Source organism: Lacinutrix cladophorae (genome assembly GCF_053604645.1).
The window spans coordinates 1-57671 of sequence record NZ_JBSHNR010000071.1 but is presented as its reverse complement, the minus strand read 5'-3'; the positions used below and the strand labels follow the sequence as shown (position 1 = coordinate 57671).

Genomic DNA, 57671 nt, shown 5'->3' with positions numbered 1-57671 from the left:
GTTGTTGATCTTGTTAAAAATCAAAAAATAGGTGGTGTTATTTATTCTAATGGAGGACCTGTTAGACAAGCAAAATTAAACAATGAACTACAAGCTGCAGCAAAAATACCATTGTTAGTTGGTATGGATGCAGAGTGGGGTTTGAGTATGCGTTTAGATTCTACTTATGCATTTCCATGGAATATGACACTTGGTGCAATTAAAAATAAATGGTTAGTAGAACAAACGGGAAGACAAATTGGAGAACATTGCAAGCGTTTAGGTGTGCATTTTAATTTTGCTCCAGTTGTAGATATCAATACCAATCCGAAAAACCCTATTATAGGAAATCGTTCTTTTGGTGAAGATAGAGATAATGTAACCGAAAAAGCTTTGGCTTTTATGAAAGGTATGCAAAGCGCAGGAGTTTTAGCAAATGCAAAACATTTCCCAGGTCATGGAGATACCGAAAGCGATTCACACAAAACATTACCTACGGTTCTTTTTGATGAAAAACGAATAGATTCTATCGAATTATATCCATATCGAAAATTAATAAAAGAAGGATTATCTAGTGTTATGGTGGCGCATTTAAATGTGCCTAGTTTAGAATCTCGACAAGGGTTTCCTTCTTCTTTATCAAAACATATTGTAACCAATATTCTAAAAGAACGTTTAGGTTTTAAAGGCTTAATATTTACTGACGCTTTAACGATGAAAGGTGCTGCAGATTATGTCGAAAAATCTTTAGATGGTAGTAGTTCAAAAAATATAATCACTGGTGGTGAAATAGACTTAATGGCTTTTCTTGCTGGAAATGATGTAATGCTTATGTCGGAGGACCCAGAAAAAGGAATTTTAAAATTCATGGAAGCTTTTCAATCTGGAAAAATAACAGAAGCACGTTTAGCACACTCGGTTAAAAAAATTCTGCAAGCAAAATATAAAGTAGGTTTAAACAATTATTCTCCAATTGGAACAAATAATTTAGTTGCCGATTTAAATAGAATTAAAGACGATGCTTTATATGAAGAGCTTTTAGAAAACGCCATTACAGTTGCCGAAAATAAGGCTGGCCTTTTGCCTTTACAACAGCTAGAAACTAAAAGTATCGCTTATGTGAAATTTGGTGATGATGATGGAACTGTTTTTTATAATGAGCTTAAAAAATACGCTCGCGTTCATGAGGTGAAAGCAGATAATATAGAGGCGCTTTTAAATAAATTAAAGCCTTACAACACAGTTATTATAGGTTTGCATAGATCGAATGATAACCCTTGGAAAAGTTATAAGTTCACAGAAAAAGAACGCGCTTGGCTTCAGGAAATAGCAAATAACAATTCTGTTATTCTAGATGTTTTTGTTAAACCTTATGCGCTATTAGACATTGATCCAATTAACAATATTAAAAGTGTCGTTGTTAGCTATCAAAATAGCGAAATTGCACAACAAAAATCTGCGCAAATTATTTTTGGAGCATTACCAGCAAAAGGAACTTTACCTGTATCTGCAGGGGTAGATTATGTGGTTGGTCAAGGAGATTTGTATAATGAAATAAGTCGCTTATCGTACACAATTCCAGAACGTGTTGGCATGAGTTCTAATAAACTAAAAAAAATAGATTCTATTGCAAACCATGCTGTAAATGGAGGGATGACACCAGGAATTCAGTTGCTTATCGCTAGAAAAGGAAAAGTCATTTACAATAAAAATTTTGGGAAACACACTTATAATCAAAATGCTGAAAAAGTAAAATTTAATGATATTTACGATGTAGCTTCATTAACTAAAATCCTTGCGACATTGCCATTGTTGATGGAATTAGAAGAACAAGGAATTGTTTCGTTAGACAGCAAATTATCTGAGATGCTTCCGGAATATAAAACGTCTAATAAAAAGAATGTAACTATTAAAACAATGCTTTCGCATTATGCGAGATTAAAACCTTGGATTCCTTTTTATTATGCAACATTAGATTCGCTTACCAAACGTCCGGACCCTAAATATTATAGAAAACATTTCGATCCTGAATTCAGTATTAAAGTTGCAGACGAATTGTATATGCGTAAAGATTATAAAGATTCTATTCAAGAAATAATTAAAGATACCGACTTGCTTACTAGAAAGCGTTACCGCTATAGTGATTTACCATATTACATTTTAAAGAAATTTATTGAGGAACATTACGACAAACCTTTAGATGAATTAGTAAAAGATCATTTTTATGAGTCTTTAGGAGCTAATTATACCATGTACAATCCAAACAACAAGGTTAGTAACATTAACATTGCGCCAACTGAAGAGGATGATTATTATAGATATCAAAAAATCCAAGGGTATGTGCATGATATGGGAGCAGCTATGCAAGGTGGAGTTGGAGGACATGCAGGAGTTTTTAGCAATGCTAATGATGTAGCTAAAATCATGCAGATGTATTTACAAAAAGGTTTTTATGGTGGAAAACGTTATTTAAAACCAGAAACTATAGACAAATTTAACACTTGTTATTTTTGTGATAATAATAATAGAAGAGGAATTGGTTTCGATAAGCCTCAATTAGGAGAATCTGGACCAACTTGTGGTTGTATTTCTATGACGAGTTTTGGGCATTCCGGATTTACAGGAACTTATGCTTGGGCAGATCCGGAAGAAGAAATCGTTTATGTGTTTTTAGCAAATAGAACCTATCCTAAAGCAGGAAAAAACTTATTGTTGCGAGAAGATATTAGAACCAATATTCAAGCAGCTATTTATGATGCAATAATAGATTAAAAAATAGAAAGAAGACAAAGAAATTCAAAACCTATAAGAATGAAAATGGCAGCAAAACCTTTTCTCTTCTCTAGATGCTCTTGTCTATAATATTTAGAATAAATTCATTTTATGAAAATAGGAATTGTTTGTTATCCAACATTTGGCGGTAGTGGCGTAGTAGCTACTGAGCTAGGTTTAGAATTATCTAAACGTGGTCATGAAATTCATTTTATTACCTATAACCAACCTGTTCGTCTAGAATTATTAAGTAATAATGTACATTATCACGAAGTAAATGTACCAGAATATCCTTTGTTTCATTATCAACCTTACGAATTAGCACTATCTAGTAAATTAGTAGATATGGTGAAGCTACATCAAATTGAAGTGCTTCACGTGCATTATGCAATTCCACATGCTTATGCAGCATATATGGCACAAAAAATGTTGCGAGATGAAAATATTTACGTACCAATTGTAACCACACTGCACGGTACAGATATTACGCTTGTTGGCTCACATCCTTTTTATAAACCAGCAGTAACTTTTAGTATCAATAAATCGGATGCAGTAACTGCTGTTTCTAAGAGTTTAAAAGAAGATACTTTACGCTTATTCGATATTAAAAAGGAAATAGATGTTGTCACCAATTTTATTGATGTTAAAAAATATAATCACGGATTTACAGATTGCCAAAGAGATATGATGGCAACTGAAGATGAAAAGATAATTACGCATATTAGTAATTTGCGTCCAGTAAAAAGAATTGCGGATGTAATTAAAATATTCAATAATATTCAGAAAGAAATGCCTGCTAAATTAATGCTAGTTGGAGAAGGTCCTGATAAAGAAAAAGCAGAATTGTTATGTGAAAAACTTAACATTTCGGATAAGGTGATTTTCTTTGGTAAAAGTAATGAAATAGATAAAATTCTTTGTTTTAGTGATTTGTTTTTACTCCCAAGTGAAACCGAAAGCTTTGGTCTTGCAGCATTAGAAGCAATGGTGTCTTCTGTTCCTGTAATATCTAGTAATACAGGAGGTATACCAGAAGTGAACAAGCAAGGAGTAACTGGGTATTTGAGTAATGTTGGTGATGTAGAAGAAATGTCTAAAAATGCAATCTACGTATTAAGTGATTCAGAAAGACTTAATACCTTTAAGGCAAATGCTAAAAAGGAAGCGGAAAGATTTGATATTCATCATATTGTTCCGCAATACGAAGCCATTTACCAAAGAACATTAAATCGTTGTCTTATATCATAATTTTTTTGGGTTAATTATTTGCGGGAATAAGTTAATAGCATTATTAATTAGCATCTATTTTTGTTAATGAATAAAAAACTATATAATGACTATTTTAGGAAATATAATTAAAAGTGTAATTACATTAAAAGATGTTTTAAGTACTGCTCCAGATCCTATTGAATCTCAGAAAAAAGTCTTGTTAGATTTGCTAAATACAGCGAAAGAAACAGCATTTGGTGCACATTATAAATTTTCAGATATTCTTAATGCTGAAAATATTCAAAAAGCATATTCTCAAAATATACCTTTTTTCGATTACAATAAAATAAACGAAGAATGGTGGTGTAAACTGCAAGAAGGAAAAGAAAATATAACTTGGCCAGGAAGCACATCTTATTTTGCACTTAGTTCTGGAACCACAGGGAAAACTAGTAAGAAAATTCCAGTTACAGACGCAATGATAGAAGCGATTAGGCAATCTGGAATAAAACAAGTATTCGCTTTAAGTAATTTTGATTTGCCAGCAGATTTTTTTGAAAAAGAAATGATGATGCTTGGTAGCTCAACAGATTTAGAAGATAATAACGATCATTTAGAAGGCGAGATTAGTGGGATTAGCGCTAGTAATATTCCGTTTTGGTTTAAAAGTTATTATAAACCTGGGGAAGATATTGCTAAGATTGCAGATTGGGATGAGCGTGTTCAAAAGATTGCAGAAAATGCTAGAGATTGGGATATTGGTGCTTTAAGTGGTATCCCCTCATGGATAGAATTAATGTTGAAAAAAGTTATTGACTATCATAATCTAGAGCATATCCATCAAATTTGGCCAAACTTACAAGTGTATACTTCTGGTGGGGTAGCTTTTGGCCCTTATAGTAAAAGTTTTCATGCTTTAATGGGGAAACCTGTTACTGTTATTGATACTTATTTGGCTTCCGAAGGATATATTGCAACACAAATTAGACCAGAAACAGATGCGATGCAGTTAAATATAGACTCTGGAATATATTTTGAGTTTGTCCCTTTTAAACCAGAGTATATAACAGCATCTGGCTCTTTAGTTTCAAATGCACCAGTTGTTACGCTAGCAGAAGTAGAGATTAACCAAGATTATGTGCTTGTTATTTCAACAGTTAGTGGTGCATGGCGTTATTTGATTGGAGATACCATAAAATTTACTGATGTAAAACGAGCAGAAATTAAGATAACTGGTCGTACTAAATTCTTTTTAAATACTGTTGGTTCTCAATTGTCTGTTAATAAAATGGATGACGCGATGAAAGCCCTAGAAAAAGACTTTCAAATAACAATTCCGGAATATACTATTTGTGCCAAAAGAGGAGACGATGGTGAGTTCTATCATTTTTGGTATTTAGGGTCTGATTTGAAAAATCCAGATAATAAAGCTATTGCCAAACAGTTAGATGTATATTTAAAAAATGCGAATAAGAATTATAGGGTTGCAAGAAGTAAAGCGTTAAAGGGGGTTAAAGTAGTCGTAGTAGCTACGGATGTATTTTATGAATGGAATGGTTTGAATAAGAAAAAAGGAGGACAAGTAAAAATGGAACGTGTTATGAAAGAAGAGAAATTTAAAGAATGGGAAGCGTTTGTAAATAAGAATTAATTCACTAGGGCTTTATCTCTGTTTTCAACTAAAATCATTATTTCCTCAGGAGAAAGATAGAATTTTTTTATTCGGTTCTTATAGCTTAACGTTATATCTGCATGGTTTAAAATAAAGTTTTTCGTTTTTAAAATGTACTTTTCCATGCCTTGTGCAACAGCAAAAGTGTCTGCTGCACGTTCTGCTTCTACAATAGAATTTTCAGAAAATAAATAATTTATTCCAAAACGAATTAAATTCATTTTACTTCGTTTTTGATAATCTAAAATATGCCCTAATTCATGGCCAATCCAACCTACTAATATATCAGAAGGGATATCTTTGGTTTTAAATACTTGATTAGAAATTTTAAACGATTCACTAATTAGAATAATGTATTTTCGGTTTTTTCTTCCTCTAAAAAAACTACCAAATGTAGGTCTGGCTTGCATTGTAGATTTTTTAATGTTTTTTTTGAATTTAATCTCAATGTTGGTTTCTTGTAACTGCGGGAAATACTCTAAAGCTTTATTAGCTTCTTTTAAAATAGATTCTGGTATAATATGCTTTGCATTCATATAGAAAGTTTGTAGTATTAAGATTAATATTAGGGATAATTTTATTTTCATGAGATACTTAATAATAATAAATACAAGTAGTATTTCATAAATTTTTATGTGAAAATAATCCTAAATAATAATTTCAATCAAAGCGTGTGATTAAAATGTGTATCTGGCACTAATACCTACGTCTATATCAAGGTTGTTGTTATTATAAGCGCCATCTCCAAAACCTAGTTCAGGTCTAAGGTCTAAAGATAAAAGCAAAGGGAAGTCAAATGTATATTCTACACCAATATCTCCAGCTGCAAAAACAAAAGCGTCTTTGTGGTTGTCGTATTTATCAAATTTATAACTGGCAAAACCAGCACCAGCTCCAAAATACCAATTAAAGTCTCCTTGTATAGGTTTTACCCATTGAAATAAGCCTACAGCCTTTATGCCGCTATAATCCCTATCACTACTCCATCCTAAATTCAATTCCATTCGGTTGCTTTCTAAAATGGCGCGTTGATAAGTAATGCTAGCTCCTAAACCATTAGCGTCTCCTAGACGTAAACCAATTGCATTTTCTGCTATTTCTTGCGCGTTTAAAAAGGATGTGAATCCTAAAGCTACAATTAAAATTAAAAATCTGGTTTTCATAAGTTTCTGTTTTATTCTTAAAATAATAACGTATTACTTTTATAATTATTGGCAAACTAATAGTAAATTTAAAGCTTTAATGAGTAGAAATTTATTATTAGAAATTTATAAATGAACAACGCTATTAACAATGCTTTAAAAAAACTGCAAAACGAATTGTTTGGCGATTTATATTTTGATGATTTAATTCGCTCTATATATGCAACAGACGCTTCTGTATATAGAAAATTACCTTTAGCTGTTGCTTTTCCTAAGAGTAAAAAGGATATAAAATTACTCCTCACTTTTGCAAATAAAAACAATACATCACTTATTCCTAGAACTGCAGGAACCTCATTAGCAGGACAATGTGTTGGTGAAGGAATAGTCGTCGATGTTTCAAAATATTTCACTCAAATAATACATGTCAATAAAGATGAGCAAACCGTCATTGTACAACCAGGTGTTGTTAGGGATACATTAAATAATTATTTAAAACCTTACGGTTTGTTTTTCGGTCCAAATACTTCTACTTCAAACCGTTGTATGATTGGCGGAATGGTTGGTAATAATTCTTCCGGAACTACTTCTATTCAATATGGCGTTACACGAGATAAAGTAGTAGAATTACATACTATTTTAAGCGATGGAAGTGATGTTGTCTTTACGGAATTGTCTTCAGAAGCATTCCGAAAAAAAACAAAATTAGAAACTTTAGAGGGGAAGATTTATCGAACAATTTATTCCGAATTAGCTTCGGAAGCCGTTCAAATTCAAGTAAAAAGTGAATTCCCAAATTCAAAAATACACAGAAGAAATACAGGTTATGCAATCGATGAATTAATTAAAAATGAAGTGTTTTCTAATTCAACTTCAACTTTTAACATGTGTAAATTACTTTCCGGAAGTGAAGGTACACTTGCATTTACTACGCAAATAAAATTAAAACTAGAGGCTCTTCCTCCAAAGGAGAGCATTATGATTGCAGCACATTTTAATAGTATTACCGATTGTTTAAAAAGTGTAGAAACCGTTATGAAGCATGATTTACATACTTGCGAAATGATGGATAAAACCATTTTAGATTTAACAAAATATAATAAAACACAAGAAGAAAATAGAGCTTTTATTCAAGGAGATCCAGAAGCTGTTTTAATGTGTGAAGTAAAGGGGGACACCATTAATGATGCTAAAAACCAAGCAAATGAACTTGTAAGTATACTTGTAAAACAAGGTTTAAGTTATGCAAATCCTTTATTGTTTGATGAAAATATTAATAAAGCTGTAGAATTGCGAAAGGCTGGATTAGGTTTATTGGGTAATATGATTGGCGACAAAAAAACCGTCGCATGTATTGAAGATACTGCAGTTGCCTTACCAGATTTAGCGAATTATATTGAAGATTTTACTGCTTTAATGAAAACCTATAACCAAAATGCAGTGTATTATGCGCATGCGGGAGCAGGAGAGTTGCATTTACGACCAATTTTAAATTTAAAGAAAAAAGAAGACGTTGTCCTTTTTAGAAAAATAACAACAGATGTTGCCAGATTGGTTAAGAAATACAATGGTTCTATGAGTGGTGAACATGGAGATGGTATTGTTCGTGCAGAGTTTATTCCGTTAATGATTGGTTCTGCTAATTATGAAATTTTAAAACGTATTAAAAAAGTTTTCGATCCTAATAATATATTCAATCCAGGGAAAATTGTCGATGCGTATGCAATGGATAAAAACTTACGTTACCAACCAAATCGAGTAGAGCCAGAGTTGGAAACAATATTAGATTTTTCTAAATCGCAAGGTATTCTTCGAGAAACTGAAAAATGTAATGGTTCTGGAGATTGTAGAAAACTTCCAGAGTTTGGAGGTACAATGTGTCCAAGTTATCGAGCAACTAGAAATGAAAAAGATACAACCCGAGCAAGAGCAAATGCATTGCGTGAGTTTTTAACAAACTCAGAGAAAGCGAATAAATTTAATCATATAGAATTAAAACAGGTTTTCGATTTATGTTTGAGTTGTAAAGCGTGTACAAGCGAGTGCCCAAGTAGTGTAGATGTTGCTAGCTTAAAAGCAGAATTTCAATACCAATATCAGAAAGAAAATGGGGTCTCATTGCGTACTAAATTATTTGCATATAACAACAATTTAAATCAATTAGCGAGTCGACTACCTAAGCTGGCAAACTTTATTTTTTCTAATAGTTTTACGTCATCTGTATTAAAGAAATCTTTCGGGATTGCTAAAAAAAGAAGCTTACCAATAATTGAAACTAAAAGTTTATATAAAGAATTTGAAAAAGCTATAAATCAAGAAGTTGGTGAAATTTTTATTAAAACAATTTATTTGTTTAACGACGAGTTTACCAATTTTTTAGATACTTCAATTGGATTAGATGCAATTTATATTTTACAACGATTAAATTATAAAGTAGAACTAATAAATCACGAAGAATCTGGTCGTGCATTTATATCGAAAGGCTTATTAGAACAAGCTAAAAATGTTGCTGCTAAAAACGTTAAAATTTTCAAAAATTTAATTACTTCAAAAACCCCTTTAATTGGTATCGAACCTTCCGCAATATTTGCATTTAAAGATGAATATATAAAACTTGTTGACGATAAAGTTTCCGCAGAAAAAATAGCAAAAAACACTTTTCTAATAGAAGAATTTATTCAGCAAGAAATACAATTAGGAAACATAACTGCTTCGCAATTCACAAAAGAAACTAAAACGATTAAGTTTCATGGGCATTGCCATCAAAAAGCACAAGCAAGTCAACTATCTAGTTTTTCTGTTTTAAACCTTCCAGAAAACTATAAAGTTACTATCATTCCTAGTGGTTGCTGTGGTATGGCAGGAAGTTTTGGTTACGAAAAAGAACATTATCAAGTAAGCATGCAAATTGGAGAGCAAACCTTATTTCCTGCAATTAGAAAAGCAGCTAAAGAAACTATTATTGCAGCCAATGGTACAAGTTGTAGGCATCAAATAAAAGATGGAACAGCAAGAGAAGCATTGCATCCTATTACTATTTTAAGAGAAGCATTACTTTAATTTTTTAGCATCTGGATCTACAATAGTTATTGCGGCAATTAAATCTTTCATTTCCATTTCTTTAATATCCTCATCTGCAAAAAAAGGGGAAAGCTTATCTTTATTGTAGTTGTAAATTTTCCAACGTTTAAATTGGTATTCTAAAGCAGTAAAATTTTCAATCCAATCACCAGAGTTTAAATAGGTTGTTTTACCAAATTTATTAGCTTTAACAATCATTTTTGGTTGATGAATGTGACCACAAATAACATAATCATAACCATTTTCTATGGCTAAATCTGTCGCTACTTCTTCAAAATCATTAATATATTTAATTGCTCCTTTTACACTGTTTTTAATCTTTTTGGATAGCGAATAACGTTCTTTTCCCATGTTTACTAAACACCAATTAATAAACCTGTTAATTACAATTAATAAATCATAACCATAACCTCCAAGCTTGGCTAACCATTTCGCATTTTGTATGGAAACATCGAAAACATCACCATGAAAAAACCATGCTTTTTTGCCGTCTAATTCTGTAACATATTTATCTACAATAGATATTTTACCAATATGAGAGTCGCTAAACTTTCTTAGCATTTCATCATGATTTCCTGTTATATAAATCACTTCTGTGCCATTAGAAGCCATGGTAATAATCTTTTTAATAACTTTTAAGTGTGCAGGAGGAAAGTAACGTTTACTAAATTGCCAAATATCGATAATATCTCCATTTAGAATTAGTTTTTTTGGTTCAATACTGTTTAAATAGGTTAGTAGTTGTTTTGCGTGACAACCAAAAGTACCTAAATGCACATCAGATATTACAGCAATTTCAACTTTTCTTTTCATTTTCAAAACAATATAATTTTAGGCTTTAATAATGATACAAATAACAGATACTAATGTTATTTAAATATTACCTCTTAATTATATAATTACTAGTTAATTGTAAAGTTTGTGTTATGCGTATTCTAATTTAGAATATTGCTAAACCAACAAAAAGATAAAAGCCTCGATAAACGAGGCTTTTACAAATCTATATTTTAAGTACTACTTAGTTAATTTGAGCAGTTCCACTAATTAGTGCGTTTATATTGGTTGTTACACTTAAAGCATTAGAATTAATACCTTCTGTACCACTTATTGGTTTTAAGAAAAATGGAGTATTAGCATCACCATCAAGGTCTGGTTCAATAGAAATTACAACTGGCAAACCATTAATGTTTCCGTCTACACCAGCTGGTAAGTTAGATAAGAAATCTTCTCCAGGAAATAATGGAGCAGGTTCGTTACCACTATAAGGTGAAGCGCTATCTACACCATTAGCCATTGTAAATTGACCTGTAGTTACAGGAGTAGATCCAGTATTAAAAACTACCCATCCTTCATATTTCCAGCCAGTTGCTAATGTTGGTAAGTTAATTAAACCAGCGGTTGTTCCATTTTGAATAAACCAAATACCATAATCTTCATTTCCATTATCAATTCCACCAGTATTATCTGTTGGAGTAGTCTTTAAAAAAGATCCTGAAAAAGGATTTGTAGTATTTACAAAGTTACCAACCATTGTAGTAATGTTTAGTGTTGCAGCATTAGCAACAAAATTACCACTTAATATTTTTGTATTAGAAGGTGCAGCATCATCATTTACAGTAGGCTCAATAGACAAGATAAAAGCAGTTGCTACATCTAAATCTGCTGTAGGAATACTAAAGTTTTTAGAAGTAGATGCAGCAGTTGTATTAAATCTTCCAGTAGAAACAGGAGATCCACCAACCATAATCCATCCTTCATACGTTAAGTCTCCTTCTAGCGGCTCTATTCCGGTAAGGTTTACAGTTAATGTAGACATAGGTGTTGAGGCCGAATTATCATCACTACTACATGCAGCAATCAATAAAACTGCGGCGAATAATAAAATTGTTTTTACGTTTTTCATATCAATCATTTTTTAAGGAACAAAAATAAACTTATATTGTTTTAGAGCAAACTAAAATTAAGATAATATTATGAATCTTAACACATTAAAATATTGTTCTAATTATTTTTTTTATTTCTCTAATAATAGGTATACTTTAGCAACAAATAACATATTAGCAACAAAATAATGGCCGGAAATTCTTTTGGAAACATATTTAAAGTCACCACTTTTGGTGAATCTCATGGAGTAGCAATTGGTGGTGTAATCGATGGATGTCCATCTGGAATCGCATTAGATTTTAATGCTATTCAAAAGGAGCTAGACCGAAGAAAACCAGGTCAATCCATAATTGTAACACAACGTAAAGAACCAGATACAGTAGAGTTTTTTTCCGGAGTTTTTGAAGGATTAACTACTGGAACTCCCATTGGTTTTGTAATTAAAAATGCAAATCAGAAATCCAAAGATTACACACATATTAAAGAGGTATATCGACCAAGTCATGCAGATTATACATACGATAAAAAGTATGGTGTTCGCGATTATAGAGGTGGAGGGCGCAGTTCTGCTCGAGAAACCGCTTGTAGAGTCGTTGCAGGTGCAATTGCAAAGCAAGTACTTAAAAATGTAAAAATAAATGCATTTACATCTTCGGTAGGTGAAATATTTATTGATAAACCGTATCAAGATTTAGACTTTTCTAAAACAGAAACTAATATTGTTCGCTGTCCAGACCAAGCTAGTGCCGACAAAATGATTGCTCGAATTAAAGAAATACGCAAAGAAGGAGATACCATTGGAGGTACAGTAACTTGCGTATTACAAAATGTTCCTGTAGGTTTAGGAGAACCGGTTTTCGATAGGCTACACGCAGAACTTGGTAAAGCAATGCTATCTATAAATGCAGTAAAAGGATTCGAATATGGTAGCGGATTTTGTGGAGCTAAAATGAAAGGTAGTGCGCATAACGATATCTTTAATGCAGACGGAACTACGAAAACAAACCTGTCTGGCGGAATTCAAGGTGGAATTAGTAACGGAATGGACATCTATTTTCGAGTAGCTTTTAAACCAGTTGCAACTATCATGCAGAAACAACAAACTATAAATAGCAATGGTGAAATCGTTGAAATGCAAGGAAAAGGAAGACATGATCCTTGTGTGGTTCCTCGTGCAATACCAATTGTAGAAGCAATGGCAGCTTTGGTTTTAGCAGATTATTATTTGTTAAATAAAGTGAATAATTAGAAGCTTTTTCTCGCTTTCTGCTATATCTTTTTTTGCCACTTATTAAAGCAAAAAAAGGATGCCGCTTCAATCAAGGCTAGGCCAAGCAAGAACAATTGTCATTCCTACTAATTTTAGGGATTCCTAATAAAAATAGATGGTTAACTAAACAGATTTTACTTTCAGAAAAAAGATATATGAAAAAACTAGCACTACATTGGAAAATTATAATAGGAATGATCCTAGGTATTATTTTTGGATTTTTAATGAACACTATAGATGGAGGTAAAGGATTTGTAACCGATTGGATTGCTCCTTTTGGAACCATTTTTATAAATCTATTAAAATTAATTGCTGTACCACTAATTCTTGCATCGCTAATTAAAGGTATTTCCGATTTAAAAGATATTTCAAAAATTAAATCCATGGGTTTAAGAACCATTGGAATATATATAGGTACTACTTTAGTCGCAATTATAATAGGCTTAACTATTGTAAATTTAGTAAAGCCAGGAACAGGAATGCCTGCCGAAACTATAGAAAAAATCAAAACGACATACCAAGGGAATGCAGATATTATGATTGGTAAAGCAAAAATGACTAAAGATGCAGGACCATTACAAGCATTAGTAGATATTTTTCCAAGTAATATTTTCACCGCTTTAGGAGAAGCTAAAATGCTACAAGTTATCTTTTTTGCACTATTTGTAGGTATATGTTTATTACTTATCCCTAATAAAAAAGCAAAACCATTAGTCAAATTCTTTGATTCTTTAAATGAAGTAGTTATGAAAATGGTAGATCTAATTATGCTATTTGCTCCTTATGCAGTTTTTGCTTTACTAGCAAATGTTATTATTGCTTTCGATGACACAGAAATTCTTATTAAACTGCTTTGGTATGCACTTTGTGTATTTGGTGGGTTATTATTGATGATTGGTTTTTATTTAATTTTAATCAAGTTTGTGGTAAAAAAATCTCCACTTTGGTTTTTAAAAGAATTAAGTCCAGCACAATTATTAGCTTTTTCTACGAGCTCAAGTGCAGCAACACTTCCTGTAACCATGGAGCGTGTAGAAGAACATTTAGGGGTAGATAAAGAAGTCTCTGGGTTTGTTTTACCCGTTGGAGCTACTGTAAATATGGATGGAACCAGTTTATACCAAGGTATTGCAGCCGTATTTATAATGCAAGTTATTTGGCCAGAAGGATTAACTTTTACTAACCAATTAGTTATTATTGCCACTGCTTTACTAGCATCAATTGGTTCTGCTGCTGTACCAAGTGCAGGAATGGTAATGTTAGTAATTGTATTAGAATCTATTGGTTTTCCTGCCGAATTATTACCAATTGGACTAGCGCTAATATTTGCTGTAGATAGACCTCTAGATATGTGCAGAACTGTTGTTAATGTAACAGGAGATGCAACCGTATCTATGATCGTTGCAAAGTCTTTAGGGAAACTAGGAAAACCTAAAGTGAAAAACTGGGACGACAATTATGAACAAGTAAAATAATTTTTCTATTTTTAATTTACTAACCAAACAAAACGAATTATTATGAATGTTTGCTTTATAATGTATCCTTGGAGTGAAATTGATGCTGAAAACGATACAAGTTTAGCACTAATTAAAGAATGTGCAAAAAGAGGACACGGCGTTGCAATGTGTACACCTGCAAACCTTACCATTAGAGATAGTGTTACGAATGCTTTTTGTAATGTAGTTGGTAGAATGGAAAAGGTACCATCCTCTTTAAAAGCATTTTATAATAAAGCTCAATTACGAGAAGAAATGTTACCTCTTGCTGGTTTTGATGCTATTTTTTTTAGAGCAAATCCGCCGTTAGATCCAATTATGCTTAATTTTCTAGACTCTGTAAAAGATGATGTATTTATTATAAATTCTTTGCAAGGAATGCGTGAAGCAAATAACAAACTCTATACCGCAGCTTTTGGAGATGCTCATAGTAATATTATACCAAATACTCACGTATCTAAAAATAAAGAATATCTAGTACAGCAGATTAAAGAATCTAAATCCGATAAAATGATTATCAAGCCATTAAATGGTTTTGGTGGGTCTGGAGTAATTTTAATAGAAAAATCTGCAATGAGTAATATTAATTCGCTACTAGATTTTTATATTAATAGTAATTCCGATGGTTCTTCTAATTATGTAATTCTTCAAGATTATATAGAAGGGGCAGACCAAGGAGATGTTCGTATATTATTACTTAATGGAGAACCAGTTGGTGCTATGAAACGTATTCCAGGTTCCGACGATCATCGATCTAATGTTTCTGCAGGAGGAAGTATTGCCAAACATTCGCTTACTAAAGCCGAAAAAGCATTATGCAAACAAATTGGACCAAAATTGGTGAAAGATGGGCTTTATTTTGTTGGTATCGATGTTATAGGAGGAAAACTTGTAGAAGTAAATGTGATGTCTCCAGGAGGAATCACATACATTAACAAAGTGTATAAAAGTAAAACTAAAGTAGAAGAACGTGTAATAGACTTTCTAGAAAGTAAAGTATTAGATAAACTACAAGCTTTCGATAGAAGATCCCGTTTACGTAAAACGGTAGATGAAGCATAGCGGTCTTCCGAAACTCCTTAATTTATGAATAATCTTATTATAGAAACACCTATAGTTTCAACAGCATGGTTACATGAAAAATTAAATGCTTCCAATCTGGTCATTTTAAATGGAACCATCCCAAAAATTGAAAAAGGAGTTGCTATTTTTCCGGAAGAAATACAAATACCAAACACACGTTTTTTCGATATAAAAAAGAAATTTAGCAATATAAACGATCAATTTCCAAGTGCTTTTCCTTCCGAAGAACAATTTACAAATTCTGCTCAAGAATTAGGGATAAATAAAGATACAGCAATTGTTGTATATGATGAAAAAGGAATTTACTCAAGCGCTAGAGTTTGGTGGTTATTTAAAGCTTTTGGTTATACCAATGTAGCAGTCTTGAATGGAGGTTTTCCAGAATGGAAACAAAATGATTTTCCAACAGAAATAAAACAAATTCACAAAGTAAAACAAGGTGATTTTGAAGCGAAGTTACAACCTGGTTATATGTTGTTTTTTCAAGATATTTTGAAGATTCAAGAAGATCAAAATTATACCATTTTAGATGCAAGAGCTACAGGTAGATTTTGTGGTGATATTCCAGAACCAAGAGAAGGGTTAAGAAGTGGAAGTATTCCAAATTCTAAAAATCTTCCTTTTGAAGATTTACTAGTAAACCATAAACTAGTATCTAAAGATAAAATTAAATCGATTTTTAAAAAAGTAACTTTAAATGAAGATAACCTCGTGTTCTCTTGTGGGTCAGGTATTACAGCTTGTGTTTTAGCACTAGGAGCCGAATTAATAGGTTATAAAAATATGTTGGTTTATGATGGTTCATGGACCGAATATGGAAGTTTAGTAAATAAAGAAAAAACTATGTATTGGACAAAAAATGAATTGATTGCTTACACCTTATTATATGCTGCAAATTCTAATTTTGAAGAGGATAATAAAGAAAGAAACCTGATAATTGAAAAAGTAAATATGCAAACGTTTCAAAAAATTCATGATGAATTTGATGCGGATAATGACTACCAAAGCATACAGAAAATTCAAGCAGGATTAAAAGAACATCATTTTAATCAAGACGATGTAAATACATTACTGGCCGAAATAAAAAAGATGTTCTTTGCAGATGGTGAGTTTGATGTCTACGAACGTGCTATGTATAGAAGTTTAAGCAAATTATTAAGTGTATAAAATGCAAAAACTAACCATTGCACAAATTATTTCTAAAATTCAAGCCGAAGAATGCTTTCATGCAGTTGCTTCCGATTATTCTTTTACTTTAAAAATTGAAAGTTATGTACACTATGCTTGTGCTGCTGTACACGATGGACATCAATTTAGAAAAGAACTTTGGAATAATTGTTTGCATACAGCATATGAACGTTGGTACGAAGAAGACCCCGAAACCAAAAATATGGTGCAAACGCATCCTATTGTAATTGCAGGAATGGATTCTAGATTTGAATACGATTTAAATAGAACTCCTGAAACTGCAATTTATACTGATGCTTGGGGAAAACAGCTTTGGAAAAATCCACTTCCAAAAGCTATGAAAACTAAAAGCTTAGATAAACACACCAATTTTTATAAAGTAGTACATGCGCTTATTCAAAAGTTAGAAGAGAAATTTGGCCTTTGTGTAGTTTACGATATGCACAGCTACAACTGGAAACGTTGGGATAGGGAAGTACCAACATGGAATTTAGGTACATCGAATCTAGATACTAATAGATTTGAGGAAACTATCGAGTCTTGGCGAAAAAGTCTTAGCGAAATGAAACTGCCAAATGCTATAAAAAGTAGCTCTAAAATTAACGATACTTTTCAAGGCAATGGTTATTTTTTAAAATATATTACCAATAGCTTTAATAATACATTAGTTTTGGCAACCGAAATTGCTAAAGTGTATTGTGATGAGCAAAACTATATAATGTATCCAGAAGTGGTTGCTGCTGTAGAAAACGAATTACAAACTAGGCTAACAGAACACGCAACAGCATTTTATAAAAAATACAGATAGTTTCCATTTATGAATGCAGCAAATACAGATACTAAAAATTTACTTAAAATAGACAGTAGAATTGACGAGCTTGTAAAGAAAATAGAGCTCTTAAGCTATGTAAACCCCACAAATATTGAAGCAGAAAAGGAACGTTTCTTTTCTAGTAAATATTTAACAGATCCTATATTTACTTATCCAACAATAAATTTTGATCGTTTTAAATTACATCGTGAATTATTCGCGCAACCCATTGAACAAATTGAAGATAAAGAAATAAGAGCATTATACGAAGATATTATTTATGCATATTCTGGTCTTATTAAGTGCATTGAAACTATTGGTGAAGGAAGAAAATTTTATTATAATTCGCTACATTCCTTTGGAACACCAACAGAAGACGATGTAGAAAACGCAAAATTTATCCTTCATTTTGATGAGGAAGATGAAAAAGACGAACAATTTCTTCCTAAGTATACGATCGAAGAAACAGAACAAAAATTTCGAGATTATTCTACACGATACGATTTTACTTACCACATAAAGCTTTCCAATAAAATGAGCGCTATCGCTATGGTTTTAAACAATATACAAACCTTAGTGATCAATGAAAATCATACGTTTTCTGAAAATGAAATTGCAGTATTAACCAATCATGAAATTGGTGTACATATGGTTACAGCTATGAATGGTTTATTGCATCCGTTGAAGATATTTTCACATGGTTTTCCTAATTATGAAGAAACGCAAGAAGGATTGGCTGTTTTTTCTGAATACATGAGTAATAATTTAACAGTAAGAAGATTAAAAGAACTAGCTTATCGTGTAATTGCGGTAGATGGTTTGGCAAAAGGGTATTCGTTTTCAAGAACTTTTAGGCAACTTCATAATCAATATGATTTAGATAGAGAAACCGCATTTTACATTACTGTTAGAGCGCATCGTGGAGGAGGGTTTACTAAAGATTATTTGTATTTAACAGGCCTTAAAAAAATATACAACTACTACAAGCAAGGTAAAGATTTAAAATTTTTACTCACAGGAAAAATCTCTTTAGCATATTTAGAGCCTATACAATCCTTACATAATAAAGGGTTTGCTGTTCCTGCTAAACATATAACAGATTCTTATTTGCAAAACAAAAACACAAATAAAACCATAGATTTTATTTTAGATAGTTTAAAATAGTATAGTTGTTTATCGGTTTTTTTTGCATTCTTTATTTTCTTATCTAATATACTTGTTCTATATCGAGTTAATTTTTTAGTGTTCAATACTAAACATACATTTGACTAATAAATTTAAGGTCTCATGAAACTTGTATCAACCCTCTTTTTGGTTACTTTTTCTTTTTTTACTACAATTGCTCAAGAAAGTGAATTAGTAAACGAATTAAAAGTTTATACAATAACAACAGAAAATATATCTATTAAAACTATAGATACATTAGAATTATCTTTTATTGTAGATCAAAAATCAATAGCAAGAAAGAAATCCTATAAATACATTATTGAAAACACACTTTCTGGAAGAAAACATTTAATTTTTAAAAGAAAGAGAAGTAATAAACTTTGCTAATTATACACGATTCCCCAATCTAATAACCTGCTGAAATGAAAAAAAATATCGCTTTCAATCTTATTGTAGTATTAACGGTGCTTTCTACTTTATTTTCTTGCAGTACAGATGCTGATGATAATTTTAATGAAACAAATACATTAGTTGGTGTTTGGCAACGTATAGACTCTAATGATAGTTTTGAAAATAAATTTGTTTTTTATGCAGATAATTCTGGGATTAAAATAACTTCGGAAACGTATGATAATGCAACAGCCATTTCTAATGCAATTTCTTTAGAATGGAGTTCTGCAAACAACTATTTATCCTTATTAATGAATGAAGAAATAAGCACACCTTATTCTTTTAATGAAGATGGACAGCTTATTCTAAGTAATATTTCTGAAATTCCTTTTACTAGAATAGACTAGTAGTTAGCCTAAAAACTTCCCTTTTAATTCTGGTGTTGGTATCATACAAGATTCTTTTTTACCATACCATCTATATCTATTTTTTGCAATATAATTGTAAACGCCATTTCGTATAAATGTGGGAACAATTAAAAAAACCACCAATATATTATTAGGAAAGCCTAAATCTTTTGCAATATATAATGCAGCTGTAGATTTAACTTTTAATCCATTTTCTTCAGAGTAGAGTAGTATCGAATCGGTTTTTACGGTATCGATATTGTATTTTTCTATAATACTTTTACCTATATCACTTTGCAGTGCAGCAAAACGAAATACATCTTTTTTATCCTGTTTAATTACATATTGCACAGTGCTGTTGCATAAGTTACAAACACCATCAAATAAAATTAAATGCTTATGTTTAGGTAAATTGTTCATTTATATTCTAGTCGTATTCTAAAAATTAAAACTATTTTATCGCTTCTACTAGTTCTAGTTGTTCTATACTAACATTAGTCGTAAAAATACCATAATTTACTACAGCTTTATTTTTTTCAATTTTATCAATACTTCCAACAGCACGACCATCTTCCATACGAACGCGATCACCAACTTTTAAAATGGCTTTAGGTTTTTCTGGTACAATAGCTTTTTTCTTGGCTTCCTTTTTCTTTTTTCTAATGACTTCTACTTTCTTTTCCGCTTCTTTTTTTACTTGAGTTTCTTTTGCTTTTATCACTTTTTTCTGCTTCGCAGAAACCTTCTTTCGCTTCGAATTTTCAATCTGAACCAGTTTAAACAATTCAGCCATTAAAGCTTTCTTTTGTTTATTATCGAAGAATTTTTCAGCCAAATCATTTACTTTTTGACCTAGATAAATTAAGCGTTGATTGCTATCATAAAGTTCTTGATAGTTCTCTAGTTTTTTTTGCACTTTCGCATTAATCTCTTCTAGCTTATCTGCTTCCGCAAGTTTTTTCTTTTCGTTTTCTTTTAAGGACTGCCCAGTTTTTTCTAGTTTGCTTCGTTCTTTTTGAAGCTTTGCAATGGTAGCATCAAAGCGCACTTTACCACGTTCGATCTTCTTTTTCGATCTGTTTATTAAACTATACGGAATACCATTTTTCTGTGCTACTTCAAAAGTAAACGAGCTTCCTGCATTACCAACTACCAATTTATAAATTGGCTCTAAACTTTTTTCATCAAAAAGCATATTGGCATTTTGCATATTAGGCATTTCGTTGGCCAACAATTTTAAATTAGAATAATGCGTGGTTATAATCCCAAAGGCTTCTCGATGGTAAAACTCTTCCAAAAAGGTTTCGGCTAAAGCACCACCAAGTTCTGGATCGGAACCGGTTCCAAATTCATCAATTAAAAAAAGTGTGTTTTTATTACACTTTCTTAAAAAATAATTCATCTGTTTTAGTCGGTAACTATACGTACTTAAATGATTTTCTATAGATTGGTTATCGCCAATATCACTTAGGACTCTATCAAACAAACATGCAGAACTACGTTCATGCACAGGAATTAGCATGCCGCTTTGCAACATAACTTGTAATAAGCCAACGGTTTTAAGCGTAATACTTTTACCTCCAGCATTAGGACCAGAAATAACAATAATTCTACTATCTTGTTTTAATTCTATGGTCTGCGGAAATGTTTTTTCTTTCTTTTCTTTATTATTTAAAAACAATAAAGGATGATATGCATCTCGTAAATATAATTTTCTATCGGTATTTATTTCCGGAAGAATAGCATCCATAGATCTTGCATATTTGGCTTTTGCCGAAATCACATCGATATCGATTAAAAAGGCTTGATACTTTTCTAATAAAGGTAAAAAAGGTCTTATAAAATTGGTTAACTCTTTTAGGATTCTAACAATTTCTTCCGCTTCTTCAAACTCTAAATTATTCAGTTCTCTGGTGTGTCTTAAAGTCGCTTCTGGTTCAATGTAAACAATACTTCCTGTTTTACTGCTTCCCATGATAGCACCTTTCACTTTACGTCTGTACATCGCTTTTACTGCAAGTACGCGTTTGTTTTCTACAACCGATTCGCGAATATCATCTAAATAATCTAATTGGTGATACTGGTTTAAAGCAGAAGTAAAACTGCCATTTATTTTACCTTTTAGTTTATTTATACTTTGTCTTATTTCATAGAGTAGTGCAGAAGCATCATCTTTTATGTCTCCAAAACGGTCTACATTTGCATCTACTTTTTCAATAATTTCTTTGGTAACTTCTATATAAAAAGCAAAGTCATTAAGTTTAGGGTAGTATTCTTTAAATTTTTTAAGAAAGGTTACTATTTCATTACAAGTTAAAGAAATGGAAACTATCTTTTTTAAGCTATGTATTTCTAAAAAAGTATTTTCAATTTTTAGCAGTTTTAATTCTTTCGTAATCGTATCAAAACCATGATTTGGTATTCTATTATCATTATGAAATGAAGATAAATATTCGTCAACAAGTTGCAGGGCTAATACTAAGTCTTCTTTCGTTTTATAAGGTGTTATTTTTAAAGTTTCAGCATTACCCAAAGGCGTAATACAAAGTTCGCTTACTTGTTGTAAAACGGTTGAAAACTCTAAATCTTGTAATGTTTTTTCGTGAATATGAATCATAATATTTTCCACGAATGTGGAAATCTTCCTTTTGCTTTAATAAATACTTTTTTAAGAATAACAAAGTTAGGGATAATGTTTTAAAATAACACACTAACTAGCTAATGTTAGTTGTATTTATAGTTAGCTTTGCACGAACTAATAATTTAACTAAATGAAACCATTTTTAGTACTAGTGTTTTCGGTTTTACTTTTTAATTGTTCAGACGAATATAAAAAGTTTAAAAAAACACCAGATTATATTACGAATGCAAATATTTCGGATAAAGCCTATTTTGAAGCCTATAACGAAACTCTAAAATTATGGGATGTTGCTTTTGAAGAATTATACATTCCTACCACAGATGGCGTTGCACATGTACTAGTTAGCGGACCAGAAAACGGAGAACCTGTAGTTTTATTACATGGCATGAACGCGAGTTCTACCATGTGGTATCCAAATATTAAAGCGCTTAGTAGTAACCATCGGGTGTATGCTATAGATTTTATATTAGAGCCAGGAAAGTCTTTATTGTACACCGATTTAGAGAGCGTAGACCAGGTAATCGATTGGTACCAAGAAGTTTTCTTTGCTTTAAAATTAGAGAACTTTCATGTAATTGGTGCTTCAAGAGGCGGTTGGTTAGCAGTAAACTTGGCTTTAGACAACCAGAAAAGTATTAAAAGCATGGTGTTATTAAGTCCTGCGCAAACCTTTACTTGGATTAAACCAAGTGTGGATTTATTTAAAAATATAGTGACACTACTTTCGTCTAAAGAAAAACGCATAGCTCAAAGTCTAGAAAGCATGTCTAGTAATGTACCTAATATTAGCAAAGCTTATTTAGAGCAATATTATATCGCTACCGAAAAAGATTCGGTGAACCAATTTATGTCGCGCATGCAACCATTTTCTAACGACGAATTAAAATCTTTACAAATGCCAGTGTTGGTATTAATTGGTGATGATGATATGATTAATGAAAAACGCACCATAGAAATTGCCAAAATGCTACCACAAGGAAAAGGAGAAATTATAGAAAATGCAGGACATTTTTTATCTATCGATCAAGCGGAAATAGTAAATGCCAGGATGTTGGGGTTTTTGGAGTAGGTTAGGAGGTATTTGTTGTATATGGTGGTGTAAAGGATTTCCTCAAACCCTTTGCAAGAATCTTTATTGTGTTTTATTTCAGTTGCCAAGCGCTTTCTGTATATAGGTGTACATCTGAATCTAAAAGATTATTTTTTTCCAATATTGTTTCATCAATTAAATTTGTGAATAGAGCATATATATTGTGTGTAATGTAATTGCGTTGCTTTGTAATTAACTCTAATGATATAACCATATTTTGGTCAAATAACTTATTATCTTTTCCTATTCTTATTAGAGTTCCAAGAGTTGCTTTTATATAATTACCTCTAACTCCATTTTGCGTCAGAAATATTATTAATTCTGCTTCTAGTTTTCCTGAAGCTAAAGCAACTTTTCCTAATTCAGATGTAAATTCTTCTGAATTCATAAGTAAATTATAGAACATTATTCCTTCTGTCGGCTCTCCTGTGTACATGGGATTTGTCAAATTACACAACGGTTTGTGTATGGTTAGTTGCGGAAAAACAGTTAGGATTTTCCAGCGTACTACGAAGTGAATTAATTCAAGTGAATTTCCTGCGAGGAAATTCCGTAGCAATGAATTATACACGTTGTTGTAGCACGTTTTTGAAAAATTTTATTTTATTAATCGATTTACATTAAGCTTATACATTTTGCCTATTGGAATTTTATGATCCTGAATAAGTATTCTATTGCCTTCAATTAGTACTATTTTATCAATTGAAATAATAAACGATTTATGTACTCTAATAAATTGATTTTCAGGCAAATTATGAGTAAAGGATGTTAAGGTTTGATGTGAAACGATAATTCTATCAATCATATTTATTTTTACATAATTTCCATAGGCTTCTATAAATAGAATGTCATTAAGTTTAATCTGATAGTATTTTTTATCTTCTTTTATAAATATTTTAGCGTCTTCATTATTTTCTGAATTTTGTATTGATATGGATTTATTAGCCAATGCATCAGAAATTTTACTAACAGATTTTACAAAACGACTAAAATTAAATGGCTTTAATAAATAATCGTCAATATTCAACTCATAACCTTCTAAAGCAAATTCTTCATAGGCTGTGGTAATGATTATCTTTGGCTGATTAGAAAGTGTTTTTAAAAACTCTAAACCAGAAAGTTTAGGCATATTAATATCTAAAAAGATAAGGTCAATAGAATGTTTATTTAAATACTCAAGAGCTTCAAAAGCATTATAACAACTTTTTTGAAAGGATAAATACGACAGATTACTCGCGTAATCTTTAATATTATCATGAGCGGCAGTTTCGTCGTCTACAATTATATATTTTATCATTACTTAATTATTTCTAAGGTTGTTGTATAGATGTTTTCTTCCATACTATTACACAGTTTATGGCTATTTGGATATATTAAATTTAATCGATCTTTTAAATTTTTCAGTCCAATGCCTTCATTTTCTGAAGTGTCTTCAGTATCATAATTATTTTTTACGGTGAAACTTATTTTAGTATCATCTTCAATAAGTTTTACATGAACAAATGCATTTTCAGTTGCCCTTTCAACACCATGCTTAAAGGCGTTTTCTAATAAGATGATAAACAGTAAAGGCGCTACACTTGTATCTGAATTTTTAATCGTTTTTTCAAAATTAACATCAATATCTTTATGGTATCTAGCCGTTTGCAAATCAATAAAATTTATTAAATAGTTTATTTCCTCTTTTAGTTTTACACTTTCTTTCCCGCTATCGTAAATGGTAAATCGCATTAAATCTGATAATTTTAAAACATAGTCTTGAGCAGCATCAGCATCTTTCTTTATTAAGGAATATAAATTGTTTAATGTATTAAAGAAAAAATGTGGGTTTATTTGATTTTTTAAAAGCATCAGTTCTGCTTCTAATTTATCACTTTTAAGTTTCTGAATGCCTTTTCGGTATTTAAAGATCCAATAGAAAATCAAATAGAATATTTCAATCGACAAAAGAATTCTAATCGCATTAGTAAAAAATCCATCAGTTCCTGTAGTTATTTGAACTCCGTATACTAATAAGGGAATACTAATTCCGAAGAAAAGATATTTTAGGGTTGGATTAGTAGCTCCAAATTTTATCTTTTCAGTTTGAAAGAGATAATATAAAAGTGTGTAAAAGACTGTTAATCCCAATAATCCAGATAGAACTGTAAATATTTCGCTTTGGGCGTTTCTTAAAATCACCATTAATACAATAATGATTCCAGATAAAATAGCAGAAAGTTTAAATAGTTTTTTGTGTGTCATGTTTTCTAATTGTTTATGATTTTGACACAAATCTATATTGCATATTCAAGGTTACAATTTTTATTTTATGAACGTCTCTTATCATATTGTAAGCGTATCAAATTTATTGATAAAGATACTTTAAATATCATAATGAGTTGATTACCATTTGATACGTTAACTTAATCAAAATAATTCTAAATGACGAATATTCAGTTCTAGGTTTGCATCGAATTTAAAACTAAATACATATGAAAACTTTAATTACAATTATTACAATCGCATTATCAACTTTATCCGTAAATGCACAAATGACAGCTGAAAAGGAGCTACAAAAAACCTTAGATGAATCTACAGACATTGCTTTAAAAGAGCATAACGTGCCTGGTATGGCAATCGCAATTATTAAAAATGATCAAGTGATTATTAAAAAAGGATATGGATTTTCTGATATAAAAAGCGGAGAAGCAGTTAACAGTACAACAGGCTTTAATATAGGATCTATATCAAAAATGTTTACCGCTTGGGGAATTATGAAATTAGTAGAAGAAGAAAGACTTCGATTAGACGCTCCTGCTTCCAATTATATTTCAGGGTGGAAATTGCCAGCTAGTGAGTTTGATGCTAATAAAGTAACCATTAGAAATTTATTACAGCATACAGCTGGTTTATCTGTGCATGGTTATAATGGGTATGAATCTAAAAATGAATTAACATCCGTTAGGCAATCACTATCGGGAACTTCCAATCCAGATGAAGCCGTAAAGCTTATTATGGAGCCAGAAAGTAAATGGCAGTATTCTGGTGGAGGCTATTCTATTTTGCAGCTAGTTATTGAAGAGGTGACTGGTAAATCGTTTGCAGATTATATGCAAAAAAACATATTTAAGCCTTTAAAAATGAAACATACAAGTTTCGATATCAATAAAAAGATATTAAAAAACTCTTCTAAAGCGTATGATGAAGAAGCAAAGGAAATTCCGTTGCGCCTTTTTAATGCGCAAGCAGCAGCGGGTTTACATACAACCATAGATGATCTAATTCTATTTGCAAAAGCATCATTTTCAAAAAATCCTGTATTGTCTAAAAAAAGCATTTCACTTTTAACTGCACCAACTGAAATATCAAATGGAAATTATGGAATGGGTTATATGGAGATGAATCGTTTTGGAGATTTCACATTGAACGGTCATGGAGGTTCTAACGAAGGTTGGCATTCTGGTTTCATGCTCGATTTTAAATCAAAATCTGGTATTATTATACTTACCAATGGCTCTAATGGAAGGAATGTCTTATTTGGAAGTATGAAAGATTGGGCTCAATGGCATGGAAGTAACTAATTATATTTCTTTTTATTTAAGCAGTGAATGACTAATCTAGAGGCATTCACTGTTTTTACGTGTAATGTGCTACAACGGTCTTATATATGAAAAGTAGCGGATTTTATGCACTAACTTTTCGGATTGGTACTGACTTTAAATTTATGAAAATCAATTTGAATTAAGGACTTAAACCGCCATTTTTTATATACGTTGTTAGCCATAGTATTATATCTTTTCAAATTCTAATCCCATAATTTTCATTGAAACAATTTTTCCACCCTTATTTCTTAAGAACTGAATTGGGTAGTTTGGAATATTAAATAGGTCTTTAGATAATGTATCTATTTCAGCGCTATATGCTCCTTTTCCATAATAAAATTGCAACGCACCATTTTCAAATTTAATTTCTTTAGCTACTTGTAAACTCTTATTTAAATAAATGCCTTCAAGTTCTTTTAACTCTAATTCTGTATGCTCATAGGGTTCAAGTTCTTTGAAAATCCAAGGTTTTTCATTTTCGTTTGCATAAAACTTGTATTGCTTGTTATTGGCTTGAACATCAAATTCCATAATTATGCCGTCCATCAAAAACTTTTGATTATCAAGAGGCTTTAATTTTCCTATTTCTTCTCCATCAGCTGTTGTTAGGACTAATTCTTTGTTCTTTAGTTTAATAATTCCAGTTTTTACATCTTCATATTCATTACCCAAAAAGATGTAATTCCCCTCATATTTTTTAAGGACATCATTGGGCAGTTCAATAATTGTATTCTCTTGTTCTTGATTCGTGTCAATTTCCTTTTCACTTGGAATGTATAAATCCACAAGTTGAAAAAATCGGTCTTCGAAGTCTTCTTCAAAAGTGTTTTGTGTAGTAAAAATTGCAATATCTAATTCCGGAAAGTATAAATATTTAGAAACGAAGCCTCCCATAATCATACCGTCAAATCCCATAGCAAAATAACCATTATGTGTTTCAAATTCAACTCCTAAACCATAGTCAATTATGGTTCCATCATTTAGCTTCGCTTTAGTTTGCATTTTCTTCCACAAATAAGGTGTGCCAATGGTTGCATTTCGCATACCTTGATGCCATTTAAACATATCTTTTGGTGTAGTCAAAATTTGACCATCTCCATTGTAGATTGCAGAGTGCAAATGCATTTTGTAGTAAGCATCATCATCTTCAATATATCCTATAGCTCTATTTTTTATTATGGTGTACGTACTATTTTTCTTGATGGTACTTTCCATTTTCAGTGGTGAAAAAATATGCTCTTGTAGATATTCTATGAAAGATTTTTCTGATACTTTTTCAATAATATCAGCAAGTAAAATATAGTTTACGTTGGTATATTCAAAATACTCACCTGGTTTATAGTTGAGTTCTTTTAAATTTACTATTATATTGCTAACTCTTGTTTGTGTAAGTAAATCGTTAAAAGACAAATCTGTTAAATGGAAATATGGGTCTACTTCGGGTATTCCGCTTGTTTGATTTAGCAATTGCTCAATTGTTGGGTCTCCTTTTTTATATCGAGGTAGGTTGTCGATATATTTGTAAGCAGGATCTTTTGTAGATAATTTCCCTTCATTTTCTAATAATAAAATTGCTGCTGCTGTAAATTGCTTCGCAATTGAACCAATATCAAATACAGTTTCATTTGTAATAGGAATATTATAATCAAGATTTGAATTTCCGTACTGTTTTTCAAGTATAATTTCATCTCCTTTAAATACGGCTATTGAAAATCCAGGTGAATTTTCGTCTACTTGGTACAAGTCATCTATTTTAGGTTGAAGGTTTTGAGCATACCCCAAATTTGAAATTAGTAGAGCTAAAATGATAAATACAAGTTGTTTTTCGGTCATATTTTTTCTTTCTCTAAAGACTCAATTAAATTCTTATTGTTACAGTTGATGAGTGAGTTTATTATAGCTAACGTGTTTGTGTATGAAAAGTTGCGTTTTTGTGAGCGAGGATTTTCCGTAGGAAAATCAGACGTAACAAAAGAGCAACGATCTTTATTTAAGCACTAATTTAGCATTTTTTTATACACGATGTTAGTGGCAGTTTTTTTATTCAGTTCGTTCTTCGCATTTCTGTTCAGCCAGTTGTTTCGCCTGTGAATCATTTGTTGAAGTAACAGTAATGAATTTCGGTCGTCCGTTGTCTTTTCTACATTCAAATACGTAGTCAAAATATCCTAACCGTGGATTTTGTAATTTATCTTTTTGTTTACAGGTACACATCGTAAATTGGTTTATTGATTATTATTTGCATCAGTCATAAATGACCATTTTCCTTTTAATTTTATTTCGCACCATTGTCCTTTTTTAATTTGGAAGGTGTCTCCTTTGTTTGTGCTACCCTCCCAATATGGTATATAGGTATCTCCTGTATGAATTCTTAAAAGAAATGTTTTGTTGAATTTAACAATTAGACTAGTCCCATTTTTAGTAACAGTATATATATTTTCGCCTGAAATTTTTTTGGTTGGTTTTTTATCAATATTATTCTTGTCTAATATTTTCATTCCAATTCTCCAAACAGGTCTTCTTCTTCCAACTGTTCCAGCCAATTGTCCATCACATCCTTTTGATATGCCACCAGGATACAAAAAGGGCAAAGAGGAACTTTCTCTTTCTCCAACATCTAACGTGTAACAAATTGAATAATTTGATGGTGAATTTTGAAGTTTAATTTCTATGGCTTCAAGTCTTCTGCTCTGTCCAGTAGTCCCAGCAACCTGACCATTTGAAACCCAATTTTGCCATCCGATGCCTTGAACGTGTGCTCTATAAATTATCGATGCTCCTGCTGGAAAATCAACTAGTTTTACTTTGATTGCCTCAATTCTTTTGTCATCCTGTTTACCGATTAAATTATCGCCACCACTTTGCCAATTTAACCATCCATGTGATTGTTCATGTATTTGAAATTGAACATTTTGACCTCTACTGTTTTGAATTCCCATTATTAGAATTAATGAGAAAAAGAAAATTACTTTTTTCATAATATATAAATTTTGGTTGTTACAAATTATTTAAAAGTAGATTATTATTCAATACCCAATAACTGGTAATTTTGGGGTTCAAATTGCCACTAACTCGTTATATAATAACTAAAGTCTCTTTTATTCATTAATAAAACATTTTTAATCTAAAAGATAGTAAAACGAAACTCACCATTAATGCGCTAATCTACAATACGTAGTAATACGTATTTTTTTGCAAATTTTTTCATTTTCCATGGCGTGCACTTTTCTATAAGGTGCACCATTTCGTTTGCGTTAATAATTCCGAAATTTATTTTAGCTATTCTGTTTTTTTATTGTCAATATATTTCATTAACAATCCTAATAACAAACCAGAAATTAGAGAAAGTATTATTTTTTTTCCAATTCCGTCGAAAGTGAAATCACCAGCTAAAAAATCAATAGCACTGTTTGAAATTAGTACAAAAATTCCAAAAATTATGCCTTTGTAATACCAATTTAATTTTGTCATCATCTTTATATACGTGCGTTTACTTTGTTTTTAATGCATGGCAACCTATTATATAATAACTAAAGGCCCTACTAATTATTAATAAAACGTTTTAGTTTAAAAGTCAGTAAAGTAAATTTACCATTTAACCCGCTAATGTACAATACGTAGTACTACGTATATTTCGTAAAGATATTCACAGTACTTTGCTTGACGAAGATAGAACAAGACTTTGTAATCTCTTTACGGGAAACCGTATAGGCAAGCAGAAAATCTGCGAAAACTTTTATACGTAGGCGAGAAGCTAGTAATTAGTATATGTGTGGTTGTGCTTTCGTTATTTTTAACTCAGCTATTGTTTTAATTCTTTGTCGATTTGAGAAATAATATCCATAAGGCTTTCTTGGTTTATGACAAATGTTCTCCAATAATAAAAATTCTTTGATTCGAAATAAATATTAAGATCAGCAATTAAATTTTCATCCGTTAAATCACTAAGGTTTTTATATGGCTTATAAGTTAATATAGGAGCATATTTATAATTTAAATCCGATGAACCTTGTCTTAAGATTTCAAATAAATTTTCATTTGTAGGTGCATTAAAAGTATAGAACCTTTGAATATTTGAGTATAAGGTGTCATTTATTATAAGGTCAGAATTGCCATCAGCAATCATTGCATCGTATGCACTTGTGTTGGATCGAAAAGGCATATCATATCCAAATAACTCCGAATAAGATATTTTGCTAATAGTATCAAATTCGGCAAAGGAAGTTATTTCTTTGCGAGGATTAAATGAAGGTAAAACCTTTTTAAAGTACATAATCTCTCTTCCCCAATAAGGTTTTAATTCTTCGATTAACTCTAAATCTTTAAACATATCCGAACGAATTTCTTTCAAAATAGTGGTAGCTTTCCTTTTGCTCTTTTGAACTTCATTCCAATTATTAATCTGCAATGCAATCAAAATTCCAATTACCACCAATAGAATTTCGCCAATAGCATAAACCAGATATTTGCTGAATTTATTTTCGATCAGCATTTTTTGTCTAATTTTTCTAAAGAATTTTAGCATTGGTTAGCGGTTTTTTATAATGAAGCACAACGTTAGGTATATGAAAAGTAGCAGAGCAATAATGCTTTTATTTTCAGTTTAGCAATAAAATAGTAGTTAAGCACAAACTTTGTAGTTTGCACTTAACTACTATTTTTTATATACTTTGTTAGCAAACGTTGTGTTTTATTCTTTTAAAAATTTAATTGTATCTCCGTTTTCAAATTTTAAGAAGTATAATCCATTAGAATAGTTGCTAACGTCAATTTTTTTATTAGTATTAATACTTCCTTTTGAAATTTCTGAACCAATAACATTATAAATTCTATAATTTTCTGATTTAGTCAATCCTTGAATTTGTATATAGTCAACGGAAGGATTTGGAAATATTTTCACTGATTTTTTAATGATAATATCATTAGTTGATAAATCATTGTTAGTGGTAAAAGCAATTTCCGAAAAAGAAGTGAAATTTTGACCGTGGAAATTACTGAGTACTTCCATTCTAATATGTGTTACACTTACACTGTTAAATGTATTAGTTATAGCAAGGATTTCATCAGTAATTGTATTTAAATAACTATTTTGAGTGTATGATGTCGGTCCTCCAATTATTTCTGAATAATTAACGCCATCAGTTGATGAATAAAATTTAACAGTATTTACTCCATCATCTGTATAGATAGCAGGAGGATTAGCTCCAGCGTTCCAAAAAATTATACCATCAATAGTATATGTACCTCCTAAATCAAAATCAAAAACTGGGTTTTGACAATTACAGGCAAATGAATTTGATGTAGTTGCACCACTATGGTTAGTTGTTGGGTCTGACACGTCAACCAAGCCTGTTTGATCGTATGATGCATTTAAACTTCCTGTAATACTTGTTGCAGTAGTAGTGGCTGAAATGGGATTGATAACTTGCGAAAATGATAATTTAAATGATAATGCAAAAAAAATAAAAATGTAAACTTGTTTCATTTGTTAAATAATTTAATTGTAATATTTGTTTTTAATGTTTGCTAACTCATTATATAATAAATTAAGTTGCTATTTTTATTATTAAAGCGCTTTTAGTCAAAAAGTTAGCAAAACGAAATTACCAATTAACGCGCTAATGTACAATACGTAGTTCTACGTGTTTTTTGTAAAGTTACTGCCAGTACTTCTCTAGAAGAAGGTATAACAAGCCTTGGTAACCTCCTTAAGGGAAACCGTATAGCTAGTCTAAAAATCTAAGAAGCCTTTTGTAAGTAGGCGAGAAGCTAGTAATTAGTATATGTGTGGTTATGCTTTCGTTATTTTGTTTCTTTCCTGTAAACCACTTCACCATTAAAAATAGTCATGGCGATTTCCGTATTTAAAATCTGATGTTCTTCCACAGTCATTAAATCTTGATTGAAAATGGTAAAATCAGCAAGCTTACCACTGGAAATAGAACCTTTAATATCTTCTTCAAAGGCACCATAAGCTGCATCTAAGGTGTAGGATTTTAATGCTTGCATTCGTGTCATTTTTTGTTCTGGCTCATAACCGCCTTCAGGAGTTCCTTTAAGTGTTTTTCGGCTTACACTAGCATAGAAACTAGCAATAGGATTAAGAGGCTCTACAGGCACGTCCGTTCCATTTACAATAGGAACGCCACTCTGTAATAACGCTTGCCACATGTAAGCGCCTTCTTTGATTCGTTTTTCCCCCAAACGGTCAATAGCCCAAGGTCTATCGGAAGACAAGTGTATGGCTTGCATTGCTGGAATTACATGCAATGCTGCAAAACGAGGAATATCATCAGGATGTAGATGTTGCGCATGTTCAATACGGAATCGATGATCGGCATCTAACATGTTTAATTCCTTTAACGCCAATTCATATTGATCCAGAATTTCTCTATTGGCACGATCTCCAATGGCATGCGAACAGATTTGAAAATTGTTTTGCAATCCTTTTATTGCTACTTGTTTTACAATATCCATTGGAAGCGTCTCATGGCCATAATGCCCTTGACGATCTGTGTACGGTTCTAAAAGCCAAGCGCCTCTGGAGCCTAAAGCACCATCACAACTTAATTTTATAGAACGTATCGTTAACCGATGGTCTGGATCTATTCTTGGACCTTTTTCAAACCATTCCTCAAGTAATTCTTCACCACCTCTTAACATGGCATACATTCTAACATTCATTTTTCCAGCCGATTTCATGTCATCAAATAGCGCTATAATATCTTTTGAAATACCTGCGTCATGAAAACTAGTGATACCATTTTTATGGCATGCTTCCATAGCTAGATGAAACGCTTGCTGGTTTGTTTCTGGCGTTTCTTCTGGTATATGTTTGTAAATCATACTTATTGCATGTTCATTAAAAATACCTGTTGGCATACCAAATGCATCTACAATGACTTCACCTCCTTCCATAGCATACGACTGGATTCCTTCTTTACGTAAGCTTTTTAAACCTGCAATTTCCATAGCCTTAGCATTTGCGAATCCTGCGTGGCCACTTGCATGAAATAAAAAAACAGGATTTTCTGGGGATACTTCGCTAAGTAAATGATGCGTTTGAAATCCTTTAACGGTGTTTGCAGGCATACTGTCCCATTTGCTTTGGTGCCAACCGCTACCAATTATCCATTCGCCTGGTTTAGACGTTTTTACTTTCGCAGCAACAGCGTCTACAATATCTTGATAGCTAGTGGTATGCATAAGATTAAGCTCTAATTCGTTATAGCCTAAGCCCATAAAATGACCATGCCCTTCAATTAAGCCTGGTGTCATTGTCTTCCCTTCTAAATCGATAAGTTCCGTTTGTTCATTTTGATAGTTTTTTGCTTCTTCAAAACTTCCGGCAAAGAGAATTTTATCCTTTTTGGTTACCACGGCCTCCACTGTTGTTTGTGTAGAGTCTACTGTATAAATGGTTCCGCCATGAATAATCATGGTGCCATATTCTTTATTATTATTAGCACAGGAGCTTAAAAAAAGGCAGGCTATTATTATATTTAATGTATAAAATCGTAGTGTCATGATAGTTGTAATTTGTTTTAGTTGGTTAATTAATGTTCGTCCTATACTTTAGCTAGCATAATATAGAATTTGTTGTTTATTCATTTTAGCATTGGTTAGTGGTTTTTGGTTATGTATCAAAACATATTACATAATAACTAAAGGTATTCTTTTTTTTTATTAATAAAGCGCTTATAGTCATGTAGTTGAAAGAAACTAAATTATCATTTAAAAACCCTTTTTGCAATACGTATTTCTACGTGTATTTAGTAATGTGAATGATAGTTGTTTTTCAGTAGGTCGTGAAAGCTATTTCATCCTATGAAACAGCAATATAAAAAACAGGGTAGCTACCAAGAAATAGGATATTAATAAACTCGTTTATGCTAACGGCATCGATTCCGCGAAAGCGTTATTTATAAATAGCTAGAAACGGTCATTACTATTAAAGTAAAGACGATTAGGATGATGAATAAAGGCATCACGAATTTTAACCATTTGTTGAAACCGACTTTTACTACTGCTAGCGAGGCTAAAATTAAACCAGTAGGATTTACAAAATAGAAAAGCCCCATACCGTATTGATAGGCATTTACTACAATTTCGCGTCCAACACCAACACTATCTGCTAGTGGCGACATGATTGGCATGGTAAGTACAGCCATACCAGAACTACTTGGAATGAAAAAGGAAAGTCCGGCATAGACTGCTGTCATGGCACTTGCAAAAACACCTTTATTCATGTCTTGGGTTAAGGAACTTGCATAATGTAAAAGGGTATCACTAATTAATCCGTCGGCCATAATAACCGTTACTCCACGTGCAATCCCAATAATTAGGGCAACACCTAATAAGTCTCCTGCGCCTTTAACAAAGGTGTCGATAAATTCGGTTTCTTTAATTTTGGCAATAAAACCAATAAGAATGGATCCAACTAAGAAGGTAGCAGTCATTTCTACAAACCACCATTCTAAGGCTACTACACCATAAATCATGATGATAAAGCAAAGCGCAAATACAATTAAGGATAAACGTAATCGAGTTGTAAATGCAATTATTTTAGTGTTTTCGTGATTGAATAATGCTGCTATTTGTTTTTGTTGGTCGTAAATAATAGATTTAGTAGGATCTTTTTGTACGCGTTTACCATAACGTATAATGTAAACCAATGCTATAGTTAAACAGGAAGCTAACATAAATAGTCTTCCGCCAAGTCCTGTAGTCCAACTTAATCCAGCTGCATCACTTGCTATAATAGTACTAAAGGGATTGATGGTAGAGCACATGGTACCAATAGCACTTCCTAAAAAGATACAAGCAATACCTACCATGGCATCGTATTTTGCAGCTAAAAATACGGGAATTAGAATAGGGAAGAAGGCAATGGTTTCTTCGGCAAAGCCAAAGGTTGTTCCTCCTGCAGCTACTAAGGTGGTTACTAAAATTATGAGGATAAATTCGCGTCCTTTTAGTGCATTGGCGAGCCAAGAAATACCAGCATCAAACGCACCTGTACTATTAATAATACCGATTAAACCTCCAATAATTAAAACGAGAAAAATGATGTCTGCAGCTTCTATAATTCCTTTTACAGGAGATTTAATAAATTCTAAAACACCTTGTGGTTTGGATTCTAGTTTTTTATAAGTATTAGGTATGTTTATGGGTTTGTAGATATCGCCATTAGTGAATTTTTCTAATGGGATTTTGATATTTAGTGATTCTAAATGGTCTTGTGTTGCTGGAAGGATTTCCGATTTTTCAATACCAATTCTAGTGAATGTATTATCGTCTTTATTATAGCCTAAAGTTTCGTATTTACCAGCAGGAACGACCCAAGTAAGTAAGGTTACTAATCCTGCAATAATTAGTAAAATGGTTTGTGCCGATGGAAATTTTAGTTTTTTCATAGGTTTTTCCCAAGTATGGGATTTAATTATGTTTAAATATGGAAATATAAAAAAAAGGGTTCTATATTTTTTATCAAGTTTAAAGATAGTATTATTTTACACTTTCATAAATTTTGAATAAAAAAAAGATGTATATAAGTAATAGTTGGAAAATACATTTAAACGAAACCTTTAATAAACCGTATTATAAATCATTAATGAAGTTTGTGGATGAGGAATATGAAAATCACAAATGCTTTCCTGCAAAAGAAAATATTTTTAATGCTTTCAATTTATGTGCTTTTGAAGATTTAAAAGTGGTTATTATTGGTCAAGACCCGTATCATGATGATGGTCAGGCTAATGGTTTGTGTTTTAGTGTTAATGAAGGTGTAGCATTACCACCCTCATTAAAAAATATTTTTAAAGAGTTAGAAAATGATTTAGGTACTTGTTTTTCAAAAAATGGTAACCTAGAACATTGGGCAAAGCAAGGAGTATTGTTGTTAAATGCTACACTAACTGTTAGGGCACACCAAGCTGGAAGTCATCAAAAAAAAGGTTGGGAAACTTTTACAGATACTGTAATACAATTAATAAGTGATAAAAAAGAAAATGTAATATTTTTACTTTGGGGTGGTTTTGCTAAAAAGAAAGCAAAAATAATAGATATTAAAAAACACACAATTTTATGTTCTGGACATCCATCTCCATTAAGTGCTAATCGAGGATATTGGTTTGGAAATAAACATTTTAGTTCCGTTAACTTCCGGTTGGAGCAAGTTGGTTTGAAGCCCCTTGTTTGGCTGGTCTAACGCTTACTACACCTTTGTTTTTGTCTAACATTTTTAAGCGTTTAGTTGTTTTATTACAACTAAATACTAATAGAAGGAAGTTAATAGCAACTAAAAAAATAAGAACAGAAGTAATGATTAATAGCATATGAACTAATTTATTATTTGTAGGTTTGGATTACAAATATAAGATTTTAGTTAAATAAAGTTAACAAAAATTAACAATCTTAAATAATTAAGTAGTTAAACTGCAATATTTTAAGGATTAAATGCTGACTTTGTATAGAATTTATACCTTATAATTTTGTAACCAATTGATCATAGTTCCATTTTTCTGGAATGATATCTAAATCAAATAACTTTTCTTGCACATTTGCTATTGTTTTTTCATCAATAACTTCTTGAGACCATTCTGTTAAGCTTAGCCATTCTTGTACATCTTCTAATTTTTGTTCGTATCGGTTTGCTATTGTTTTGTCGATAGATGGGATATCTTTAAATTCTTCGGTAGTATTATTTATAATATTTAAAATGGTTTTTACATCCTCTTTATTGTTTTGTAAAAATTCTGTTCTTACTGCAATAACAAAACAAGGCCAGGGGGAAGGACAATTTGCAATGCGTCTAAAAGTACCATTATCGACTAAGGGTTTAGTGGTGAATTTTTCCCACATAAAATAGTCTGCTTTTTCATTGGTTAATCCTTCAACAGCACCATCTAGGTTTTTAATCACCTCAAAGTGTAAGTCCTGATCTAAGTTCCAATTGTTGTTTTGCGCGTTAATGTAAGCCATTAAATGCGAACCAGAGCCATATCTGCTAATTGCAGCTTTTGTGCCTTTTAAGTCTTCTATAGATGCATATTTAGAATGCTCTGCTACGTGAATTCCCCAAATAAGCGGAGAGTCTACAAAGGTTTGTACAATAGTACTTGGATTTCCTGCTATAATATCTTTTACAATACCTTCGGTAAGTATAACAGCCAAATCTATTTCTCCATCACGAAGTGCGTTACACATTTGTCCTGTGCCTCCAAAATAATCTTTCCAACGAAGATTGATTCCTTCGTCTTTATATTCTCCATTTTTAAGTGTTAAGTACCAGGCTAAATTAAAATGTTCTGGTACACCACCAATTTTTACTGTCTTCATATTTTTCCGCGAAAGCGATAATTGTATTACTTTTTATTCGCACCAAAGTGGGAAATTATTCTACTATTTTATTTAAGGTATATTCTATAAGCGCATTAACTACCGCTTTTGGGTCTTTACTAAACTCGCCAGTTGCTCTATTTGCAATAATAGCGTTCATAGACAATGCTTTATGCCCTAAAAGTTTAGCAATCCCGTAAATACCTGCAGTTTCCATTTCTAGGTTTGTTATAGCCATTCCTTTAAAATTAAAGCTTGCAAGGGTATCGTTTAAATGGTTATCCTGAATTGGTAAACGAAGAATTCGGCCTTGTGGTCCATAAAAACCAACATTAGTTGCTGTAAAACCTGTAACCGTTTTATTGGATTTTATTTTATTTAATAATGAAGAATCACAAGTTACTATATAAGGATCTGATTTTTTATTAAACCAGTTTGTGTGTTGCATTAATGCTTCCGAAATTTCTGTATTTTGCACATGTTCGCTTTCATAAAAATGAAGTAAACTATCAAAACCTGCAGCATACTCGCTAACTAAAAAAGCATCAATAGGAATGTTTTTTTGTATGGAACCAGAAGTACCAATTCTAATAATATTTAGAGTGGTTAATGTATCTTTAATTTCTCTTTTATTAAAATCTATATTTACTAAAGCATCTAGTTCGTTAAAAACAATATCTATGTTATCTGTTCCAATTCCGGTAGAAATTACAGTTAGCCTTTTGCCTTTATAAATTCCTGTTTGTGTATGAAATTCTCTTTTATGTGTAGAAAATTCAATCGAATCAAAATGCTTGGTTACACTTTTAACACGATCTGGATCACCAACTGTTATAATTGTATCTGCTATATGTTCTGGTTTTAAATTTAAATGATAGACGCTTCCATCAGGATTTAAAATTAATTCAGATTCTTTAATTGGCATGCATTATTGTTTTTATGAGTTTATTTTCTTTTTTGTTAAACTGAAAATCTAAACGATTAACATTGCCATAAATCATGTTGTCGTTAATTTCTGAAGCATAGTTTTTCTTTCCTAAAAGTACTTCATGTCCTTTTCTGTTTAAGCGAATACTATCATTATCTTCGGTATAAAATATGGCTAGGTTTTCTATAATTCGCATTAATTGAATGTCTCCAAAACCATAATATCCTTGGTAGTTTAATGCATAACCTAACAGGTGATGTTTTGACTTGATATCATACTTATTAATAATATTTAATGTGTTTTGCTCTAGAGTACTTAGTCCTGTTTTAGAATCTGGAAAACGTTTTAAATGTGCTTTAAGACAAATGCCTAGATATTCAAAAGAGGATTTTTTTGTAATGTATTTTTTTAGCAAGTTATGGTCTGTACCACAATAAATTTGCCAAACACTAACAGCAATATCTCTATCGCTTTCTTGTAGTTTAATTCTGCCTTTATAGTGCGAGTCTAATTGTTCGGGAGTTAGTTCGCTTAAACCTTTTAAATGGTCTTCATTTGCTATTCTTCCACTGCAAACTAAAGAAATAGGTAAATTTATTTTTCGTTCGTTTAAAAGACTTAGTACGGCTACCATGTTTAAATGGCAAAATAAATCGTATTCAAACCATAAAACGATTTCTGAATATTGGTCTACAGTATCTAATTTATGTAGTTCGTTTTTATATTCGTATTCATCAACTTCAATATTATAAAACTCGTTTAAAAAGTCTTTTCTAACTTTAATGAATGCATCTGTATTGATAATTCGATTTGCAGGACCTTCGCATAGCATTTCGTGCCATGTTAAAAAATCTCCTTTGTAATTTAAGTCGTTTAAATAATTCGTTAAGTTACTGCCATTTGTAATATGAAGTATATTGTCTTTCATGTTTAGCCTCCAACTCGTTTTACGTTAAATCCTTTTTCTTTAAGCATTTCCATGATTTTATCTCTATAATCACCTTGAATGATAATTTTATCCTCTTTAAAACTTCCACCAACACTTAGTTTGGTCTTCAGTTCTTTTGCAAGGGCTTTAAAATCTTCAGTAGCTCCAGTATATCCATCTAAAATAGTAATAGGTTTACCTTTGCGTTTTTCGTATTTACAAAGAATAGGATCGTCTTGCATCCAAATTCCTTTTTCTGTAGCATCTTCTTTTTTAGGAGTTTCTTCTACATGGTCTGGAAACAAGTTTTTAAGTTGGTCTTGTAAGTCCATGGACTATTTTTTAATTAGGCCTAATTCTACAAGGCGTTCATGTAAAAATTCACCAGCAGTAATATCTTCATATAATTTTGGGTTATCTTCATCTATACAACTTTCTAAAACATTTAATTTCATATCACTTATTGGGTGCATAAAAAATGGCATAGAATAACGAGAAGTTCCCCAAAGTTCTCTTGGCGGATTAATAACTCGGTGTATCGTAGATTTTAATTTATTGTTGGTATGACGAGAAAGCATGTCACCAACATTAATCATTAATTCGTCTGGTTCTGCAATAGCGTCTATCCATTCACCATCATGTTTTTGCACTTGTAAACCTCTTCCTTGTGCACCCATTAAAAGTGTTATTAAATTAATGTCACCATGAGCAGCAGCACGAACTGCATTTTTTGGTTCATTAATAATAGGAGGGTAGTGTATTGGTCTTAAAATAGAATTACCATTATGTATGTATTGGTCAAAATATGTTTCTTCTAAGTTTAGGTATAAAGCCAAAGCTCGTAAAACGTATTTAGCCGTTTTTTCTAGCATTCTATAGGTTTCTTTTCCAATTTTGTTAAACTCTGGTAATTCTTTAACCGAAACATTTGCAGGATATTCTTCTTCTAATTTAGGGTTGTTTTCTACAAACTGACCAAAATGCCAAAATTCTTTTAAATCTCCTTCTTTTTTTCCTTTAGCACTTTCTTTACCAAAAGATATATAGCCACGTTGCCCTCCAATACCTGGTACTTCATAGCTGCGTTTTGTTTCTACAGGAAGGTCGAAAAAGTTCTTTACTTCTCCGTATAAATTATTTACTAAAGTATCCTCTAAAAAATGCCCTTTCAGTGCAACAAAACCTATTTCTTCATAAGCTTTACCTATTTCATCTACAAATTTTTGCTTTCTTGTTACGTCGCCTGAAACAAAGTCTTTCAGGTTCACACTAGGTATTCTATCCATAAATCTTTTATTTTATAAGTCGAATTACAAATGTAACGAAAATCTTGAGTAAAAATAAACTTAAAAGTGGCATAACATGAAAAATTAGTTACATTTGATATATAAAAATACAAGGTATTGGAAACGTTTTCTAAAGCAATCATGAACTACAACAAAGAAGGGTTAAGTAATGAAACCTTAATCGATTTATATAAAAGCATGCTGAAACCTAGACTGATAGAGGAGAAGATGCTCATTCTGTTAAGACAAGGAAAAATCTCTAAATGGTTTTCTGGTATTGGCCAAGAGGCTATTTCTGTTGGAGTAACAAAAGCTATGCTAAACGAAGAATATATTTTGCCAATGCATCGTAATTTAGGGGTTTTTACTACTCGTGAAATACCATTATATAGATTATTTGCACAATGGCAAGGCAAAGCTAGCGGATTTACAAAGGGTAGAGACAGAAGTTTTCACTTTGGAACTCAAGAATACAATATTGTAGGTATGATCTCGCATTTAGGACCACAATTAGGGGTTGCTGATGGGATTGCTCTAGCAAGTAAGTTAAAAAACAAAAAACAAGTAACCGCCGTTTTTACTGGTGAAGGCGGAACTAGCGAAGGAGATTTTCACGAAGCTTTAAACGTAGCTTCGGTTTGGCAATTACCTGTCTTATTCTGTATCGAAAACAATGGCTATGGCTTATCTACTCCAACAAGTGAGCAATATAATTGCAAGGATTTAGCAGATAGAGCTTTAGGTTATGGAATGGAAAGCCATATTATTGATGGAAACAATATTTTAGAAGTTTATACTAAAGTGAACGCTTTCGCGGAAGACATTCGGAAAAATCCACGCCCTATTTTACTAGAATTTAAAACGTTTAGGATGCGAGGTCATGAAGAAGCTAGTGGAACAAAGTATGTACCTCAAGACTTATTAGATGCTTGGGCAGCGAAAGATCCTTTAGAAAACTATCAAGAATTTTTAAAGAACGAAGGTATTCTTGACGAAGTTTTAGAGGTGAAACTAAAAGAGGAAATAGTTCATGAAATTAATGAGCATTTAGATTTAGCCTATGCGGAAGAAGCAATATTTCCATCTGAAAGTGAAGAGTTAAGTGATGTATATAAATACTATGTATATCAGGAAGTTACTCCTAACAAAGAAACAGAAGAATTAAGATTGGTTGATGCTATTTCTGAAGGATTAAAACAAAGTATGGAACGTTATGATGATTTAGTTATCATGGGGCAAGATGTTGCAGAATATGGTGGTGTTTTTAAAATTACTGATGGTTTTGTAAATGCCTTTGGAAAAGATAGAGTTCGTAATACACCTATTTGTGAATCTGCAATTGTAGAAACAGGGATGGGACTTTCTATAGCTGGCATAAAGAGTGTGGTAGAAATGCAATTTGCAGATTTTGTAACTTCTGGTTTTAATCCTGTAGTAAATTATTTAGCAAAAAGCCATTATCGATGGAACCAGAATGCAGATGTAGTATTACGTATGCCTTGTGGAGCAGGAGTGGCTGCTGGACCTTTTCATAGCCAAACTAACGAAGCTTGGTTTACAAAAACTCCTGGTCTAAAAGTAGTATATCCAGCGTTTCCTTATGATGCAAAAGGACTTTTAGCTACAGCAATTAATGACCCAAATCCAGTACTATTCTTTGAGCATAAAGCGCTGTATAGAAGTATCCGTCAAGAAGTACCAACAGATTATTATACATTACCACTTGGTAAAGCTTCGCTTTTAAGAGAAGGCGATGCGGTTTCTATAATCGCTTATGGAGCCGCTGTGCATTGGGCTTTAAGTACTTTAGAAAAACATAGTGATATAGATGCAGATGTTATTGATTTGCGCTCGTTACAACCTTTAGATACTGAAACTATTTATACTTCTGTAAAGAAAACAGGTAAAGCAATCATATTGCAAGAAGATTCGCTTTTTGGCGGAATTGCTAGTGATATTTCTGCTTTAATTATGGAAAACTGCTTCGAGCAATTAGACGCTCCTGTAAAACGTGTCGCGAGTATGGAAACACCAATTCCTTTTATTGGTCAGCTAGAGGACCAGTACTTATCTCGAGATAAGTTTGAAGGGGAATTGTTGAAGTTGTTAGCGTATTAAGGCTTCTTTCTAAAAGAATTAAATAGCATTTATCGTATTATATATTTCGTTTCCGCTTCACTAATTATAAAAGGATACGCTTCTCGAATCTCTTTCATTTCTCGAGGTGTTAATGAATCCTCCGTTTTGTTGAATTTATTCTTGCTGTATGCATTTCGCAATTCATAATAGGCCTTTGTAATTTCATCTTGCACTTTTACAAAAAGCGTATAGCTGGTATTTCTATCATTTTGAAGGGAAATAACAGCTTCGGTTGGCTTATCAGAAGAAGTAGTTGCTTGTTTTCCGTTACAATACAAGCAGGTAGCTTCGCCGTTGTTATCAATAAAATCTTTAGTTAAATTTTTAATGTCCGAAATACTTACCAATTCATTTTCTACTAAAATTTCATCCTTTCCGTTTAGAACAATTCGTAACACATTGCGTTCGTTTAAATCTGTAGAACAATCTACATTTGGAGGGCATTCTCTGGGTAATTTCCTGTTTATGCCTTCATCGGAAGCGATAGTTGTAGTTACCAAAAAAAAGATTAATAATAAGAATGCAATGTCTGCCATAGAACCTGCATTTACTGTTGGTGAAGATTTTGAGTATCTCATGCTAGTAAATATTTAAGATTAATAGATGTATACATTCACAAAAACGATACCATAAAAAAAGCCAATTAACTTTTATATTAATTGACTTTTTTAAGAGTGACTAATTCTTTTAATGTGCGAACCTGTTCGCGCCTTTCCAAAGGGTAGTGTTAGCGTTACAAAAACGAATAACATGTCTATTTACAAGGTTTTGCTCTTCTACAATACCACTTACTTTTTTAGATAGTTTTGCTAATGTTCTCATAACTCTGGTGGTTTTTTTATGGATTAATTGATTGATGTTTCTTTTAAATAATTATCTGTAACGTCTTTTGCTATTCCAAGCGTGACTTTTCGTGTTATTTAAAGTTCCTGATACCTGATTGTTGTTTAAAGTTCTCATAATTTTTGTTTTAGATTGATTGATTGATTGATTGATTGATTGATTGATGTTTTCTTTTAAATGATTATCTGAAACGTCTTTTGCTATTCCAGGCGTGGCTTTTTGTGTTATTTAAAGTTCCAGATAATTGATTGTTGTTTAAAGTTCTCATGATTTTTGTTTTTTGATTGTTATACTTAATAGACGATACAAAAATCAAATTGTTACAGTACTATGCAATGCATAATAGTAATTTAACACATTTTAACATTAATAAGATGAAAACAAACGAATTAACAGCACTATAAGTTCTGTTAAACACATGTATTACGTTAAATAAATTAAAAAGAGGGTATTAAAATTGCATAATTGAAACTTAGGAACGATTTTTGAAAACAGAGAATAGAATTATTCTAAATATATCATGCGAGTACTCTTTTTAATTTTTTTATGTTTTTTAAGTTTCAACCTTCAGGCACAAATTGATAGTGAGCAAAAGTCTGTAGCAATTCCTGTTATAGAAAGTGAAGAAGGAGAGATAGAAGAAGAAGCTAAAGAAGATGAAGGCAAGCCAATAAACAACCAAGGTTTTGTTGTCCCTAAAGAAGATAACATAAATGGGATGACAGTACCGAAGCAAAATCATCCTATGGATTTGCCAAAAAAAGAATTTTCTATGTTTAGCCAAGAAGAATTTGGAAATCCTGGAGAATTATACCAAGACAAGATTAATAAGCATGCAAGTTATACCGACCTTAAAAAGGAGAAACAATTTAGAGGTAATACAACGACACAATTTTTTGGAGACCACAAAACAGCTTCCGAAAATATAAATATAGTCTATAGGGATTATGGTGCTTTTGATGGAGATCATATTCGTGTATTTATTAACGACGATATTGTAAAAGCAACTGTGTTATTAACTCCTGACTACAGTGGGTTTAAGTTTAAGTTAGTAGAAGGCATTAATAAAATTGATTTTTTTGCTCTAGATACTGGACAAGTTTCTCCAAATACAGCAGAATTTCAAATTCTAGACGATTTTGGTAATGTTATTTCCGGAAACCAATGGAATTTAGCCAAAGGGGTAAAAGCTTCGATCCTTATAATTAAAGAGTAAATAACTATTTTTTTTAAATTTCTTCTTAAATACCCTTTATAAACAGTAAAAAGATGTTATTTTTGCACATCTTAAAATTTTTATGGGAAACGTTATTAATACTACAGAACAAGAAGAAAGAAACGAAGGTAAAAACCTTTATAGTTACCAAAAAGGAGCAATTAATAGAATTTTCAAGGCTTTTGAAGATGCTCCAGAAGACTACCACCTTTTGTACCAATTACCAACAGGAGGAGGAAAGACCGTTATTTTTTCTGAAATTGTTAGACAATATTTAAAGCATCACAAAAAGAAAGTTTTAGTGATGACACACCGAATCGAATTATGTAAACAAACTTCAAGTATGCTTACCAGTTTTGGTGTAGAAAATAAAATTGTAAGTAGTAAAGCAAACCTAGATGACCAAGCAAAATATAGTTGTTTTGTGGCAATGGTGGAAACTTTAAACAATAGACTACAAGAAGACAAATTAGATATATCTGACATTGGACTAGTAATTATTGATGAAGCGCATTATAACTCTTTTACAAAACTATTTAAGTTTTTCGAAAAGTCTTTTATACTTGGAGTTACAGCTACACCTTTAAGTTCGAATATTAAGCTTCCAATGAATGACAATTATAACGAGCTTATTGTTGGTGAAACTATTGAACATCTTATTGAAAATGAATTTTTAGCGCAAGCAGAAGTATATTCTTATAATGTAGGCTTAACCTCATTAATAGTAGGTGCAAATGGAGATTATACCGTAAAGTCTTCCGAAGATCTATACACAAACACAGACATGCTCTCTAAGCTTATTCAGGCTTACGAAGAAAGATGTAAAGGTAAAAAAACATTAATCTTTAATAATGGAATTAATACATCTTTACATGTTTATGATACTTTTAGAAGAGCAGGATATCCTGTTGCACACTTAGACAATACCAATACCAAAAAAGAACGTAAAGCTATTTTAAAATGGTTTCATGAAACGCCAGATGCTATCTTAACATCTGTAAGTATTTTAACTACAGGTTTCGATGAGCCAACAGTAGAAGCAATTATTTTAAATAGAGCAACAAAATCGTTAACACTGTATTACCAGATGATTGGTAGAGGTTCTCGTATCTTAAAAAACAAATCTACTTTTCAGGTTATCGATTTAGGAAACAATTTACACCGATTTGGACCTTGGGGAGCAGACTTAGATTGGCAACGTATTTTTAGAACACCAAATTTCTACTTAGATGGTCTTATAAATGATGAAGACATTGAAGATAACTTTAGATATGAAATGCCTGATGAGCTTAGAGCTGAGTTTTCTAAATCTAAAGAAGTCTATTTTGATATTAAAAAAACATATATAGACTCTATTAAAAGAGGAGAATCTTCTAAAGTGGTACTTGAACGTTCCATTATTCATCATGCCAAAATTTGTATCGAAAATTCGGAAGACGTATATGATGCTCTTGGTTTGGCAAAAATGCTAGGTGACGATATTGATTATAGAATTGGTAGATATACCAAGTGTATTAGTAAAAGTACCTACAACTTTGTAGATTGGCTAAAAAACGATTACAGATTGAAACTTCGTGCGTATTTACGTGATAATTTTGATACTGTTTTTGAAGAAATTCACGGTAGAAAACCAGAGTAAAGCTTTGTTTTAAAGTTGAATTAAAACTTTAATTATAACTACTCAAAATTTTAAAAACCAAAGCTTTAGTTAGTTTTTGGTTTTTTGCTTTTGTACGCAAATCATCAAAAGTATATATAAAGTCACATCCTGATTTATAAGCAGAACAACCATAGGCTGTTTTTCCTTTTATAACCGTTCCTTTTTTGCATTTCGGACAAGTTAAAGAGTCTGGTATTTTGTCTGCAGCTGTCTTTTTTGGCTCCAATACTAATCTAAAATCATCATCAAAACGAAGTAATCCATCTACTTTTCCGTTTGCTGTTTTAAAGCCTTTTAAATGGACTGTAGATCCTTTTTGAAGTAAACGAATATATTGTTTGTCTGATATCTTTTTCCCTTCAAAACTAAACGGTAAAATAAGTTTACATCCATTTGCATAATTAGCACAACCATAAGCAGATTTTCCTTTTATAAGTTTAGCTTGTTTACATTTGGGGCAAGTTTCTGTAGTTACTCCAGCCGTTTTTTTAGTTGCTTTTTTAGTGGATGTCTTCTTAACTGTTGTTGCATAACTAATATTCGCTCGTTTGGTTTCACTACGTACTTCATATACCAATTGATCTACCATTCGTTTCATGTTTTTTATAAAAACACTAGCGCTAAACTCTCCTTTTTCAATATCTTTTAATTGCTTTTCCCAAGAACCTGTAAGTTCTGCAGATTTCAATAATTCATTTTGAATAGTATCGATTAATTGAATTCCTGTTGTAGTTGGTAAAATCTGCTTTTTATTTCGCTTTATATATTTACGCTTAAATAATGTTTCAATAATATTGGCGCGAGTTGAAGGTCTTCCTATTCCGTTATCTTTCATTAATTCTCGCAACTCATCATCATCTACTTGTTTTCCTGCTGTTTCCATAGCACGTAGGAGGGAAGCTTCTGTAAATTGATTTGGTGGTTTGGTTTGTTTTTCTAAAAAAGAAGGTGTATGCGGACCATTTTCTCCTTTAACAAATGTAGGAAGCATGCCACTTTCTTTGGTTGGTTTGTCTTTATTTTCAAAGACAACACGCCATCCTTTTTTTAAAATTTCTTTCCCTGTAGTTTTAAAATTTACATCGGTAGCTTTACCAATAACTGTAGTGTTGGAAACCGAACAATCTTCATAAAAAACAGCGATAAATCGTTTTACAATAATATTATAAACCTGTTGCTGGTTGTATTGTAAATTCATTTGCATTCCTGTTGGAATAATTGCATGGTGATCGGTTACTTTTTTATCATTAAAAACTTTAGATGATTTTTTAATTTTCTTACCAAGTAGTGGTGCTGTTAAGCTCGCATATTTTGTCAAATTTTTAAGAATCCCTTCTACTTTTGGGTATACATCATTTGGTAAAAATGTAGTATCTACTCTAGGATAGGTAACTACTTTTTGTTCGTATAGTTTTTGAACAATCTTTAAAGTTTCGTCTGCAGAAAACCCAAACTTCGTATTACAATATACTTGTAAACCAGTTAAATCGAATAGTTTTGGAGCATATTCGGTTCCTTTTTTCTTCGTAATAGAAACAATTTCAAAAGGAGCTTCTTTCACTTTATTGGCTAGTATTTCGCCATCTTCCATTTTAAGAAAACGACCTTCTTCATAACTAAATAAGGTGTCTCGATACATGGTTTGTAATTCCCAATACGGTTGTGGTTTAAAGTTTTCAATTTCTTTAAAACGATTTACAACCATTGCTAGAGTAGGAGTTTGCACTCTTCCAACCGAAAGTACTTGTTTGTATCCTCCATGTTTTACCGTATATAATCTTGTGGCATTCATTCCTAAAAGCCAATCTCCAATTGCTCGTGAAAAACCTGCGTAATATAAATTATCGTAATTTTTTGAAGGCTTTAAATTATTAAAACCTTCTTTTATAGCTTCTGTAGTAAGTGATGAAATCCAAAGTCGTTGAACTTCTCCTTTATAATTTGCCTGTTCTAAAACCCAACGTTGTATGAGTTCTCCTTCTTGTCCTGCATCCCCACAATTTATTACCACATCTGCTTTATCAAAAAGGCTTTTTACAATTTTAAACTGTTTTTGTATTCCAGAATTGGAAACCACTTTGGTTTTAAACTTTTCTGGTAACATGGGTAAGTTGTTAAGGTCCCAACTTTTCCAATAGGGTTTATAGTCATTGGGTTCCATTAAAGTACATAAATGCCCGAAGGTATAAGTTACTGCATAACCATTGCCTTCATAATAACCATCACGCTTCGAATTTGCTCCTAAAACAGAAGCAATTTCTCTAGCAACACTAGGTTTTTCGGCAATGCATACTTTCATATAGTGTAATTATTTTTTTATTAAAGGATAGATATTGCATTCATATACACAGTTGATTAAACGAATATATAATCAAGAATGAATGGTTCATGTGTTTTTATTTATAACTTTTGGATGGGTACTTGTTGTTTATCTAAAAATAGTGCTTTAGTAAATTTTTGATGTGCAAAATACATAAATTTCAGTTTTATATAAAGTGAAAAACAGTATCTATTAATGGAGTTATAAACAATATAATATTGATAAAAATATAGAACTATTTCAATATTAATACTTTAATAATTTCACTAAATAATTTATTGTGGTTATTTTCGTATGCATGAAGTTATATTATTTTTTATTGGTATTATTTTTTAGTTTTAGTGTAGCACAATCGCAAACAACAGCGATTCCTGATGTAAATTTTGAGCAAGAATTAGTAAATCAAGGTATTGATACTAATGGTCTAAACGGAAATATTCTAGATGTAGACGCGCAAGCTATTACAAACTTAACGCTTGGAGGTACTGCTATTTCTAATATTACAGGAATTAATGCTTTTGTAAACCTTATTGATTTAGATTTAGGTAATAACCCAATTGTAGATATTCATTTAAATGCTTTAACCCAATTAACAGCAATTAATAATCGAAGTAATGATGCATTAAATAGTATTGATTTTTCGCAAAACATTGCATTAGAAAATATTTATTTATCGAGTAATACTGCTGTGGTTGGAAATTCTTCTATAACTACTTTAGATTTTTCCCAAAATATAAATGCCATAGACATTACCATAAATTATCATGGACTAGTAGACGATTTAATTTTGCCTGTCACAAATACCTTAACCGATATAACTATTGCGAGAATAAATGATGCTACCTTAGATTTTTCTCTAATAGCAAATTTAGAAAACCTAATTATAAATAGAAGTGAAGTCAGTACCGTAATTACCTTACCAAATGTTTATACCAATTTAGTATATCTTTCTCTTAGCAATATTGATATTCCTACTATTGACATCTCTAATTATATAAATTTAGAAGAAATTCGTTTATCGGAAACCATGGTAGAGAATCTACTATTGCCAAATTCTTCGACACTTACAGAAATTTATATCTTTAGACACGATATACAACATCTTATAGATTTTTCAGTAATACCAAATTTAGTCGATTTAGATTTCACGTATAACGATATAACTCCTTTAATTGTAGACCTCACGCAAAACCTATTATTAATAAATCTAGATCTAGGAAATAATGATATGGATACTATTGATCTTAGTCAGAATATACTATTACAGGACTTAGAATTAGACAATAATAATTTTACTACACTAGATTTAACGCAAAACGTGTTATTAGAGGATATTGACCTTTCAAGAAATCAATTGCCAAATATTGATTTAACACAAAACATTCTCTTAGAATATGTTACATTAAGTTATAATTTATTACCAGATTTAGATGTTACTAATAATATAGCTTTAAGACATTTAATTATTTCTAATAATCTCTTTACAACTACCGGGTTAGACTTAACGCAAAATGGAGAACTAGCCTATTTAAATATTTCTAACAACCAGGTGGAATCTTTATATATTTTAGATTGTGTCAAATTAGTAAATATCGTTGCTAGTTATAATCTGTTTTCTGGTACCGATTTGCTCGATCAATTGTTTACTGTAAAGTCTAATTATTATGGAATTAGTGCTTCGAATATTATAGATGTAAGTTTTAATAATCTTTCTGGACCCATGCCAGATTTTGCTAGTTTGGCAGGAAGTAATGCGAATTATTTTCGATTCTATTATCATAATAATGCTTTTGAATTTGGACATATTGAAAATCAGCATAATGATTTAGTATATCTTTTATCACAAACCAATACTTTTGGTTCTTCAGAGTTACCAATAATGACCCAATATTGGTATGCACCACAAGCAAAAGTAGATACTATAGATACCATAAATGCCAATGCAGGAGACAGTGTTACCCTTACTACCGTTTGTGCAGGAGCCCAAAACCATTATACCTGGTTTAAAGATGGCATTGCTATTCCTGGAGCGCCAGATTCTCCTAACTATACTATTCCTTCTGTTAATAGTTGTGATACTGCAGTATACCATTCCGAAATAACTAGTGATTTGGTTCCTTTTGATAATACTAATCCGCCAGGAACTAGTGGTAAAAACTTATTATTAATTAGAAATGATATTACGCTAAATATTACCTCTCCTACAGAAACTTGCACTTCTCTTATTTCTCCCATAGACGGCAGCACAAATATTCCTATAAATGAAGTGTTAACTTGGACAGAAAGTCTTGGTGCTTGTGGTTATTATTTGAGTATTGGTACTACTTCTGGAGGTACAGACATACTAAATAACATAGATGTTGGAGATGTAGAAAGTTATTCTTTAGGATTCGATTTTCCTTCCAATACACAGGTTTTTGTTACCATAACACCTTATTTTTATAACGGTACAGTTTTAAATTGTACCGAAGAAAGTTTCACTACTACAAATACAGCTAGTCCAACTGTTTGCACCACTATAATTACTCCTACAAATAATGACACCAATGTAATTGCTTCTACTAATATTTCTTGGAATGCTGCTAGTTATGCGAATGGATATTATATTAATATTGGAACGACTTCTGGTGGTACTGATATTGTAGCTAATGAAGATGTTGGCAATACTACTACCTACAATCCTATAGCAGACTTACCAAGTAATACCCAAATATTTGTAAACATTACTCCATATAATTCTTTAGGAAGTATCACAGGTTGTACAGAGGAGTCTTTTACTACAGAAGGATTTCTTCCGAATTGTACAACGCTAACTTCTCCTTTAAATAATGACACCAACGTTTCGGTTGCTACTGCAATTTCTTGGAATGCCATAGCCAATGCGACAGGTTATTTTATCTCCATTGGAACCACTTCCGGAGGATCGGAAATTCTGCCAAGTACCGATGTAGCTAATGTTACTACTTACAATCCGGTTTCCGATTTACCAGAAAACACAATAATTTATGTTTCTATAATTCCGTATAATGCCGCAGGAAATGCAACAACTTGTTCTGAAGAAAGTTTTACAACCGAAGCTTTAATTCCGAATTGTACAACGCTAACTTCTCCTTTAAATAATGACACCAACGTTTCGGTTGCTACTGCAATTTCTTGGAATGCCATTGCAAATGTGACTGGTTATTTTATCTCCATTGGAACCACTTCTGGAGGATCGGAAATTCTACCAAGTACCGATGTAGCTAATGTTACTACTTACAATCCAGTTTCCGATTTACCAGAAAACACAACAATTTATGTTTCTATAATTCCGTATAATGCTGCAGGAAATGCAACAGCATGTTTTGAAGAAAGTTTTACAATAGAATCTCTTCAAGTGGGTTGTGTGGAATTAACTTCTCCTATCAGTGCAGAAATTGATGTTCCTGTGGATTCCATATTGACTTGGGATGTAAGTGAAAATGCAACAAATTATGAAATATATGTTGGGACTAGTTTAGGTGGTTCAGAGTTATATATTGTTACTTTAGATGCAAGTATAACTTCACTCAATTTGCCTTTTGATTTACCATCGAATACCTTAATATTTGTTGAAGTATTCGCTTATAGTACTATTTCTGGATTAGGAACTATTTGTGTTTCCCATTTTACTACCGAAGTTTTAGAACCGAATTGTACGTCCTTAATTTTACCAATAAATAATGATACGAATGTTTCGGTTTCTTCTAATGTTTCTTGGAATGCAATTAGCAATGCTACAGGATATTCTCTAAATATAGGAACTACTGCTGGTGGCACAGAAATAGTAAATAACGAGGATGTTGGAAATGTTACTACTTACAATCCGACTTCCGATTTACCAGAAAACACAACAATTTATGTTACTATAATTCCGTATAATGCCGCAGGAAATGCAACAGCTTGTTCTGAAGAAAGCTTTACAACCGAAGCTTTAATTCCGAATTGTACAACGCTAACTTCTCCTTTAAATAATGATGCCAACGTTTCGGTTTCTACTGCAATTTCTTGGAATGCCATTGCAAATGCGACAGGTTATTTTATCTCCATTGGAACCACTTCCGGAGGATCGGAAATTCTACCAAGTACCGATGTAGCTAATGTTACTACTTACAATCCAGTTTCCGATTTACCAGAAAACACAATAATTTATGTTTCTATAATTCCGTATAATGCTGCAGGAAATGCAACAACTTGTTCTGAAGAAAGTTTTACAACCGAAGCTTTAATTCCGAATTGTACAACATTAGTTTCCCCAGCAAATAATGACGCCAACGTTTCGGTTTCTACTGCAATTTCTTGGAACGCAATAGCCAATGCTACTGGATATTTTTTAAATATAGGAACCACAGAAGGAGGAACAGATATAGTTTTTAATGAAGATATTGGTAATATTACTACGTACTATCCGCTTTCTGATTTACCAGAAAACACAACCATTTATATTGCTGTAATTCCATATAATAGTCAAGGAGCAGCTTCTGGTTGTCATGCAGCATATTTTACCACAGAAAACTTAGCAATTGTTATCCCTTCAGTATTTACGCCAAATGGAGATGGTTATAATGATACTTGGTCTATTACCGATCCGAATAACGAAATTAAAACGGTTTATGTATTTGATCGTTATGGAAAACTTTTAAAAACATTTGGCCCCAACTCACAAGGATGGGATGGAGAATTTAATAATATACCATCTATAGCAAGTGATTATTGGTATCTTATAGAATTTCAAAACGGAAAGCAATCAAAAGGGCATTTCTCTTTAAAACGATAATTTCATTTTAATATACATAATGAATCACAAAAACGCTATCATAGAAAGTCAGCAACGTATTTCCAAGTATATACATAAAACGCCTGTACTAACCTCACAAGGAATAAATACGATCTGTGAAGCGACTCTATTTTTTAAATGTGAAAACTTTCAGAAAATGGGTGCTTTTAAGATGCGTGGAGCCACGAATGCTATTCTTCAATTAACCGAAGAACAAAGGAGTAGAGGAGTAGTAACACATTCTTCAGGAAACTTTGCACAAGCATTAGCTTTAGCAGCAAAAAGCTTGGGTGTTACTGCATATATTGTGATGCCAGAAAATGCGCCGCAAGTGAAAAAAGATGCCGTTTTAGGCTATGGTGGAAAAATAACGGAATGTGCATCTACTATTGAAGCAAGGGAGATAGCTTCCGCTAAAATGGTAAAAGAAATAGGAGCAACTTTTGTACATCCATCCAATGATATGGGTGTTATTTATGGTAATGCAACAGCTTGCTTAGAATTATTGCAAGAACAACCAGATTTAGAGATGGTAATTGCTCCAGTTGGAGGAGGAGGATTATTGGCAGGAACAGCATTAACAACGCACTATTTTGGTAATAACGGTTTGGCTGTTGGCGGAGAGCCAAGTGCAGTTAATGATGCATTTAGGTCGTTGCAAAGTGGAAAAATAGAAACCAATTTACATACAAATACGATTGCAGATGGATTAAGAACCCATTTAGGAGATCTTAATTTTCCGATTTTAAAAAAATATGTACATGAAATTATTTGTGTAGAAGAACAAGCTATTTTAGAGGCAATGCAACTCATTTACCAACGGCTTAAAATTGTAGTAGAACCTTCTAGTGCTGTAGCTTTAGCAGTTGTATTAAATAACAAGGAAAGCTTTAAAAACAAACATATTGGTATACTACTTTCTGGTGGGAATGTAGATTTACAAAAACTTCCATTTTAAAAAAAAATGCGAATAGAACTATAAAAGGAAGCAGGAATCTTTGCTTACAAGTAAGGAAATCAATATCTTTGAGACTTATTAACAAGTAAAAACAATATTTTAGGTAATTAATGGCAAAATCACAACAGACATTTAACAAAAGCGAAAAGGAAAAGAAACGTTTAAAGAAACGTGAAGATAAACGTAAAAAAATGGAAGCTCGTAAGGCGGAAAAAGAAGCAAATGGAACAGAAGGAATTCAGTTTGCATACGTGGACCACAATGGTAATTTAACAGATACTCCTCCAGATCCTGCTTTAAAAGTTAAAGTAAAAGCTGCCAATATTGAAGTAAGTATTCCTAAAACTTTAGAAGGAGACAAAGAAGCATTCGATCCAGTTCGATCTGGTAATGTTTCGTTTTTTGATACCTCTAAAGGTTTCGGTTTTATTATAGATTCTGAAAACAATGAAAAATACTTTTGCCATGTTAGTGGTTTAATAGACCAAATAACAGAAGGTAATAGAGTTTCTTATGAACTTGAAAAAGGACAACGTGGTATGAATGCAGTTAAAGTAAAACTACTTAAGTAATTTTATTTACACAATATTAAAAAAAGCTTCTTATTTATAAGAAGCTTTTTTAGTTTATAGATGTTAAGGATTTCATTAAAATGAAAAGGAGTGAGGCTAGAAACGTAAATATGTTGCTTTGTTAAACTGTTCCTATTCCTGTGCTTAATTCGAATACTTCTAAATCAAAATAGGTAATAGCAGCCAAGCTATGATCGAAAATATCGGAAATAATATACTCGTAATTTTCCCAACGTTTATCTTTACTAAAAGCATAGATTTCCAGAGGCAAACCTTGAGCTGTTGGAGCTAATTGACGAGTCATAATAGTCATGTCTTTATTAATAGCAGAATGATTTTCGATATACGATTGTATATACTTTCTAAAAACCCCTAAATTGGTAAGGTTTCTACCATTAATTAAAACCGATTTATCAATGCCATGTGTTTCATTATGTTTATCAATTCCTTTTTTAGCATCGGTAAGGTAGGCCGTAATGAGTTGTATTTTCGTTAGTTTTTCAATGTCTTCCTGCGATAAATAATGTACACTAGAAGCTTTTATTAATATAGAACGTTTAATTCTTCTTCCACCAGAATCACTCATGCCACGCCAGTTTTTAAACGAATCGGAAATAAGCGCATATGTAGGAATTGTAGTTATGGTTTTATCAAAATTCTGCACTTTTACTGTAGATAAATTAATTTCAATAACATCACCATCTGCGCCATATTTTTCGAAGGTAATCCAATCTCCAATACGTACCATATCGTTTATAGACACCTGAATACTAGCCACAAAACCTAGAATTGTATCTCTAAATACTAGAATAATAATCGCAGAAGCTGCACCAAGAGTGGTAACAAATTTCCAAAAGGAAATTCCTGTAATAATAGCAAAGATAGAGAAGAGGCCAATTATCCAAGCAAAAATCATAATGACTTGAATGTAACTATCAATGGGTTTGTCTTTAAAACGTGGTAGTGTTTTTAGATAATCTTTTACCGAATTTAAAATACTACGAGCTACCCAAAGTGTTAGGATGATTCCGAAAACTTTAAGCGATTTTTCGATAATATTTTCTAGATAGGGAAAATCCTCAAAAACCATAGGAATAAATTCTAAGGCTAGAATAAGTGGAATAATGTGTGCAATATTACGAGGTACTTTATTTTTAACCAGAATATTATCAAATTTAGATTTTGACTTTATAGCAAATACATTAAATGCATTGATAAGTATTTTTCTAATGATGTAATCAATAATAAAAACAACTAGCATTAAAGCCAGTAACAAACCCAGCATATTAAGATATTTGGCAGTGTTGGCGGATACACCTAATTCGATTAGATAATCGTAAAGTAAATGTTTTATTGCTACAATATTTTTAAAAGAATGCATGGTATAAAATTTGACTACAAAAATACTTTATGTTTTAGGACTATACGATAGTTTTGTTTTTTATTAACGTTTTAAGTTTTAAAGATAACATTTGATTTGTATAGATAATCAAGAAGTACAGGAGTTTAGAAAAAGTCTATTTTACATAATATTAATTATAGTACATTTCACAACAATTAGCGTAATAGCGCGCTTTTGGGCGATATTTGACATAATTGCAGATATAACGTCTTTAGACTTATATCGATAGTAATTATGTAAAGCTAATTGTGGCTTTGTAGTTATATATCTTACTATATAGCTATAATTCTATATTATATAAAATAGAACTTCTCGTAAATTTCAATACCTGCCTGCCGTCAGGTAGGTTCTATACAAGGATCAAGAAATTATTTTTTAAGAGATTCTCAGCGATTAATAAATAGCCACTGCCAAACGC

At 31.7% G+C, this 57671-nt stretch carries 46 protein-coding genes (1 of these 46 running past the window's edge); 21 read left to right on the top strand and 25 right to left on the bottom strand.

Annotated elements, in window-relative coordinates:
* The 3 genes from ACVC3Y_RS01690 to ACVC3Y_RS01680 all read left to right on the top strand — a co-directional run.
* Positions 1-2751, top strand: partial view of a glycoside hydrolase family 3 N-terminal domain-containing protein gene (locus ACVC3Y_RS01690; RefSeq protein ID WP_452225940.1) — the 3' portion only. 207 nt of this gene lie to the left of the window's left edge; only the last 2751 of its 2958 coding nucleotides appear in the window; its start codon lies beyond the left edge, outside the window; its stop codon occupies positions 2749-2751.
* Between the two features lie 111 nt (positions 2752-2862).
* Positions 2863-3999 (top strand): N-acetyl-alpha-D-glucosaminyl L-malate synthase BshA, encoded by a 1137-nt coding sequence (bshA, locus tag ACVC3Y_RS01685; protein ID WP_303425751.1) that lies wholly within the window; start codon positions 2863-2865, stop codon positions 3997-3999.
* A gap of 85 nt (positions 4000-4084) precedes the next feature.
* Complete coding sequence (locus tag ACVC3Y_RS01680; protein ID WP_452225939.1) at positions 4085-5611, top strand: GH3 family domain-containing protein; 1527 nt, start codon at positions 4085-4087, stop codon at positions 5609-5611.
* Here the strand turns inward: ACVC3Y_RS01680 and ACVC3Y_RS01675 are convergent.
* Positions 5608-6219, bottom strand: coding sequence for a hypothetical protein (locus ACVC3Y_RS01675; RefSeq protein ID WP_452225938.1), 612 nt, complete (start codon positions 6217-6219; stop codon positions 5608-5610). The two genes, ACVC3Y_RS01680 and ACVC3Y_RS01675, sit on opposite strands and share 4 nt — an antisense overlap.
* Positions 6220-6309: 90 nt before the next feature.
* Positions 6310-6795, bottom strand: a complete 486-nt coding sequence (locus ACVC3Y_RS01670) for a hypothetical protein (protein ID WP_303425755.1) — start codon at positions 6793-6795, stop codon at positions 6310-6312.
* A 111-nt stretch (positions 6796-6906) separates the two neighbouring features.
* Between ACVC3Y_RS01670 and ACVC3Y_RS01665 the strand changes: the two genes are divergently transcribed.
* Positions 6907-9834, top strand: coding sequence for an FAD-binding and (Fe-S)-binding domain-containing protein (locus ACVC3Y_RS01665; protein WP_452225937.1), 2928 nt, complete (start codon positions 6907-6909; stop codon positions 9832-9834).
* On the opposite strand, the gene ACVC3Y_RS01660 is transcribed toward ACVC3Y_RS01665, so the two are convergent.
* The gene (locus ACVC3Y_RS01660) at positions 9826-10668 is read right to left on the bottom strand and encodes a UDP-2,3-diacylglucosamine diphosphatase (protein WP_303425758.1); all 843 of its coding nucleotides are present in this window, start codon (positions 10666-10668) and stop codon (positions 9826-9828) included. The genes ACVC3Y_RS01665 and ACVC3Y_RS01660 overlap by 9 nt on opposite strands.
* Positions 10669-10873: 205 nt before the next feature.
* On the bottom strand, positions 10874-11758 hold the full coding sequence (locus ACVC3Y_RS01655) for an anti-sigma factor (protein ID WP_303425760.1): 885 nt from the start codon (positions 11756-11758) through the stop codon (positions 10874-10876).
* A 168-nt stretch (positions 11759-11926) separates the two neighbouring features.
* Between ACVC3Y_RS01655 and aroC the strand changes: the two genes are divergently transcribed.
* From aroC to ACVC3Y_RS01615, 8 genes are all read left to right on the top strand, one after another.
* On the top strand, positions 11927-12988 hold the full coding sequence (gene aroC / locus ACVC3Y_RS01650; protein ID WP_452225936.1) for a chorismate synthase: 1062 nt from the start codon (positions 11927-11929) through the stop codon (positions 12986-12988).
* 176 nt (positions 12989-13164) lie between these two features.
* A complete protein-coding gene (locus ACVC3Y_RS01645; protein ID WP_303425764.1) occupies positions 13165-14484 on the top strand; it encodes a dicarboxylate/amino acid:cation symporter in 1320 nt (439 codons plus the stop codon).
* A 42-nt stretch (positions 14485-14526) separates the two neighbouring features.
* Positions 14527-15567, top strand: a complete 1041-nt coding sequence (gene gshB, locus ACVC3Y_RS01640; protein WP_452225935.1) for a glutathione synthase — start codon at positions 14527-14529, stop codon at positions 15565-15567.
* A 24-nt stretch (positions 15568-15591) separates the two neighbouring features.
* Complete coding sequence (locus tag ACVC3Y_RS01635; RefSeq protein WP_452225934.1) at positions 15592-16755, top strand: sulfurtransferase; 1164 nt, start codon at positions 15592-15594, stop codon at positions 16753-16755.
* A 1-nt stretch (position 16756) separates the two neighbouring features.
* On the top strand, positions 16757-17584 hold the full coding sequence (locus tag ACVC3Y_RS01630) for an N-formylglutamate amidohydrolase (protein ID WP_452225933.1): 828 nt from the start codon (positions 16757-16759) through the stop codon (positions 17582-17584).
* 9 nt (positions 17585-17593) lie between these two features.
* Positions 17594-18751 (top strand): flavohemoglobin expression-modulating QEGLA motif protein, encoded by a 1158-nt coding sequence (locus ACVC3Y_RS01625; RefSeq protein ID WP_452225932.1) that lies wholly within the window; start codon positions 17594-17596, stop codon positions 18749-18751.
* A 123-nt stretch (positions 18752-18874) separates the two neighbouring features.
* A complete protein-coding gene (locus tag ACVC3Y_RS01620; protein WP_303425773.1) occupies positions 18875-19141 on the top strand; it encodes a hypothetical protein in 267 nt (88 codons plus the stop codon).
* A 35-nt stretch (positions 19142-19176) separates the two neighbouring features.
* Complete coding sequence (locus ACVC3Y_RS01615) at positions 19177-19551, top strand: hypothetical protein (RefSeq protein ID WP_452225931.1); 375 nt, start codon at positions 19177-19179, stop codon at positions 19549-19551.
* Between the two features lie 3 nt (positions 19552-19554).
* Here ACVC3Y_RS01615 and ACVC3Y_RS01610 read toward each other — a convergent pair whose 3' ends face one another.
* Positions 19555-19971, bottom strand: coding sequence for a thiol-disulfide oxidoreductase DCC family protein (locus ACVC3Y_RS01610; protein WP_452225930.1), 417 nt, complete (start codon positions 19969-19971; stop codon positions 19555-19557).
* Between the two features lie 31 nt (positions 19972-20002).
* Positions 20003-22168 carry an endonuclease MutS2 gene (locus ACVC3Y_RS01605; RefSeq protein ID WP_452225929.1) on the bottom strand — a complete coding sequence of 722 codons (2166 nt, stop codon included), beginning with the start codon at positions 22166-22168 and terminating at the stop codon, positions 20003-20005.
* Between the two features lie 154 nt (positions 22169-22322).
* On the opposite strand from ACVC3Y_RS01605, the gene ACVC3Y_RS01600 reads away from it, so the two are divergent.
* Positions 22323-23261, top strand: a complete 939-nt coding sequence (locus ACVC3Y_RS01600; protein WP_452225928.1) for an alpha/beta fold hydrolase — start codon at positions 22323-22325, stop codon at positions 23259-23261.
* A gap of 73 nt (positions 23262-23334) precedes the next feature.
* Here ACVC3Y_RS01600 and ACVC3Y_RS01595 read toward each other — a convergent pair whose 3' ends face one another.
* The 3 genes from ACVC3Y_RS01595 to ACVC3Y_RS01585 form a co-directional block, all read right to left on the bottom strand.
* Positions 23335-23670, bottom strand: coding sequence for a hypothetical protein (locus tag ACVC3Y_RS01595; protein ID WP_452225927.1), 336 nt, complete (start codon positions 23668-23670; stop codon positions 23335-23337).
* A gap of 210 nt (positions 23671-23880) precedes the next feature.
* Complete coding sequence (locus ACVC3Y_RS01590; protein WP_452225926.1) at positions 23881-24579, bottom strand: LytR/AlgR family response regulator transcription factor; 699 nt, start codon at positions 24577-24579, stop codon at positions 23881-23883.
* Positions 24579-25526, bottom strand: a complete 948-nt coding sequence (locus ACVC3Y_RS01585) for a sensor histidine kinase (RefSeq protein WP_452225925.1) — start codon at positions 25524-25526, stop codon at positions 24579-24581. The genes ACVC3Y_RS01590 and ACVC3Y_RS01585 overlap by 1 nt, the downstream gene beginning before the upstream one ends.
* 230 nt (positions 25527-25756) lie before the next feature.
* On the opposite strand from ACVC3Y_RS01585, the gene ACVC3Y_RS01580 reads away from it, so the two are divergent.
* Entirely contained in the window at positions 25757-26845 is a 1089-nt protein-coding gene (locus ACVC3Y_RS01580) for a serine hydrolase domain-containing protein (protein WP_452225924.1), read from the top strand.
* Positions 26846-27052: 207 nt separating this feature from the next.
* Here the strand turns inward: ACVC3Y_RS01580 and ACVC3Y_RS01575 are convergent, their stop codons facing one another.
* The 7 genes from ACVC3Y_RS01575 to ACVC3Y_RS01545 all read right to left on the bottom strand — a co-directional run bounded on the left by ACVC3Y_RS01575 (position 27053) and on the right by ACVC3Y_RS01545 (position 36282).
* On the bottom strand, positions 27053-28699 hold the full coding sequence (locus tag ACVC3Y_RS01575; RefSeq protein WP_452225923.1) for a serine hydrolase domain-containing protein: 1647 nt from the start codon (positions 28697-28699) through the stop codon (positions 27053-27055).
* A 392-nt stretch (positions 28700-29091) separates the two neighbouring features.
* Entirely contained in the window at positions 29092-29844 is a 753-nt protein-coding gene (locus tag ACVC3Y_RS01570; RefSeq protein ID WP_452225922.1) for a hypothetical protein, read from the bottom strand.
* A 301-nt stretch (positions 29845-30145) separates the two neighbouring features.
* Entirely contained in the window at positions 30146-30340 is a 195-nt protein-coding gene (locus tag ACVC3Y_RS01565) for a hypothetical protein (RefSeq protein WP_303425790.1), read from the bottom strand.
* Positions 30341-30668: 328 nt separating this feature from the next.
* The gene (locus ACVC3Y_RS01560) at positions 30669-31391 is read right to left on the bottom strand and encodes a DUF6090 family protein (RefSeq protein WP_452225921.1); all 723 of its coding nucleotides are present in this window, start codon (positions 31389-31391) and stop codon (positions 30669-30671) included.
* Positions 31392-31556: 165 nt separating this feature from the next.
* A complete protein-coding gene (locus ACVC3Y_RS01555) occupies positions 31557-32351 on the bottom strand; it encodes a T9SS type A sorting domain-containing protein (RefSeq protein WP_452225920.1) in 795 nt (264 codons plus the stop codon).
* A gap of 317 nt (positions 32352-32668) precedes the next feature.
* Positions 32669-34393, bottom strand: coding sequence for an amidohydrolase (locus tag ACVC3Y_RS01550; RefSeq protein ID WP_452225919.1), 1725 nt, complete (start codon positions 34391-34393; stop codon positions 32669-32671).
* 395 nt (positions 34394-34788) lie between these two features.
* Positions 34789-36282 carry a YfcC family protein gene (locus tag ACVC3Y_RS01545; RefSeq protein ID WP_303425797.1) on the bottom strand — a complete coding sequence of 498 codons (1494 nt, stop codon included), beginning with the start codon at positions 36280-36282 and terminating at the stop codon, positions 34789-34791.
* A 128-nt stretch (positions 36283-36410) separates the two neighbouring features.
* Between ACVC3Y_RS01545 and ACVC3Y_RS01540 the strand changes: the two genes are divergently transcribed.
* Positions 36411-37076 (top strand): uracil-DNA glycosylase, encoded by a 666-nt coding sequence (locus ACVC3Y_RS01540; RefSeq protein WP_452225981.1) that lies wholly within the window; start codon positions 36411-36413, stop codon positions 37074-37076.
* A gap of 275 nt (positions 37077-37351) precedes the next feature.
* On the opposite strand, the gene ACVC3Y_RS01535 is transcribed toward ACVC3Y_RS01540, so the two are convergent.
* Genes ACVC3Y_RS01535 through ACVC3Y_RS01515 form a run of 5 tightly spaced genes read right to left on the bottom strand, consistent with a single transcriptional unit; the run spans position 37352 to position 41348 of the window.
* Positions 37352-38206 carry a substrate-binding domain-containing protein gene (locus ACVC3Y_RS01535; protein WP_303425799.1) on the bottom strand — a complete coding sequence of 285 codons (855 nt, stop codon included), beginning with the start codon at positions 38204-38206 and terminating at the stop codon, positions 37352-37354.
* Positions 38207-38261: 55 nt separating this feature from the next.
* Entirely contained in the window at positions 38262-39131 is an 870-nt protein-coding gene (locus ACVC3Y_RS01530) for a nucleoside phosphorylase (protein ID WP_452225918.1), read from the bottom strand.
* The gene (locus ACVC3Y_RS01525) at positions 39121-40062 is read right to left on the bottom strand and encodes a DUF1835 domain-containing protein (RefSeq protein WP_303425802.1); all 942 of its coding nucleotides are present in this window, start codon (positions 40060-40062) and stop codon (positions 39121-39123) included. The genes ACVC3Y_RS01530 and ACVC3Y_RS01525 overlap by 11 nt, the downstream gene beginning before the upstream one ends.
* A gap of 2 nt (positions 40063-40064) precedes the next feature.
* Complete coding sequence (locus ACVC3Y_RS01520) at positions 40065-40394, bottom strand: translation initiation factor (RefSeq protein ID WP_303425804.1); 330 nt, start codon at positions 40392-40394, stop codon at positions 40065-40067.
* A 3-nt stretch (positions 40395-40397) separates the two neighbouring features.
* Positions 40398-41348 (bottom strand): isopenicillin N synthase family dioxygenase, encoded by a 951-nt coding sequence (locus ACVC3Y_RS01515; protein WP_303425805.1) that lies wholly within the window; start codon positions 41346-41348, stop codon positions 40398-40400.
* 141 nt (positions 41349-41489) lie between these two features.
* Here ACVC3Y_RS01515 and ACVC3Y_RS01510 point away from each other — a divergent pair, with 141 nt between their 5' ends.
* Complete coding sequence (locus ACVC3Y_RS01510; RefSeq protein ID WP_452225917.1) at positions 41490-43466, top strand: alpha-ketoacid dehydrogenase subunit alpha/beta; 1977 nt, start codon at positions 41490-41492, stop codon at positions 43464-43466.
* A gap of 29 nt (positions 43467-43495) precedes the next feature.
* Here the strand turns inward: ACVC3Y_RS01510 and ACVC3Y_RS01505 are convergent, their stop codons facing one another.
* Both ACVC3Y_RS01505 and ACVC3Y_RS01500 read right to left on the bottom strand, forming a co-directional pair.
* Positions 43496-44065 carry an ExbD/TolR family protein gene (locus ACVC3Y_RS01505; RefSeq protein WP_452225916.1) on the bottom strand — a complete coding sequence of 190 codons (570 nt, stop codon included), beginning with the start codon at positions 44063-44065 and terminating at the stop codon, positions 43496-43498.
* 109 nt (positions 44066-44174) lie between these two features.
* Positions 44175-44309, bottom strand: a complete 135-nt coding sequence (locus tag ACVC3Y_RS01500; RefSeq protein ID WP_452225915.1) for a hypothetical protein — start codon at positions 44307-44309, stop codon at positions 44175-44177.
* 541 nt (positions 44310-44850) lie between these two features.
* On the opposite strand from ACVC3Y_RS01500, the gene ACVC3Y_RS01495 reads away from it, so the two are divergent.
* Together ACVC3Y_RS01495 and ACVC3Y_RS01490 are read left to right on the top strand one after the other, a co-directional pair.
* Positions 44851-45546, top strand: coding sequence for a hypothetical protein (locus ACVC3Y_RS01495; protein ID WP_452225914.1), 696 nt, complete (start codon positions 44851-44853; stop codon positions 45544-45546).
* A gap of 82 nt (positions 45547-45628) precedes the next feature.
* On the top strand, positions 45629-47185 hold the full coding sequence (locus tag ACVC3Y_RS01490) for a DEAD/DEAH box helicase (RefSeq protein WP_303425812.1): 1557 nt from the start codon (positions 45629-45631) through the stop codon (positions 47183-47185).
* A gap of 28 nt (positions 47186-47213) precedes the next feature.
* Here ACVC3Y_RS01490 and ACVC3Y_RS01485 read toward each other — a convergent pair whose 3' ends face one another.
* The gene (locus tag ACVC3Y_RS01485) at positions 47214-49505 is read right to left on the bottom strand and encodes a DNA topoisomerase 3 (RefSeq protein ID WP_452225913.1); all 2292 of its coding nucleotides are present in this window, start codon (positions 49503-49505) and stop codon (positions 47214-47216) included.
* Positions 49506-49824: 319 nt separating this feature from the next.
* Between ACVC3Y_RS01485 and ACVC3Y_RS01480 the strand changes: the two genes are divergently transcribed.
* The 3 genes from ACVC3Y_RS01480 (at position 49825) to ACVC3Y_RS01470 (ending at position 55851) form a co-directional block, all read left to right on the top strand.
* Positions 49825-54321, top strand: coding sequence for a T9SS type B sorting domain-containing protein (locus ACVC3Y_RS01480; RefSeq protein WP_452225912.1), 4497 nt, complete (start codon positions 49825-49827; stop codon positions 54319-54321).
* Positions 54322-54340: 19 nt separating this feature from the next.
* Positions 54341-55279 carry a pyridoxal-phosphate dependent enzyme gene (locus ACVC3Y_RS01475; protein ID WP_452225911.1) on the top strand — a complete coding sequence of 313 codons (939 nt, stop codon included), beginning with the start codon at positions 54341-54343 and terminating at the stop codon, positions 55277-55279.
* A 110-nt stretch (positions 55280-55389) separates the two neighbouring features.
* The gene (locus tag ACVC3Y_RS01470; RefSeq protein WP_303423220.1) at positions 55390-55851 is read left to right on the top strand and encodes a cold-shock protein; all 462 of its coding nucleotides are present in this window, start codon (positions 55390-55392) and stop codon (positions 55849-55851) included.
* A gap of 121 nt (positions 55852-55972) precedes the next feature.
* Here ACVC3Y_RS01470 and ACVC3Y_RS01465 read toward each other — a convergent pair whose 3' ends face one another.
* Positions 55973-57232, bottom strand: coding sequence for a mechanosensitive ion channel family protein (locus tag ACVC3Y_RS01465; RefSeq protein WP_452225910.1), 1260 nt, complete (start codon positions 57230-57232; stop codon positions 55973-55975).
* Positions 57233-57671: the final 439 nt, after the last annotated feature.

Bases quoted from the DNA above. Each gene is read 5' to 3' on its own strand.
- bshA (WP_303425751.1), top strand. From the start codon at position 2,863: ATGAAAATAGGAATTGTTTGTTATCCAACATTTGGCGGTAGTGGCGTA.
- ACVC3Y_RS01680 (WP_452225939.1), top strand. From the start codon at position 4,085: ATGACTATTTTAGGAAATATAATTAAAAGTGTAATTACATTAAAAGAT.
- ACVC3Y_RS01675 (WP_452225938.1), bottom strand. From the start codon at position 6,219: ATGAAAATAAAATTATCCCTAATATTAATCTTAATACTACAAACTTTC.
- ACVC3Y_RS01670 (WP_303425755.1), bottom strand. From the start codon at position 6,795: ATGAAAACCAGATTTTTAATTTTAATTGTAGCTTTAGGATTCACATCC.
- ACVC3Y_RS01665 (WP_452225937.1), top strand. From the start codon at position 6,907: ATGAACAACGCTATTAACAATGCTTTAAAAAAACTGCAAAACGAATTG.
- ACVC3Y_RS01660 (WP_303425758.1), bottom strand. From the start codon at position 10,668: ATGAAAAGAAAAGTTGAAATTGCTGTAATATCTGATGTGCATTTAGGT.
- ACVC3Y_RS01655 (WP_303425760.1), bottom strand. From the start codon at position 11,758: ATGAAAAACGTAAAAACAATTTTATTATTCGCCGCAGTTTTATTGATT.
- aroC (WP_452225936.1), top strand. From the start codon at position 11,927: ATGGCCGGAAATTCTTTTGGAAACATATTTAAAGTCACCACTTTTGGT.
- ACVC3Y_RS01645 (WP_303425764.1), top strand. From the start codon at position 13,165: ATGAAAAAACTAGCACTACATTGGAAAATTATAATAGGAATGATCCTA.
- gshB (WP_452225935.1), top strand. From the start codon at position 14,527: ATGAATGTTTGCTTTATAATGTATCCTTGGAGTGAAATTGATGCTGAA.
- ACVC3Y_RS01635 (WP_452225934.1), top strand. From the start codon at position 15,592: ATGAATAATCTTATTATAGAAACACCTATAGTTTCAACAGCATGGTTA.
- ACVC3Y_RS01630 (WP_452225933.1), top strand. From the start codon at position 16,757: ATGCAAAAACTAACCATTGCACAAATTATTTCTAAAATTCAAGCCGAA.
- ACVC3Y_RS01625 (WP_452225932.1), top strand. From the start codon at position 17,594: ATGAATGCAGCAAATACAGATACTAAAAATTTACTTAAAATAGACAGT.
- ACVC3Y_RS01620 (WP_303425773.1), top strand. From the start codon at position 18,875: ATGAAACTTGTATCAACCCTCTTTTTGGTTACTTTTTCTTTTTTTACT.
- ACVC3Y_RS01615 (WP_452225931.1), top strand. From the start codon at position 19,177: ATGAAAAAAAATATCGCTTTCAATCTTATTGTAGTATTAACGGTGCTT.
- ACVC3Y_RS01610 (WP_452225930.1), bottom strand. From the start codon at position 19,971: ATGAACAATTTACCTAAACATAAGCATTTAATTTTATTTGATGGTGTT.
- ACVC3Y_RS01605 (WP_452225929.1), bottom strand. From the start codon at position 22,168: ATGATTCATATTCACGAAAAAACATTACAAGATTTAGAGTTTTCAACC.
- ACVC3Y_RS01600 (WP_452225928.1), top strand. From the start codon at position 22,323: ATGAAACCATTTTTAGTACTAGTGTTTTCGGTTTTACTTTTTAATTGT.
- ACVC3Y_RS01595 (WP_452225927.1), bottom strand. From the start codon at position 23,670: ATGAATTCAGAAGAATTTACATCTGAATTAGGAAAAGTTGCTTTAGCT.
- ACVC3Y_RS01590 (WP_452225926.1), bottom strand. From the start codon at position 24,579: ATGATAAAATATATAATTGTAGACGACGAAACTGCCGCTCATGATAAT.
- ACVC3Y_RS01585 (WP_452225925.1), bottom strand. From the start codon at position 25,526: ATGACACACAAAAAACTATTTAAACTTTCTGCTATTTTATCTGGAATC.
- ACVC3Y_RS01580 (WP_452225924.1), top strand. From the start codon at position 25,757: ATGAAAACTTTAATTACAATTATTACAATCGCATTATCAACTTTATCC.
- ACVC3Y_RS01575 (WP_452225923.1), bottom strand. From the start codon at position 28,699: ATGACCGAAAAACAACTTGTATTTATCATTTTAGCTCTACTAATTTCA.
- ACVC3Y_RS01570 (WP_452225922.1), bottom strand. From the start codon at position 29,844: ATGAAAAAAGTAATTTTCTTTTTCTCATTAATTCTAATAATGGGAATT.
- ACVC3Y_RS01565 (WP_303425790.1), bottom strand. From the start codon at position 30,340: ATGATGACAAAATTAAATTGGTATTACAAAGGCATAATTTTTGGAATT.
- ACVC3Y_RS01560 (WP_452225921.1), bottom strand. From the start codon at position 31,391: ATGCTAAAATTCTTTAGAAAAATTAGACAAAAAATGCTGATCGAAAAT.
- ACVC3Y_RS01555 (WP_452225920.1), bottom strand. From the start codon at position 32,351: ATGAAACAAGTTTACATTTTTATTTTTTTTGCATTATCATTTAAATTA.
- ACVC3Y_RS01550 (WP_452225919.1), bottom strand. From the start codon at position 34,393: ATGACACTACGATTTTATACATTAAATATAATAATAGCCTGCCTTTTT.
- ACVC3Y_RS01545 (WP_303425797.1), bottom strand. From the start codon at position 36,282: ATGAAAAAACTAAAATTTCCATCGGCACAAACCATTTTACTAATTATT.
- ACVC3Y_RS01540 (WP_452225981.1), top strand. From the start codon at position 36,411: ATGTATATAAGTAATAGTTGGAAAATACATTTAAACGAAACCTTTAAT.
- ACVC3Y_RS01535 (WP_303425799.1), bottom strand. From the start codon at position 38,206: ATGAAGACAGTAAAAATTGGTGGTGTACCAGAACATTTTAATTTAGCC.
- ACVC3Y_RS01530 (WP_452225918.1), bottom strand. From the start codon at position 39,131: ATGCCAATTAAAGAATCTGAATTAATTTTAAATCCTGATGGAAGCGTC.
- ACVC3Y_RS01525 (WP_303425802.1), bottom strand. From the start codon at position 40,062: ATGAAAGACAATATACTTCATATTACAAATGGCAGTAACTTAACGAAT.
- ACVC3Y_RS01520 (WP_303425804.1), bottom strand. From the start codon at position 40,394: ATGGACTTACAAGACCAACTTAAAAACTTGTTTCCAGACCATGTAGAA.
- ACVC3Y_RS01515 (WP_303425805.1), bottom strand. From the start codon at position 41,348: ATGGATAGAATACCTAGTGTGAACCTGAAAGACTTTGTTTCAGGCGAC.
- ACVC3Y_RS01510 (WP_452225917.1), top strand. From the start codon at position 41,490: ATGAACTACAACAAAGAAGGGTTAAGTAATGAAACCTTAATCGATTTA.
- ACVC3Y_RS01505 (WP_452225916.1), bottom strand. From the start codon at position 44,065: ATGAGATACTCAAAATCTTCACCAACAGTAAATGCAGGTTCTATGGCA.
- ACVC3Y_RS01500 (WP_452225915.1), bottom strand. From the start codon at position 44,309: ATGAGAACATTAGCAAAACTATCTAAAAAAGTAAGTGGTATTGTAGAA.
- ACVC3Y_RS01495 (WP_452225914.1), top strand. From the start codon at position 44,851: ATGCGAGTACTCTTTTTAATTTTTTTATGTTTTTTAAGTTTCAACCTT.
- ACVC3Y_RS01490 (WP_303425812.1), top strand. From the start codon at position 45,629: ATGGGAAACGTTATTAATACTACAGAACAAGAAGAAAGAAACGAAGGT.
- ACVC3Y_RS01485 (WP_452225913.1), bottom strand. From the start codon at position 49,505: ATGAAAGTATGCATTGCCGAAAAACCTAGTGTTGCTAGAGAAATTGCT.
- ACVC3Y_RS01480 (WP_452225912.1), top strand. From the start codon at position 49,825: ATGAAGTTATATTATTTTTTATTGGTATTATTTTTTAGTTTTAGTGTA.
- ACVC3Y_RS01475 (WP_452225911.1), top strand. From the start codon at position 54,341: ATGAATCACAAAAACGCTATCATAGAAAGTCAGCAACGTATTTCCAAG.
- ACVC3Y_RS01470 (WP_303423220.1), top strand. From the start codon at position 55,390: ATGGCAAAATCACAACAGACATTTAACAAAAGCGAAAAGGAAAAGAAA.
- ACVC3Y_RS01465 (WP_452225910.1), bottom strand. From the start codon at position 57,232: ATGCATTCTTTTAAAAATATTGTAGCAATAAAACATTTACTTTACGAT.